This is a genomic window from Chryseolinea serpens, assembly GCF_900129725.1.
In the GTDB taxonomy this organism is placed as follows: domain Bacteria; phylum Bacteroidota; class Bacteroidia; order Cytophagales; family Cyclobacteriaceae; genus Chryseolinea; species Chryseolinea serpens.
Genome location: NZ_FQWQ01000004.1, coordinates 346,027 through 403,697, shown reverse-complemented (window position 1 = coordinate 403,697; position 57,671 = coordinate 346,027). Strand labels below are relative to the sequence as shown.

Here is a 57,671-nt window from a genome sequence, read left to right as displayed (position 1 = left end):
GCACCAGTTTTTCATGGCCCGTCAGGTCGGCAAAACCGGCGGTAGTTGTGTTGGTCTCCCCCAGCATGGCCTGCTGGAAGCTGCGCAACATGTACACCGCGCCGAGAATAATGGTAAGCCCGGCAACGACGCCCAGGATAGCCCTATATTGAAATACAGAATTGATCAGCAGAAACTCTCCCACGAAACCACTGGTGAACGGCAAGGCCACCGTGCCCAGCATGATGATCGTAAACACAGCGGAGAAAGTAGGGGCCACATTTCGAATGCCGCCCAGTCCGGCAAGGTTGCGCGTCTTCACGCGTGTTTCGATGATGTCGATGCCATAGAACAATCCAAACACCAGGATGCCGTGGCTCAACATCTGGATGAGCGCGCCCTGCATCCCGATGCTACTCAGGGTGAAGATACCCGCCGAAATCAACCCCACGTGAGCAATGGAGGAATAGGCGATGAGGCGTTTGAAATCTTTTTGAACGATCGCGATACACGAGCCATAGAGAATGCCGATAACCGACAAGATCACGGCCGTTAATCCCCACTCCTGCACGCCAGCGGGAACCACCGGGATCAACCAGCGGATCACGCCATACAACCCCATCTTGAGCATGATCCCTGAAAGCAGCATCGTGCCTTGGGAAGGTGCAACGCTATATGTATCGGGCTGCCAGGTGTGAAAAGGAAACACCGGCATCTTGATGGCAAACGCGATGAACAATCCCCAGAAGACGAGGCTCTGTTCACCCGGAGGCAATGCGCGGCCGGCTTCGTACAAGGCTTGAATAGCAAAGCTATGTGCGCCAGGGGTTTGGAAATACAAATAGATCAACGCCACCAGCATGAACAAGCTGCCGGCCAGTGTGTAGATAAAGAACTTCAGCGTGATGCGTCCGCGATCTTCGCCACCCCAGATCAAGCAAATGAAATAGATCGGGATCAGGGCGATTTCCCAGAAGAGATAGAACAGGAAGCCGTCCATCGCGGTGAACACACCGATGAGGGCCATCTGCATCATGAGTACCAGGCCATAGAAGGAAGGCGTGTAGGAATGCTTCGCAGCCGAGAGAACAATGAAAGGGACCAGCACCGTGGTGAGCAACACCAGCAACAAGCTGATGCCATCCACGCCCAGGGCGAAGTTCACGCCAAGGGATGTGATCCAGGGCAGGTCTATGGCGGCGGTGGCCGAAGCGTTCTTGTCAAAGCCGATCACCAGCACCAGGGAGGCCACCAATTCCACGGCGGTGGCGATGAAGGCGATCACCCAGGCCTGTTTTGGCTTGAAGGCAAACAGCACCAGCGATGCGAGCAAGGGCCAGAGAAGTATAAACAATAACATCATAATTTTATCTCACGTCAAAAGGTTGAGCAGGTCGCAACGCGCACCCTACCATATCACGAAAAAGGTTAACATCAATATTATGCTGATCGCCATAGCGAAAATGTAGAACCCGATGCTGCCGGTCTGCAACAAGCGGAACACCTGGCTGCCTTTCACCACCCCACCGCCAAGCGCATTCACAATGCCGTCGATGCCGAGACGTTCCACGATATTGTCAAACTGTTTTGAGAGCCAGAACAAGGGTTTCACCACGATGGCATCGTAGATCTCGTCGATATAGTATTTGTTGTACACGGCGTTCTGCACGCCGGTGAGCGTTCCTTCTGCGGCGGGCACCTGATTGCCTTTTACATATCTAAAATAGGCAATGCCAATTATCGCCAGCGTCAACACCACTACCAGACCCATCAGGCCCAGTTCGGTGCTATGCTCCAGGTGATGAAGCTCCAGGATCCCTTGCGACGGTGCAAACACGGGCGACAGGAATTCATTCAACCACGCCGATCCACCCAACGCCTCGGGAACGTTCATAAAACCACCCACCACCGACAACACGGCCAGCACCATCAACGGCACCGACATGCTCTTCGGCGACTCGTGAATATGATGCATCACCTCGTGACTAGCCCGGGGCGTTCCAAAGAATGTGAGGAAGAACAACCGGAACATATAAAACGAAGTGAGCAGCGACGCCAGCAACGCCACACCGTAGGCTACGGGGCTTTGCGCGAAGGCATGTGCAAGAATTTCATCTTTCGAAAAGAAACCGGCAAAGGGCGGGATACCCGAAATGGCCAGCACACCGGCCAGGAAGGTGAGATAGGTCACAGGCAAATGTTTCTTCAAACCGCCCATCTTTCGAATGTCCTGCTCGCCGCCAAGCGCGTGAATGACACTACCCGCTCCCAGGAACAACAGCGCCTTGAAAAACGCGTGGGTTGCCATGTGGAAGATACCGGAGGAGTATGCACCAACACCCAACGACACAAAGATCAACCCGAGTTGACTCACCGTCGAATAGGCCAATACTTTCTTGATATCGTTCTGTGCCACGGCAATGGTCGCGGCAAAAAGCGCCGTGGCCAATCCCACGATCAGTACAAGCTGCAATGCCGCGGGCGACATAGAATACAACACGTTGTTGCGCGCTACCATATAGATACCCGCCGTCACCATCGTCGCGGCGTGGATCAGGGCCGACACGGGCGTAGGACCCGCCATAGCATCAGGCAACCAGGTGTACAATGGAATTTGTGCGCTCTTTCCCATCGCTCCAATAAAGAGCAGGATGGCGATCAGCGAGATCGTGGAAGGATCTACCTCAGCAGCATTCACAAACACCTCGTGGTAGTTAATGCTTTTGAAATTGACAAAGATCAGGATGATGCCGATCAGCAAGCCAAGGTCGCCAATGCGGTTCATGATAAAGGCCTTATTCGCCGCTTTGTTGTAGTCGGTGTTCTTAAACCAGAAGCCGATCAGCAGGTACGAGCAAAGTCCAACACCTTCCCAGCCCACGAACATCAACAAATAGTTCGAACCCATCACCAGCAGGAGCATGAAGAACACAAACAGGTTCAGGTAAGAGAAGAACTTGTTGTAGCCCGCATCGTCGTGCATATAGCCGATGGAATACAGGTGGATCAAAAATCCGACGCCCGTGATAATCAACAGAAAGAGCGACGACAGCGGGTCCACCAGAAAACTGATGTCGGCCGAGAAGCCGGCGGTGTGAATCCAGTCAAACACGGTCACCGAGAACGCACGTTGATCTTCGGGTAAGAAAAGCAATTGCAGAAACACCACCACCGCCAGGATGAACGAAATGAACACCATGCCACAGGCGATAAAAGACGCCACCCCGTGGATCATCTTTTTGTAGTTGAGGGCGATGATGATAAAGCCCAGGAGCGGTAAAACAGGAATAAGGGTTATCAGAAAATTCATCCCTACCATTTTAAGCGATTCAAAATATTAATATCCGTGGTCTTCGTGATGCGGTACATCATGATGAGGATGGCCAATCCCACGGCTACCTCGGCGGCGGCCACGGCCATGATAAAGAACACGAACACCTGCCCTGCCGCGTCGTTCATATAATTGGAAAACGCCACCATCACCAGGTTCACGGCATTCAGCATCAGTTCGATGCACATAAAAACAATGATGGCATTCCGGCGGTACAACACGCCCAGCACACCGATGGTGAACAGGACGGCACTGAGCCAGAGGTAGTAGTCTATTGGGATCATGTATACTTTATTTCGTATTCATTAAATGTTATCGTCGCCTTATCCTTTGTTATACTTTTCGGGTTTACCCAACATCACGGCGCCTACCATGGCGGCCAGCAACAGCACGGATGTAATTTCAAAGGGAAGCAAATACTCGGTGAACAACACGTGGCCCAGTTTCTTCACATAACCCACGTCGTGTTGCATGGTGGCGGCAGGCAGTTGGTCCACGCCCTTCAGCGAAGCCACCAAAATGAGCAGCAACAGCCCACCGGCAATGGCGGCGGCAAATTTCAAGAGGTTGCTTTTGTGCGGCTCGCTCTCCTCGTTCAGGTTCAACAGCATGATCACATAGAGGAACAACACCATGATGGCGCCGGCATACACAATGATGTGCACGATAAAAAGAAACTCCGCGTTCAACAAAAGATAGTGGCCGCCAATGGCAAAAAAAGCAACGATGAGGTACAGCACGCTGTGCACCGGGCTTTTCGAGAACACCACCAGCAAGGAGGCGAAGATGGCGACAAAGGAAAGAAAATAGAAAAGGTTAAGTGTCACTGCGGCTTGATGTTATTTGTTATGACTGTATTGTTTATGCTTTTTGAATTCCAGCACAGCGGCCGTCTGACGCACCGTCACATCCACGCGCTCGTCGACAGGCTCCACCAGCTTATCCTTTCCAAACACAAATTCTCCCCGGCCATAATCTGTCGGAAGAATACGGTCCGTCAAAAAGATCGCCTCCTTCGGACACGCCTCTTCACAAAGTCCACAGAAAATGCAGCGGAGCATGTTGATCTCGTAGGTAGAAGCATACTTCTCTTCGCGATATAATTTCTCCTCTCCCTTCACACGCTCGGCGGCCACCATCGTGATCGCTTCTGCCGGGCAGGCCACAGCACAAAGTCCGCAAGCTGTGCAACGCTCGGCGCCATGTTCATCACGCTTCAACACGTGCTGGCCACGCCAGATCTGGCTGATCTCCCGCTTGGTCTCGGGGTACTTCACCGTGGAGCTCTTGCGGAACAAATGTTTTATCGTGATGACGATGCCCCCCAGGATAGCCGGCAAATAGATCCGCTCCCAGAAATTCATCTGCTTCTTGACAACAACTTTAGACCGGTTGGTTAAGGCTTGCATGTCGTCTTATTTAATTTAGATAATGTGTCTTAATAATGATAACCAGCCCCGTGATAAAGATGTTGATCACCGCCAGCGGTATCAACGCCTTCCAGCCCAGGTTCATCAGCTGGTCGTAGCGGAAACGTGGAATGGTCCAGCGAATCCACATAAAGAAGAAAATGAAGAACGTGATCTTCGCAAAGAAGAACAGGGTCCCCAAGATCGTGATCGTGTTCTGATCCAACCCCAGGTCGTTCATGAACGGGAAGTTGAACCCTCCAAAATACAACGTCGAGATCACCGCCGACGAAATGAACATGTTGATGTACTCTGCGAAGAGATACAACGCCAGTTTCATACTGCTGTATTCCGTGTGATAGCCACCCACCAATTCCGTCTCGCATTCCGGCAAGTCAAACGGTGTGCGGTTTGTTTCCGCGAAAGCACAAATCAAAAAGATGATAAAGCCCACGGGCTGATATACCACATTCCAGAAATTCCAATGACCACCCACGCCGCCGGTCTGCAGCAAGCTGATCTCACGCAGGCTCAGCGTACCCGTCGTGATAATGAGTGCGATGATGGATAACCCCATCGCAATTTCATAGCTGATCATCTGCGCCGAAGCCCGGATGGCACCCAGCAACGAAAACTTGTTGTTCGATGCCCAACCTCCAATCATGATGCCGTATACACCGATCGATACCACGGCAAACACATACAGGATGCCGACGTTCAAATCGGCGATCTGCAGAAAATATTGCTTGCCATCGATCACCAGCGAGTTACCCCAGGGAATCACCACACCGGCCATCAACGCCGTCATCATGGCGATGGAGGGCCCGAGGATGAACAGGAACTTGTTGGCAAAATCCGGGATGATCTCTTCTTTCATCATGAACTTCAATCCGTCGGCCAGCGGCTGGAACATGCCGAAAGGTCCCGCACGGTCCGGCCCCACGCGGTCCTGCAAAAAGGCAGCTACCTTGCGCTCGGCATACGTGGAATACGCGGCCACAAACAGCGTGATGGCAAAGATGCCCACCACCAAAATTGCTTTATAAATAAAGAACGAGATCATGCGGTCAGCGATGGATTAGGTTCGGGCAATGGTTTTCCTTTTTCAAACTCGATCTGCCGTTCGATCTCCTTCTTCAGGGTGATCAGGTCGGCGCGCTCGTAATGGCCTTGGGCGATCACCGAGTGACGGTCGATGTGGCGAGGGCCTTCCACCGTCCAGTCCTTCACGTTCTTGTGATCGTAGCGGCATTCGTTGCAAATGTACTCTTTCACCTCACCATATTGGTCTTTGCGGGCCGAAACACGCAATACTTCTTCCCCTTTCATCCACAACACCACCTTGCCACTGCACTTGGGGCAGTCGCGGTGCGCATCCATGGGATTGGTGAACCACACGCGGCTCTTAAAGCGGAAGGTCTTGTCGGTCAAAGCTCCCACCGGGCACACATCGATCATGTTTCCGGAGTAGTCGTTGTCGACCGCCTTCGCGATATAGGTGCTGATCTCTGAATGGTCGCCACGGCCTAAAACGCCGTGCACGCGCTCGGGCGTCAGTTGGTCGGCCACATATGTGCAGCGATAGCAGAGGATGCAGCGCGTCATGTGCAACTTTATCTTGTCGCCGATGTCGATCTTCTCGAACGTGCGGCGGTCTTCTTCGTAGCGGGTCTTGGCGGCGCCGTGCTCGTAGGCCAGGTTTTGGAGATCACATTCTCCGGCCTGGTCGCACACGGGGCAGTCCAGCGGGTGGTTCAGCAAAAGGAATTCCACCACACCTTTGCGGGCTTCCAGCACTTCGGGCGAGGTGATGTTCTGCACCACCATGCCGTCCATGACGGGCGTACGGCAACTGGCCACCAGCTTAGGCATCGGGCGGGGGTCTTTTGCAGAACCTGCCGTCACTTTCACCAGGCACACCCGGCACTTTCCACCACTATCTTTCAACGTGGAGTAGTAACACATCGCGGGGGGCACTAAATCGCCACCGATCTGCCGCGCTGCATTCAGGATGGTGGTACCATCGGCCACCTCAACCTCTACACCGTCTATCGTTACTTTTGCCATGTTACTATCGTATTATAACAATTGTCTATACTCAATTTTTAACACTACGCTCCCACTGCCTCCAACTTCTTCTCCGAGCGGAAAGGCTCAATCTCAAAGTGCTTCGGATTCGATACTTTCTCGGGATATTTCACGTGATATTCAAACTCTTCGCGGAAGTGACGTATCGCGCTGGCTACGGGCCAGGCAGCAGCATCTCCTAACGGGCAGATCGTGTTGCCTTCAATCTTCTTCGCCACATCCACCAACAGGTCAATGTCGCTCATGTGACCGTGACCGTGCTCGATGCGATGAAGCACTTTCTCCATCCAACCCGTGCCTTCGCGGCAAGGGCTGCACTGTCCGCACGACTCGTGGTGATAGAAGCGCGCAAACGTCCAGAGGTTGCGCACGATGCAGGCCGTTTCGTCATAGACGATAAAGCCACCCGAGCCCAACATGGTGCCACTCACAAAACCACCGTCGGCAAGCGACTCATAGGTCATGAGACGTTGCTCGCCTTTTGCTGTTTTCAAGATCAGGTCGGCTGGCAGAATGGGTACTGAAGAACCCCCGGCCACAACAGCCTTCATCTTTCTTCCCTTCCAAATGCCGCCGCAATATTCGTCGCTGTAAATAAATTCTTCTACTGGCAAGCCCAGGTCGATTTCATAAATGCCGGGCTTGTTAATGTGACCGCTGGCGGAGATCAGTTTCGTACCGGTGCTCTTGCCGATGCCGATCTTCGCATACTCGTCGCCACCACCGTTCACGATCGGCACTACGGCAGCAATCGTCTCCACGTTGTTCACCACCGTAGGGGCAGCATACAAACCTGCTACGGCCGGGAACGGAGGCTTCAACCGCGGGTTGCCGCGCTTGCCTTCGAGTGATTCCAACAAAGCGGTTTCTTCACCGCAGATATAGGCACCTGCACCCGGGTGAACATACAAGTCCAGCGAGTAGGGTGTTCCCAAAATATTCTGTCCTAAAAATCCTGCCGCATACGCTTCTTCAATCGCCTTCTCCAGGATGCGCACGATGTACATGTACTCGCCGCGTATGTAGATGTACGAAGTCCGTGCACCCAACGCATAGCTGCCGGTAATCATCCCCTCGATCAACAAGTGAGGGATCTTCTCCATCAGATAGCGATCCTTGAACGTACCGGGCTCGCTCTCATCCGCGTTGCACACCAGGTAACGAGGCTTCTCCGATTTGCGATCCAAAAAGCTCCACTTCATGCCGGCCGGAAAACCCGCACCGCCACGTCCACGCAAACCCGACTTCTTCACTTCCTCCGTCACCTCATCAGGCGTCATCGTCTTCAACGCCTTCTCCACCGAAGCATACCCACCATTCTTCCGATAGACATCAAAAGTCTCTATCCCGGGGATATTAATGTTTGCCGTTAATAACTTCTTACCCATGATTACCGTTTGATCGTTATATTCTTTGTTATCGTCTCCCCAAAGGAAGCGCGACGTATTATTCAAAATTATTCGGCGGCCCCCCTCGTACCTCGGGTCGGGCTATCCGTTCCAAGTCCGTCCACCCTTTGTTCCCGCATTCCAAGGGCCCCATGCTCCATTTTGTTGGTGTCCCGCCAACAAATCACACTCAGCATCCCCACCGCACTCCGGGCTTTCCACTCCTATCCCTGGCCGGCACACCGCAAAGTCACTCCCACAACAACAGCATCACATCGCCGTCATGCAAAAATGACTATCGCATATAACTACTCCGCGCATTCGCCGAGCGAAGGTCTTCCACCAAAGCATCCACCTTCTCCGTCGTCAAATTCTCATGAAACTTCGCCCCACACTGCAACATCGGCGCCGTACCACAAGACCCCAGACACTCCACGGTCTTCAAAGTGAACATGCCATCGGCCGTGGTCTCTCCCACTTTTATATTCAGCTTGTTCTGCAAATGCTCCACAATGTCATCCGATCCACGCAACCAGCAAGGGCCGGTCTGGCAAACCTCGATCAAACACTTGCCCACAGGCTCCAGGTTGTACATGGAGTAGAACGAGGCCACTTCATATACTTCAATAGGCTTGATCTTCAATATCGACGCCACCAGGTCCATCACGGCGGGACTCAGCCAGCCGTCAAACTCCGCTTGGGCCACGTGCAAAATGGGCAACAAGGCCGACTTCTGCCGTCCTTCAGGATAGCGCTTGATGATCTTGTTCACCAACGCGAGTGACTTCTCCGAAAATTTTATCTCTTCCATCTTTTCCGTTCTTTCAGGCATCCAGTTCGCCGGCAATCACATTCATGCTACTCATGGTCAGGATCGCGTCCGACAGCATGGAGCCTTTGATCATCTCCGGGTAGGCTTGATAATAAATAAAACACGGCCGGCGCATGTGCAACCGGTAAGGCGTTCTTCCGCCGTCGCTGATGAGGTAGAAGCCCAACTCGCCGTTGCCGCCTTCCACACAATGGTATACCTCACCTTTCGGAACGTCCGTTTCACCCATCACGATCTTGAAGTGATAGATGAGCGCTTCCATGTTGTTATAAACTTCTTCTTTGGGGGGTAAATAGAAATCGGGCACCTTTCCGTGGAAAGGTCCGTCGGGCAGGTTCTTGATCGCCTGCTCGATAATGCTCAGGCTCTGCCACATCTCACCCTGGCGCACCATGAAGCGATCGTATACGTCGCCGTTGGTTCCGATAGGGATCGTAAAATCAAAATCTTCGTAGGAGGAATACGGTTTGGCTACACGCACATCGTAGTCCACACCCGCAGCGCGCAGGTTCGGGCCGGAGAAACTAAACTCCAGCGCACGTTCGCCGGTGATGCCGCCCACACCGATGGTGCGGTCCATAAAGATCCGGTTGCGTTCCAGCAGGTTTTCAAACTCCTTCAACACTTTCGGAAACTCTTTCAAAAAGCGGTGGATCTTCTCCCACGCCTTTGGCGAAAAGTCGCGCTCAAACCCTCCTATCCGGCCGATGTTCGACGTGAGCCGCGCACCGCAGATCTCTTCATAAATTTCATACACCAGCTCGCGCTGCTGGAACATATACACAAAGCCTGTCAACGCTCCCGTATCCACACCGATCACGGCATTACAGATCAAGTGATCGGTGATGCGCGCCAGTTCCATGATGATCACACGCATGTATTGCACGCGCTTGGGAATTTCTGCCTGGATAAGTTTCTCCACCGTCATGTGCCAGCCCATGTTGTTGATGGGAGCCGAGCAATAGTTCATGCGGTCGGTGATGGGGGTGATCTGGTTGAACGGCCGGCGCTCCGAAAGCTTCTCAAACGCGCGGTGAATATACCCGATGGTTGGCTCCGCGTCCACGATGATCTCGCCGTCCATTTTCAGTACGTTCTGAAAAATACCGTGCGTCGCCGGGTGCGTGGGCCCGAGGTTCAGATATGAATACTGTTTTTCTTCTTCCTGGTAGTGGTATGCTTGATCGCTTTGCTTAACTTCTTCCATAGGATATTATCGTCCAAACATAGTATCGTTCTTGTCTTCGCGCACCTGGTCTTCCAGCGGGAATTCCTTGCGCAAGGGGAACATGATCATGTCCTCCACGTTGAGAATGCGGCGCAGGTCCGGGTGGCCCGTAAAGATCACACCGAAGAAATCGTAGGTTTCGCGCTCCATCCAGTTGGCACCTGCAAACACCGTGGTGAGCGTAGGCACTTCCGGCTTCTCGGCCGGCAAGTAGATCTTCAGCCGCACACGTTCGCCGCTCATCATGTTGTGAAGTTGATACATGATGGCGATCTGGTTCAGTTCCGGATAATGAATGCCACACAAGGTGGTGAGGTAGTGATAGCGGGTATCGGGGTGTTCCTTCAGGAACTTGATGATCTCGATGATCTTATCCTTCTTCAGGGTGATGGTGGGAAAATCATACAGCATGGCTGCGTGAAGCACCTCCCCTTCAAATTTTTCGTTCAGTACGCCGATGGTTTTCTCTAGGCCTGTTCCTTCCATTATTCTATTCCATATTGGTTCAACATGGCTTTATATTCGGCAGAATCTCTTCTGCGCAAGGATTCCGTTTCAACCAACCGCTGGATCTTCATCACACCGTCGATGATCTGTTCCGGGCGCGGGGGACAGCCGGGTACATACACATCCACGGGAATAATTCTGTCGATGCCCTGCAACACGCTGTAGGTATCAAAAATACCACCGCTGCTCGCGCAAGCACCCACCGAAAGCACCCACCGGGGTTCGGCCATTTGTTCGTACACCTGGCGCAACACCGGGCCCATCTTCTTGGCAATGGTTCCCATCACCATCAACAGGTCGGCCTGGCGGGGCGAGAAGCTCAAACGCTCGGACCCGAAACGGGCCAGGTCGTAGTGCGCGCCCATGGTGGCCATAAACTCGATGCCGCAGCACGAGGTGGCAAACGGCAAGGGCCAGATCGAATTCTTGCGGGCCATGCCCACCACTTTCTCCAGGCTGGTTGCAAAAAAGCCAGCACCCTCCACGCCTTCCGGCGCCTGCACCATCTTTATGTTACTCGTTTCTGTTTGCATCTTGAATAATTTTCAATCCTCCCACTTCAGTGCGCCTTTCTTGATGATGTAGTAGAAGCCGATCAGCAACGTGCTGATGAACAGGACCATCTCTACAAATCCGGCCAAGCCCAACTCATTAAAGTTAACAGCCCAGGGATACATAAAGATCACTTCGACGTCAAAAAGAACAAAAAGGATGGCTACCAGGAAGTACTTGATATTGAAAGGGACCCGCGCATTGCCCTGCGGCTCAATGCCACATTCGAAGGAGTCCTGTTTGATCTTGGTTTTGCGTTTGGGTCCCAGAAGGTGGGTGGCTACCATGGTGGTTCCGACAAATCCGGCGGCGACCACAAACATTAAGGCAATGGGTGCGTATTGAATAAGACCTTTATCGTCCATAGGTTTTATTTTCCGTGGTAAAAGTATTGCTTTCTTCACTGTTAAATGCATTTCAAACCATAAAAAATGCTACTCCGATCTTACGCATACGATTGATGTGGAGGGCGTTTTTTCAGTTAAGAATGATTCTAAAAAGCCGTGATGATAGGCGGTTTGTCGTGCGTGTTACCGGTGGGGGTACGCGACGGTTTTGTGAGGTTGGTGTGGCGTGTGAGTGCGGGTGCGGCGTTTGAACCGCCCTCCTTCGCCAAAGCTTCGGCGGGCAAGCAAAGCTGTGGTTTTCACTAGGTTGATCTTGCATCCCTCGCCCGCCGAAGCTTTAGCGAAGGGCCTCGCCCGCCGAAGGTTTAGCGAAGGCGAGGGGGCAAAATGAGGTCCCACGGCCTGCGGCAATATGGTCCCATACAACGAAAAAAGGCCCTAAACGGGCCCCTTTCTATGAAATTTGGTACCGACCGGTATACATTAACCGATCAGATTTAATATACTTGCAACTCTAAAAATGGCCAGGGCAGGGCAACTATGATTGTGGGTCATGCGCAACCTTTAACTTTAACGCATGGATGCACGTTGTTGCCCTGCTGGCTCCCCGGCCAATTCTAATGTCTTTATCGCTCCAGCCACCTTTTTTTCATCAGTAGCTTTCAGAAAATTCATAATCGGTTAGGGCTATTTCTTCAGTTCCTCAAGGGCCGTCAGCGCCTTCTGATCATTCGGATCCAGGGCAAGCACCTTGTCGAAGAATGTCTTGGCTTGTTTACGATCCGCTTTCAGGAAGTAATAGTAACCCAGGTATGAGTAAGCCTCGATAAGGTCCTTCTTTGATTTCTCTGGGGTAGCAATGGATTTCTCTACAAGAGATTCGTAATACGGTTTGGCCAACCCGGTTTCTGTTTCAGGGTCCAAGCTAGCCTTGGTTCTGCCTTCCCACAGGTAGCCTACCGCCATGTTGGGTTGCATTTCAATCAGCTTCGTGAAGGCCGTATCGGCTTGGGGAAACTGATCGGTGAAATAATATGCACGGCCAATGTTGTAGTAGTCAGCCGAAAGCGGTTTTGCGCGCAGTCCCATCAGGGCCTTCAACGCCGGCACAGCCTCTGCATATTTCTTGTTTTTCAAGAGCATATCCGATTGTATCTGACGGATCTCCATCTGCTTCGGCTCCAGGTCAAGACTCTTCTGGAAATTCAGCAACGCCAACGAGTCCTTCTTCAACTCCACCAACAGCTTACCGAAATAAGCAAAGTCGGAGGCTTCGGCCTTCTCGTTCTGCAGCGCAAAGTACTTCTCGAACATTTGTTGACTCTTTTCGAGTTCCTTTGATTCAAACAGTGAATAAGCGGCATATTTCAGCGTGGTCGGTGTAACATCAGACTTTGTGGTCAGCTTGGCAAATACCGTATTGGCCTTGGCGAAATCTTTGGCCATGAACAGGAAGAAAGCATAGCGCAACTGGGCGGCATCAGCCTTCTCGGTGTGCTCCAAATACTTTTCATAAGCCTTCACAGCCTTCGGACCATCTTTGGCGAGGTAATACAACTCACCCAATTCCTTGTAGGCAAGGGCGTAGTCGGGATCGATGCTGATCGCCTTGTTGAAGGCTTCTTCAGCTACGGGCACGTTCTGCGAGCGCAGGTACACCAAACCGATCTTGTAGTGGGGCTTAGCGCTTTTGGGGTCAAGCTTGGCACCACGTTCATAGGCGCTCACCGCGGAACCGCCGTTGTTCACAGCCAGGAATGCATCGCCGATGAGGACTTCCGTTTCGGAGCTGGTCTCATCCAGCTTTTTGGCCTTTTCCAACAAGGACATAGCTTCCTTCGCGGTTTGGCTGGTGCTCAGATACGCTTCAGCAACGGCCCGGAGCACCACGGCATCCTTCGACTTGGTCATGGTCAATGCCTTGTCAAAGAGGGCTTTAGCATCCGTAGCTTGTTTTTCCTGGAGGGCAATGAGGCCTTTTCCTACGTAATTGAGGGGTTGTTTCTCATCGGCGCCAATGCCTTTGGTGAAGGTTTCTTTGGCTTTTTCGCGCTCGCCGTTCTTGATCTGGGCATAGCCCAGGTAATAGTACAAAACGGCGGGGGTAGCACTGGTGGAAACGGCCTTCTGGAGGGAGGTAACAGCCGCTCCTGGCTTATCCAACTCAATGAGTCTCAGACCCTTAGTGACTTCGGGGTCTTGTTGGGCACGGGCCGCAACAAAAACCAACAGGGCCATGGCCAGCAGGAACGGCTTGAGGCTTGCGCTATTTGCGACTTCAAATCTCTTTTTCATACTTCTAACAATTAATGAATAGGTTCACGTTTTATTTCTACAATGCGAATGGGCATCGTCATGGGTACTAGGCCTAATTTTAATACCACCCGCTGCCCTTTCTCGCTAGCCACAAACGCTACAAATCCGCTGCCAAGTCTTGCCTTGGTTTCGCGGCTAACCATAAATATCTCTCGTGAAAGGGGGTAAACTTTCTGGGCGATGTAAGCTTGGTAAGGCTCGTAATACTCTCCTTCTCCCCGTCTTACTCCCGCCACTTTTATTTGTCCCAGGAATCGATTGGAGGTGGAATCGTCGTTGTCGCTGATCCAACTCACCCCGATCAATCCAATGGCATTCTCTTTTTTCGATACATAATTCACCACCGCCTCGTTGGTGTTCACGCCAAAGCAATTGGCCGGCAGGTTTCCGAAATCCCCCAGGGAATCGCGCAAATGCCGGATAATGCCTGAATTAGGATGGTCGAAAACCACTTCGATCTTGGCCGATTTGCCTTTGGGGTTCAACTGCTTCCAATCGGTGGTCTTGCCTTCCAGTATGGCCTTGAGTTCATCGAGGCTGAAGAGGCTGTCAGGATTGTTTTTATGGACGATGAGGGCCAGGCCGTCTTTCGCGATCGATACCTGGTTGGGCACCAGCCGCTGCGTGTCCAGCACGCTCTGCTCCTCTTTCCGGATTTTCCGCGTCACGATGGCAATGCGGGCCGTGTCTTTCAACACAAGCTGTATGGCCTCGTCCTCGGAAGTGTAGATGGCGTCGATGTGGGCATCCTTGTAGAGGCCCTCAAAGGCGTCGATCTCAGCCTCCATCAGGGGTTTGAGCGATTCGTCTACCGCAATTTTGATGTGTCCCGCCGTAGGTGTGTCCACCCGGTAGTCGACGGCGCGTTTTCCACAGCCGCTTGCCATCAGGGCGATCACAGAAACCAATACAGCGATCCTCATTCGCTACTGTTTAAAGTATTTTCGGTAAACACCGTATCCTCTGAACAATCCATAAACGATCATAATAACACCCAGAGGAAGCGTATAGCTTGGCGGGATCCTGAACATTTTGTCCGCCCGCCAAGCTACCGCAACACCGAGCAGCACATACACAACTGCCATCGTCAATCCGAGAAGCTTCATAGCCGTCTCGAAGGGGGCAGCGGGCTTGTAACCATCCGGTCGGGGTCTCATAATGAATTAAGTCGACAGTTTGAATTTGATAGGCAACACGAAGCGGGATTTAACCGCCTTACCGTTTTGCTTACCGGGTTTCCAGGGCGGCATGATCGAAACCACACGGGCGGCTTCTTTGTCGCACTCTGCGCTCACACCTTTGATCACCTGCACGTCGCTGATGTTACCAGACCTATCTACTACGAAGCTCACGAACACAGAACCTTCGATTCCCATCCGGCGGGCTACCGCAGGATATTTCAGGTTCTTGCCCACGAATTTCGCCATGGCCTGGAGGCCACCTTCGAATTCGGCTGGCTGCTCTACCACGGTGAAGATCACGTCTTCTTCCACGGCGGGTTTGGCCACTTCGGCTACAGGTTCATCGAACACCACTTCGCCCGTTCCTTCCTGCTCGGTCGGTCCGGTATCATTTTCCTTGATCTCCTCGATGGTGGGCATTTCTTCTTCCTGCACTTCCTTCTCCGTCACTTTCGGGGGAAGGAATTTGATGATGGTTTTCACCGGAGGGGGAATGTCCAACTTCGGGGGAGGAGGCGTGTTTTCCTGGATGGGCGGGGGTGCCGCTAGATCCGTGTATTTCGTCGTTTTGAGAACCACGGGTTCTACGTCTTGCTGTCCTTTGATCCATTCTGCAATGGTCGGATAGGCCAGCACGAAGCCCAAAACTAAAAGCATACCGATGAGGGCGAAGATGACGTGTTTGGAATAGTTCCTACGGATAAAATACGCTCCGTACTCCTTGTTCCGGTTTTCGAACACTACGTCTTCCCACAAGGGTTGCACGGTTAACTGTTCTGCTTTCATAAGTTTGATTCTTTTACAAGATCCTTATCGACGTCGGTCACTTTGACGATCGCATAGCGCTTCATGTTGGTGATGTTCATCTCGTCCAGGATATCGACCATGTTCTTATACTTGGATTTCTCCAAAGCCTTGATGAGGACGATCATATCCTTGGTCTGAGCATCTTGTGCGTATAACACTTTCCGAATGCCATCGGCGGAAAAATTGGACACTTCGATCTTGGGATCGGTGATCCCTTTGTACCAATAGACTTTATCATTCTCACCCAACACGAGGGTAAGCACCTTTCGCTCGTTCACTTCTGGCTGCACATCATCCGGCTTCGGTTTGTCCGGCATGGTGATCTCCATGGTTTGGGGCTTATTGAAGGTGGTCGTAAGCATAAAGAAGGTGAGCAACAAGAAAGCAAGATCCACCATGGGTGTCATGTCAATTTTGGTTGACGACTTCTTACTTCTGACTTTACCGTCTTTTTTACCACCACCGCCGCCCTGCTGACTTACTTCTGACATAGTTGTATGCGGTTAGAGTTTAATAGGGCCTTTTTCCATGTTCGTGATCAGGTTGAACCGGGTCACGCGGTTGTCAATCAAGGTATTGATAACCTTCTCCACAATCGGGTAGTTGGATTCGCGATCGCCTTTGATAGCGATGCGCAGTTTGGGGTTGGTTGTTCTCGCAAAAACAACCCAGTCTGCCAGTTGATTGTTCAATGAATCGGCGGGGATACCCGTTTGATTCACCGTTTTACGTTCATCTGGGCTCAGGGCCAGGAATTGCTTCATACCTTGAATAGGTATTCCGAAGCTGGGGAGCAGGGAAAATTTTTCCTTGTCCTGGTCGTCGAACGGAATTCCGTATTTCGCACCGATCTTGCCCAACAGCTCCTGGCGGTTGTACTTACCATCCATATTAAAGAATACGACGCCGTCTGGGGAGATGGTAATTGTCAGGATGTCTACTTCCGGCAATTTGATCTCCGATATCGAAGAGGGCATGTCTACTGCTACAGGTTCTTCGGGTGCAAACTTTGTAGTGAGCATGAAGAATGTAACCAACAGGAAGGCCAAGTCAACCATAGGCGTCATGTCCAAGGACGGAGATGCTCTATGTACTTTTACTTTTCCCATATTAATTAAGCTTTAGTTTTAGCCGTAAAGTTTTGAACGATGCTATAGCTGGTTTCATCGATACCGTATGTCAATGCATCGATAGCAGAAGTAAAGTAGTTATAGAATACGATCGCGATAGCAGAAGTACCGATACCCAAAGCTGTGTTAATAAGAGCTTCAGAGATACCACTGGCCAGTTTCACAGCATCCGGTGCACCGGCTTGCGCCATGGCCGCGAATGCGTTGATCATACCCAATACTGTACCCAACAGACCCATCAGTGTGGCGATCGAAGCGATGGTCGCGATGATCACCAGGTTCTTTTCCAACATCGGCATTTCAAGCTGAGTGGTTTCTTCGATGTCTTTCTGGATCAACAATACTTTTTGTTCGGCATCCAGAGTCGTGTCGTTTTGCAGCGCGCTGTATTTGGAAAGACCAGCTTTCACAACGTTGGCTACAGAACCTTTTTGTTTGTCGCACTCATCGATTGCTTGTTTGATATTACCGGTAGCGAGCAGGGTTCTGATCTTTTGAACAAAACCGCGTACGCTGCCTTTTCCTTTTGCTTTAGAGATCGTGAGCAGACGTTCAATAGCAAACGTAAGCGTCATCATCAAAAGGGAGATCAGGACGGGTACGATGGCCGGACCACCTTCGTGAACAGTACCCAAATAGTTAATGGGGTGATGGCTGGCATCGAAGTTTTCTTCCGCACCCAGCACAAAGAAGTAGAACAGATAGGCCAGAATTAGTTCTACGGGGATTATAAACGCGGCAAATCCGGATCTTACGCTGTCTGCTAATGAATTGGAATTCTGAGTTTTCATAAGTTAAAGGTTTACAAGTTTTATTAAAGTTTAAGTAAAGAAACACGTTCAATGCTTAGACTTGCCGGTAACAAAGCAAATCTATAATCGCCTGCCCCCCTGAAAGTCACAGGGTCAAGCTGTTTTTTTTATTTTTTCTTTCTGCACCACTCCACGTCACCTTTCAATCTTCAAATTCTATCTCCAAATATCTTACTTCATTTTCTCCTTCAGCATTTTTCGTTGTGCCCGGAAAAATGCCGTGATCACCGGGATAGCCGACACGAGGATCATGGCGACAACGATGATCTCCAGGTGGTCGATGAGTCCGGGGAAAGCGTTACCCAACAAGTATCCAGCCAAAACCATAGTCACGATCCAGGCGGATGCACCCAGTAAATTATAGATCCAGAACTTTTTGAAATCGATACGGGACATGCCGGCCAGTATGGTCACAAAGGTTCTGACGATGGGGAGGAATCTACCTAAGACAAAGGCCATCATACCGTACTTTTGGTAAAAGGTCTCCGTCATTTCGATGTATTTCTTCTTGTAGAAAAAATTCTCTTTGCGCCGCTCCAGGTAGTGTTTGGCCCATCGCCCAAATCCATAGCCCACGGTCGAGCCCAGGACGGCCGCCAAAATAAGCAATGGAATTAAAATGACAACAGGTGTGCTTAAGTATTTTGATTCACAAAGCAGCCCGGCGGCAAAAAGAAGGGAGTCTCCGGGCAGAAAAAAACCAAAGAATAATCCGGTCTCCGCGAAGATGATGGCCAGCAAAAGAGCGAGTCCTCCATAGTGGATAACCATCTCCGGGTTCAATAAATCTCTAAAAGATAAGGCGGCTGCAAGCATGGTTTAAGTTCATATTCAAATGATATGAAAGCGTAATATCGTGTAATAAAAAGTTATTTGAAACATTCTGAAAAGAACTCTCAGAAAAAAGAAAACGGCCTTACCTAAGGAGCGTTAGCTGTGATGAACACATAGAAGATGTTGCACTGAAAAGTGTTGGCGAAAAACGCCGGGCTCCCGGCGATCGCAGTGTTGAAAAATTCTACAGGCTGGGCAAAAACATCCCCTGCACTGAGCGTTCCTTTCGCGAAGGATACCACTCTTGCTCCAGTGTCTGCGGCCTTGCGCATCACGATAGCCTTGGATGAAATCGGGCTAAACGATAGCAAATGGTCAGATTTAGGAGGGGTGAGACGAGTGCCCGTGCGCAAATAGCCGATGATACACGTCATCAATACGGCCTCAAAAACCACTCCTGATATTCTCCTCGATTTCGTGAACGTTATGTTCATTTCTATGCCGTCAAAGACCTTTGCGAATGGTCGCAAATGTAAATTAAAATTTTTCAGCAAAACCCAAATTCCAATGAAAATATTCCCTTTCCAGGGCGTTGCGCAATGAAAAGGGTTTGCGAATGTTGCGAAAAGGTATGGCATTCCCGGTTTATCTTGCCTACCGTTAACATAAATCCTTACATGGCGCATTTTCCCTATATCACATTGACCATATCCGAAATAAGGCTGGAAACCCCCAACACCAAATCATTCGTGCTCCGCCCCGACGGGCCGCTCCCCTATCTGCCCGGACAGTTTCTCACGCTCGTCTTCCCCAAGGCCGACAAGGAGGAACGTCGCTCCTACTCCATCTCCTCCAATCCCCATTTGGGTGAACCGCTCACCATCACCGTGAAGCGCATCGACAACGGCGAGTTCTCGCGCTTCCTGTTCGACCGCTGCACCGTGGGCGACACGTTGCTCACCATTGGGGCTACCGGCTTCTTCACGCTTCCCGAATACATCGATGGCTACCACCGCTATTTCTTCCTGGCTGCCGGGAGCGGCATTGCCCCGATCCTTCCCCTCATCAAAACCCTGCTGCACGATCATCCCTCACGAAAAGTATTTCTGCTCTACAGCAATCGCGCCGCAGACCAAACGATCTTCCACCGCGAACTCGTGGCGCTGGAACAAACGTTTCCGCAATTCACCGTCATGTTCCTGTTCAGTTCTGCGCAAAACCTGATGAAGGCCCGCGTGAGCAAACTCATGCTTCAGCAATATCTGAAGGAACATCTCCCCGAAGAACCCGACACCGCGTTGTTCTATCTCTGCGGTCCACACGACTACATGCAAATGATCGCCATCACACTGCTCACGGAGGGCGTGCCCGCAGCGAACATCCGCAAGGAAAATTTCAGCACGGTCAAACCCGTGGTGAAGGAACTTCCTCCCGACCAGGCGCCCCATCGCGTCACGATTCACTACGACAAAAAAGAATACACAATCGATGTTCAGTATCCACTCACCATTTTGGAAACGGCCAAGCGCGCCGGCATCGTGTTGCCCTACAGTTGTGAAGCCGGCAAATGCGGAACGTGTTCGGCCACTTGCCTGCAGGGAAAGGTCTGGCTCTCCTATAACGAAGTGCTACTCGACAAAGAACTGAACGCCGGCAGAGTGCTCACCTGCGTGGGATTCCCCTATGGCCAAGAAGATGTGGTGCTGGACTTTCCTCCGCTGCATTGATGGCTAAGTTCTTTTTACAACGAACAAAAAAAGAGAGCCGGCGAATACCGGCTCTCTTTTTTATTTTAAAAACGTCGCGTCGCTTAGTTCTCGAGACCAAGTTCTTTGTAGCGTTTTTCGATGCGCTTGGTCTGATCTTCCATGCCCAAATCTCTGTAGATGGAGTAGAGCACGTCCAGCACTTCCTGGTCGGAAGGGTTGAGTTTTTCGGTGTTCTCCCAATACGGCAGGGCAAGCTTCAATTTGTCCACCAGCACTTTGTCGATCTCAAACTTTTTCTTGCGGTCCGCGGCGGAGATACCGAGGCTGGACATTTCCTTCTTCAGGTTCCCCGCCTCTGTGTACATCAGCTTGGCCAAATAGAAGGAAGCTTCAAAATATTTGGGATCGATGCGCAGGGCTTCTTCGTAGTTTTTCTTTGCCTCGGCATTGTTGTTCAGGTTGGCGTTGGCGTAGCCCAAATAGAAATGCAGGATCTTGTTGTTGGGTTCTTTCGCCACAGCAGATTCCAGTCCCGACTTGGCTTCGTCGATGCGCTTCAAGTCGATGAGCAATCCGATCTCTACTTTGGGAAAGTCGGTGTTCTTGGGGAACTTGGCCTTGGCTTCGCGCACCAGCCGCAGGGCTTCTTCTTTGTTTTCCCGGGGGCCGCTGTTGATGTTGATGATCACCGAATACGCATCCGACGACTTGCCACCCAACTCCATGTATTTTTTGAAATTGGATTCAGCCTTGTCGTAGTTCTCCATGGCGTTGGACACAAAGCCAGCATAGAAATAGGCCGTAGTATCGCCGGGGGTGATCTTTTGTACTTTCTCAAAATTCTTCAATGCGCCTTCCAGGTCTTCTTCCTGGTAAAGGGTGGCTCCTTTGTTGAGATAACCGTTGGCCCAAACCGCGATCTGCTGGCTCTTCAACACGGGAAGTCCATTGGCTTCCTGCACGAAGAATTCTTTTCCTTTGCCATTCATTTCATCGCCCTTTTTGAACGCGTCGAGAGCGGCTTCAAAAGCATTGGGGTCGAGGGCTTTGAAAGCTTCGTTTGACGTGGTATCCAACGCGGCATACACGAGACCTTTATAATAGTAGGTCTTGGGGTCGTTCATGGTTTTTTCGTAGGTAGTTGCCGCGTCGACCATGGTTTTGGCTTCGTCCAGTTTGCCCTCTTTGAAGGAGGACAGCACCTTGTTAAGGTTGGGTTTCACGGGCTTTTGTGCAAACACCGATGCGGTCGCCAGCATTAACAGTAAGAGTGTTATTCGTTTCATTTTTAACGTAGGGTTTATGGTACTATTTATTCATTAGGGGGTGGTGGTGTGTCTTCCAATGTTGGGGCATCAGGTGTGGTTTCATCCAAACCCGTTTCTCCCGCTGAAGCTACCTCCTCGATCTTCTGGATTTTCTCGACCGAAGAGATGCGATCATCTTCGTTGAGCTTGATCAACCTTACACCTTGCGTAGCGCGGCCCATAATGCGGAGCTCGCCTACTTTGATGCGTATGGTGATGCCCGAACGGTTGATAATCATCAGTTCATCATCATCTCCCACTTCCTTGATGGCAACAAGCTTGCCAGTTTTGTCCGTGATGTTGAGGGTCTTCACGCCCTTTCCTCCGCGTTTCGTGATGCGATAGTCGTCGATGAGGGAGCGCTTGCCGTAGCCGTTCTCGGAAACCACCAGCAAATTAGCATCTTCCCGGCTTATACAAACCATGCCGATCACTTTGTCGGTGGCCGACTCCAACGTGACCGCTCTCACCCCGGCAGCCGTCCGGCCCATGGGGCGCACATCGTTTTCGTTGAAGTGAACAGCCTTGCCCTCACTTTTCGCTATAATGATGTGATTCTTTCCGTTTGTCAATGAGGCATTTAAAAGACGATCACCTTCGTGGATGGAGATGGCCGTGATACCGCCCTGGCGAGGTCTGGAGTAGGCCTCGAGCGAGGTCTTTTTAATGGTCCCGTTTTCGGTGCAAAGAATTACAAAGTTGTTGTTGATGTACTCCTCGTCCGTGAGGTTCTTCACGTTGATGACCGCGCGCACCATGTCACCCGGCTCGATGTTGATGAGGTTTTGTACGGCGCGTCCCTTCGACGTCTTGGTGCCTTCCGGAATTTCGTAGGCTTTTTTCCAATACACTTTGCCCATGTCGGTAAAAATGAGCAGGTAATTATGCGCTTGCGCGATGAACAAGTGTTCGGTAAAATCGTCTTCCTTGGTAGCGGCACCGCGCGATCCAACGCCACCCCTACCCTGCGTGCGATACTCCGACAATGACGTGCGCTTGATGTAGCCCTGGTTGGAAATGGTGATGAGCATTTCTTCATTGGGGATCATGTCCTCAAACGAAATGTCGTCTTCATTGATCACCACTTGCGTGCGACGCGCATCGCCGTAACGCTCTTTCAATTCGGTTAGCTCGTCTTTGATGATCTGCATCCGCAAAGGCTCGCTGTTGAGGATCTCGTTCAAGCGGTCGATGAGCGCTTTCACTTCTTTGTATTCTTCCAGGATCTTGTCGCGCTCCAGGCCGGTGAGGCGTTGCAAGCGCATGTCGAGAATGGCTTTCGCCTGAATTTCGCTGAGGCTGAAACGTGTGATCAATCCTTCGCGCGCCGTTTCCGGATCTTTGGAATTGCGGATCAAAGAGATCACTTCGTCCAGGTTGTCGAGGGCGATGAGGTAGCCTTCGAGGATGTGGGCGCGCTTCTCTGCTTCCGCTAACTCGAATTTCGTGCGGCGCACCACCACTTCGTGACGGTGTTCTACGAAATACTTGATGAGGTCCTTCAGGTTCAGTGTCATCGGACGTCCCTTTACAAGGGCGACGTTGTTCACGCTGAAAGCAGACTGGAGTTGGGTGTATTTGAAAAGGTTATTGAGAACGATGTTGGGAATAGCATCCCGTTTCAGATCGTATACCACGCGGTATCCTTCGCGATCGGATTCGTCGCGGAGGTCGGAGATGCCTTCGATCTTCTTCTCGTTGATGAGGGCGGCCGTTTTCTCGATCATCATGGCCTTGTTCACCATGTAGGGGATCTCGGTCACCACGATCTGGTCTTTGCCGGTAGGCGATGTGACGATCTCGGCTTTGGACCGCACCACGATACGGCCGCGACCGGTCAGGTATGCTTCCTGAATGCCGGAGTGACCGTAGATGATGGCTCCTGTCGGAAAATCGGGAGCGGTGATATACTGCATGAGCTCCGGTATGGAGATCTCGTTGTTATCGATGTAGGCCATCGTGCCGTTGATGACTTCCGTGAGGTTGTGGGGGGCCATGTTGGTGGCCATGCCCACGGCAATACCGGACGAACCGTTCACCAGCAGGTTCGGAAACTTGCCGGGCAACACGGTAGGCTCGGTGAGCGAGTCGTCGAAGTTGGATTGGAAGTCGACCGTATCTTTGTTGATGTCGGCCAACAATTCCTCGGCAATGCGTTTGAGGCGGGCTTCGGTGTAACGCATGGCAGCGGGGAAGTCGCCGTCGATGGAACCGAAGTTTCCTTGACCGTCCACCAGGGTGTAGCGCAGTGACCAATCCTGGGCCATACGCACCATGGTGTCGTATACCGAGGAATCACCGTGCGGGTGATACTTACCCAAAACCTCCCCCACGATACGGGCGGATTTCTTGTAGGGTTTGTTGTAGTTCACACCCAGCTCCTGCATCCCGTAGAGCACCCTGCGGTGCACGGGTTTCAGACCGTCGCGAACGTCGGGCAAGGCGCGTGAAATGATGACGGACATCGAATAGTCGATGTACGCGCCGCGCATTTCATCTTCAATGTTGATGGGAATTATACTTTGCCTTTCCGGGGGTAGGCCACCACTCTCTTCTGCCATGTAAAATCTTTGTTTTTAGCTCAAAAGGGGCTCTTTTTAAAGCTGTGCAAGATAATAAAATTCACAGTTTATTCAGGGCTAATCACAAATAGTTTATCGTGTTTTTTCCAACGGTTTTTCCGTTCCAAACCGGTTGGTTTGGGTTGGTCTGTGAGGCCTCAATACGGGCTCAACTTCTTCTTGTTTCGCCCTTTGTACTTGATGAGATTCGGATAGTTTTCGCCGTAGTGCGGGTCTTGTTTTTTGTAGATGGGATGCCTGCGACTGCGATACTCGCGGTTGCCATGGGCATGGTTCATCTGCGCGTGGCAACTCTTCAAAAAACACCGGCGCAATTCAGGGATGCGATAGGTCGCTCCCACGTTGATGTAGAACGCGTTGAACTTGTGCGTGATGGCATCACCCCCTTCGGGAACGTTCATCTTATAGCTCTTCACCTCGTATGACGGGCGCACGAACACGCGGAAATATTCCGACATCTCGCGTTCCACCGCCACGCCGACGTTCATGTAGACCCCTTTCTGAATCAGGCTCTTGTCGAAGTTCTTGCCCATGCTGTAGCCTCCGATGTTGGCATCGACCACCAGCAGGTATTCGTTGTAGCGGTACACGGAACCGCCGATCATCCCGAAATACTTCTTCAGGAAAAAGCTCGAGAAATCGGTATTGAAAGAATTGATCTTGTCGCCATAGCTCGTGGGCTTGAAGGTGCCCATGTGCATGTACTCGATGGAATAGCCGCCGCCGATCCGGTAGCGGTCGAACTCCACGTGGAGCGTAGCTTTTATCGGGATGCTAAACGATTTGCCTTTAAACCCAAGCTTGGTGGTGTCAGAGTTCACCTGGAAAGATCCGGGCTGCACGGTGTTGCCCGTAGCCGTCACCTTGTTTACCCAATCGGTATAGCCGGCCCCAACACTGGCGGGCTTAAAGAGCTTGGGCATGGAATCCGGGTTCTGTAAAATGCCATAGCCCTTCAGGTCGTGCTTGAACGTGGTGTTGCCATACCCGGTGCTAAGGCCAAAGGTGACCTTGCTCAGGATCTTGCGGAATGCGCCGATGCCCTGCCGTTTGATGTAGAAATTTTCCAGGGGAATCGAGGCATCGCTTTCACTTTCGTATTGCGCCAACGCCTTTTCCGGCAGGGTAGCCAGGCAAACGACAACAAGCGCGACTATTGCGGTAAAACGTCTCAGAAAAAAACCGGTTTATGCTTCCAAAGTTAAAAAATGTAAGCCGTTCATAATCTGGCCATTGGGTTTTAAAGGTACGTCAAATTCTGGAATCATCCTATTGCCGGGCCGCACGGCGCGAAATTTGAAACCGGAATGTCGGTGAAGTGCGGTGTGTTGCGATTCATCCTGCAATAAGTCCCCATGAATTTCATCCTGTCTACCCTAAAAACTATAGCTCGGCGCCAACGATTCTAACGACGAGAATGTGTGAAATAGTGTCCTTCCTTTTTGTGGCTGGTAGGTGAACGAATAGTCGGTGCCACTCCCCTCGCCCGGCAGCAGCTTTAGCTTCACTTCGTTTTTCTCTCCGGATACCAGCGGGATGCGCGAGTAAAAAATGCTGTGCGGCAAAGTTTGCCAGTTGCGCGTATCGGCTTTTTCGGTGGCGGCGTTCACCACGCCCAGCAACGCCCCCAGGCCTTCGTCTTTTTTCCGCAAGCTTTGTTCGGTCACTTTCTTCAGCGCGGCCCGCAGCAATCCCTTGGCAAACTCCTGCAACATGCGCTGTCGCAGGCTTTGGAAAGCTACTTTACTCACGTTCTCGGCCAGTTGCAACGGATATTCGGCGCCATTGGCTTCCAGGTTGGCGGTTTGAAAATACAAGGGGCGTTCCACGTATCGCGGGAACATCACGCGATAGAACTGCAGAGCCGCCAAACCGCGGCGATCGTTTTCTTCTTCCACCGGAAACGAAAAGACCATGCCCATAGACTCGTTGGTGAATAGCATCGTGTTGCCCGGGCCCGGCGCAATCACAAAGTTGATGCCCCATTCCGTCTTTACAGGAGCCAGTCCGTTGTGCCAGAAAAATACCAGTTCGGCATCGGGTTGAACGGGGGTATAGTCCTGCATGCCGAATTTGGTCTTATAATTTTCAAACTCCTCCATGAAGCCGGTCCAGTAGGCGGTGTTCACCAGGTCTATTTTCAATTGTTCCGGCACGCTCATGTGAAACATTTTTGCGTACTCGTTCTCATAGACATCCAGCGCGTTCCGGTAGGCGATGAAGGCATTGTTGTAATCCTTGGTCGACTGATAGATAATCCCCATCAGCGTGTGAATGAACGCGTCGCGTTGCAGTTTCTCTGGCGAAGAATATTTATCCGTGAGTTGGTTCAACCGGATGTTAAGACGGCGGCACTCCACCAGCGCATCCTGTGGCTGATTCATTTTCAAATAGTTGATCGCTTTGAAATACAAGACCATCAGGTGTTCATGGTCCTCGCCGCGATAGACGGTGAAGTTGGGGTTGGTGAAATAGGAAACGCCCTCGTTGAAATAGTTGATGCGATAGTCTTCTCCAAAAAGAAAAGCTTTTTCCAGAAAGGCATTGCTCTCTTCGTAGTCTCCCAGGACCGAGAGGAGCAGCCCTTTGTTCGCAAAAAAAAGAAATCTCGATTTGCTTTCGGCTTCGCTGTTCTTCAGGGCGTTGAGTGCCTGTTGCAGATCGCCGTGTTCAAATTCGTAGTTGAAGTCGAGGTGTTGCTGATAGTAGGTGGCACACGCCTGCAGTGTGATCAGCGCGAAAGTAAAAAGGGCAAGCCGTAACGACTTCGCGGTGCTCATCCGTTCTTCACAAATTTCTTGATCTCCTGCTGTCCGTACCACACCCGCTTGCCCGTCTCGATGTCGGTGAGGTAGAGCGTTGTGATGTAGTTGACGACGCGCTTTTTGTTGCTGGTGTCTGTTTCGGAGGTCATTTCCCCGAAGAGCATGAGGTTGGCGCCGATCTCCTTGCCCCATTGGGCCACGGTGGCCGGGTCGGCAAAGTCTTGCTGCTGGGCGCGCTCCTGGCGCAGCTTGTCACGAAATTCTTCCGACTCCACCACTTCGGCCACGTTGGAGTTATAGATGGCTACTTCCAGTTTTTTGATGTAGGTGTCGGCGTCGATGTGCTCGCTGGTTTTGTTGCGGATCAGGCCCACAACGATGGCGGGCTTACGTCCTTTTTCTTTGGCGTACTCCTTGAATCGTTCCGACGTCATGAGTTCGGAGATCATCTTGTCGGCTACCAGCCGGGAATCGGAATCGTTCCAGCGGCCGCTGAGATCGATTTGGGTGTCGGGGGCCACGCGGGTTACACTTTGCTGACAGGAAAACAAGGTGGCCAGCAGAATGATCGCAAAAGGCTTCTTCATACGGAAATTTGATAGAGGAAAACAAGAATCTTGCCGAAGATACGCAGAATGTTCCGTGAAAGTTTTTTCATCCTTCCCGGGCGGTAAAATTAATGTGTGGCCTTCAACCGGGCGATCACATCCATGGGGTTGGCGGCGCTGAACACAAAGTTTCCGGCCACCAGCACGTCGGCCCCCGCATCCAGCAGCGGCTTCGCATTTTGCTGATTCACACCACCGTCTATTTCAATGAGGGCGGTGGCGTTGGCATCGAGGATCATCTTTTTGAGTTTCTCCACCTTGCGATAGGTGTGCTCGATGAATTTCTGCCCCCCGAAACCAGGGTTCACCGACATGACACAAACCAGGTCGATGTCGGCAATGATGTTTTCCAACTGTATCACCGGGGTGTGCGGGTTGATGGCCACGCCGGCTTTGCAACCCAACGCTTTGATCTGCTGGATGGTGCTGTGCAAGTGCTGGCAAGCCTCCACGTGCACGGAAATGCTATGCGCGCCGGCCTTGCAAAACGCGGCCAGGTAGTGGTCGGGATTGACGATCATCAAATGAACATCCAGTGGTTTTTTGGCGTGGCGTTTCACCGCCTCCACCACGGGCAGCCCCATGGAAAAGTTGGGCACAAAAACCCCGTCCATAATGTCCACGTGAATCCAGTCGGCCTGGCTGTCGTTGATCATTTTTACCTCGCGTTCGAGGTTGCCGAAGTCGGCGGCGAGTATGGAGGGAGCGATTACCGGAGTTTGCATGGTGCGTTGTTCTGCCCCAAAAATAAGCGTAAAGTTCTATCTTCTACACGCTCCCGGCGTCCGGGGCCTTATATTTTTATGAGCTTATAGGTGAACCGTTTGTCGCCCCACGTCACCCGCAGAAAATAATACCCCGACGACACGGGGGCAAGGTTGACGGTGTAGGCACGGTTCAGCCACGAGAATGTGGTTTCGCCCTGAAACACGACCGACCCTTGTGCCGACAAAAGCTCGAGCTGACAGGTGGCCACCTGGTTGGGATCGAACGGGCGAATGGTCAGGGTATCGTGATTGACTGGATTGGGAAATACATCAAACGTATCCTCTTGGGGCGTCTGCTCGATGTAGTTGACCACCGCTTTGAAATTGGGGATGCCGTAACCCAAAAGATTGTCGGGATTCTTGGCTTGGGATGCTGTCTTGCGGATGACGTCGATCACCTCCTTGTTGCTCAGTTTCGGGTACCGCTCCCACACCCCGGCGACCAGGCTGGTGATGAGGGGGGCCGACACTGACGTGCCGGTGGCAATGCTGGTGGTGCCATCGGGCCGGATGATGCTGGTGCTCACTCCCATGGCGGCCACATCGGGTTTTATCCGCCCATCGGCCGAAGGGCCCATGGAACTGGAGGCCGCGCGCGTACCCCCGCTGGTGACATTGGCTACGGCCAACACATCTTTTGCGTCGGCCGGAGCGGTAATGAGCTGCCATGCCGTGGCACCTTCGTTGCCCGCGCTGCACACGATGACCATGCCGCGGTCTGCCGCCCATTGGGCTGCTTGCGAGATCACGGTGGTCTTTCCGTCCAAGGCCTTTTTGGCATAGTTCATCGTGGCGTCGTCGAAGTCGTAATAGCCTAAAGAAGAGTTGACGATATCAACGCCAGCGCTATCCGCACGCTCGGCGGCGAAAAGCCAGTTGTATTCTTCGATGCGGTATTCGCTGTCGGTATCTTCGGTGACGTAGAGCTGGTAGTTTGCCTCATAGGATCCCCCGGTGAACACACCGTCCTGATTGGCGGCGATGACGGAGAACACTTCGGTGCCGTGTTCGTCGTACTGAAACACATTGTCGGTGTTGCCGACAAAATCACGCGAAGCCACCAGGTCGATGCGGTTCTCCTGGATAATGTGGTGAAAGGGTGCGGCCGTGTTCACCCCTGGAAAGCCACCATCGAAAATGGCCACCAGCATGTTCTCACCTTTATAGCCGGCCGCTTGCATTTCGTCGAGTCCTATCAACTGCAGTTGCGCCTGTGTTTTGGCCGGCGCTTCCTGGGCTTTCACAGCCTTGTTGTTTTTTTTGCGGCCATTGGTCAACCTGGCGTTTGGGGCAACCTGTTCAACGTGGTCAATGAAAGACAAGGCTTGCACGGTGGCCAGCAGGGAAACATCGCATTGCACCAACACGCCATTCATCCAGCGCGTGGAGAAAAATACGGACGCGCCGGTGGCAGCGACGCTTTGAACATAGGTGGAGTTCACTGGGAGATCTTGCTCCACCACGGCGATGCCTTGTTGGATCCGGCGATCGATGGCGCGTTGTGAGAGAAAGGCTTTGGGGGCGTTGGTGCTGTAGGAAGTACCGGCTTTGTCTTTGAAGAACACCATGTAGCGATTCACCTGTGCGGTGGCCGCAGCGGAAATGAACGTGAATGCCAGCAAGATGATCAACCTATTCCAACCCATGTTCTTTTATCGTTTGGGTGTAGATGATCCCTTCGTTCACGACTTGTTGTCCGAGGCAGCCCTCGTTGGTATCGGTGCAGTAATGGAGCTGCGTGGTTTCTTTGTAGACAAGGCCAACGTTTTTGGCATAAACCTCTTTTCGCTTGTCCAGGAAGACAATAAAATCCTCGTTGTCACTCTGCTTCACAGTGACGCAGTTATCGAACGTTTTTTGATTGAAGGTTTGGGATTGGCCAACGTCCTGGAGCAGATAATCTTCTGCCGTTCCGTTGTTATACAGGTTGCCATTCCAGGTGCTCCCCTCTTTCAATGGAAATTTAAGTTTGAGATACGACGTGTTCGCTTCGCTTTGCACGGCCTGCCGGTCATCCAATGTCGATGACCAGGTGTCCATATAGGTCCAGGCGGTTTGTCCCGCAGCGCGTTTGTAGCGATAGGTGACATACGTGTAACCTTCCTGGACGGCAAATGAATCCACCACCTGGATCTTCAATTCGTAGGCAAGGGTTTCGGGTACGCCCAATGTGTATTTTATCTCGTTGACGTCATAGACCTGGTAGCGGCCTTTTTGAAGGGGGAAAAAGTCCATGCCAGGGTCGGTCTTGCGCACCTCATCAGAAGAACAGGAAACGGCCGCCAACACCACCAGGGCACATAAGAATCTTAAAAAATGCTTCACCGATAATTGGTTTTTCTTTAATCCCGGCACACCTTTGAACGTAATTGGGTACAAAGTTATTTTTTATCCAGCATTAAAACTATGCCGCTTAAAACGTTAGTAAAAGCCGGAAACATCACCAACCTGAGCGATGCCCGCTATTTTGCAGGAATGGGGGTGGACCTGTTGGGGTTTTCGGTTGTCGAAGGGACACCGCATTATATGGAGCCAAAACTTTACCAGGAAATCCGGGGATGGGTGACAGGACCTTCGGTGGTGGCCGAGATCTATGGCCTTCGCCGGAAGGAGGACCTGGAGCGGATCCTGGAGGACTATAAACCCGATTACGTAGAGTTGTCCCCTGCTGAGCTCAAATTGTTCGATGCCCTCCCCTTGGCTTTTATTCTCCGGGTCGACCCGGGAAATGTGCCCACGCAGGCTTCCCTGCAGCCGTCCTACCTGCTTCAGCGATACGACACGGCGGTGGCCTCTCCTTATCCTTCATTGCTTGCCATAGAAACCAAAGAAGACCTGGAGCGTGCCCTCCACGATCCCATCATGAAAGGCATCGCCTTGAATGGCAGCGCCGAGATCAGACCCGGGTTGAAAGATTTCGATGCCCTGGCTGCGATCCTCGAGGAACTGGACGCAGATTAGGCCGTCTGCGTTTTGTTCACCACCACGTAAGTATGCAGCGGCGCCGCAATGGCGTTCTTTTCAAATGCCGTCTTCAGCGTTTCCTGTAGCTCAAAATACACGTCCCAATAATGACCGGTCTCCGCATAGGGCCTCACGGCGAGTGTCACCATGCCGTCGGCTACTTTCAGGATATTGACCGTCGGTTTGGGATCCTTCAATACATGAGCATTTGCGATCATGGTGCTTTCGACGACCTGACGCACTTTTTGCATGTCGTTATCCGGTGAAATGCCCACGGTGATGTCCACGCGAAGGGTTCCATGTTTGGAATGGTTGACGATAGTGCCATTAGAGACCGCTCCATTGGCGAGGATCACCGTCTTGTTTTCGCCGGTTAACAAGATGGTGTTGAAGATCTGGATCTCCATGACTACGCCCGTTTGTCCCTGGGTTTCGATGATGTCGCCCACCTTGAAGGGCTTGAACACGAGAATAAGAACGCCGCCTGCGAAGTTAGCGAGCGAACCTTGCAACGCCAGGCCTACAGCAAGGCCCAAGGCACCGATCAACGCCACAAACGATGTGGTCTGAATACCCAGCATACCGGCAACGGTCACCAACAACAGAATCTTTAATCCCACGCTTACCATGCTGCTAAGAAACGACTGCAGCGACACGTCGAAATGGCGTCGGTTCATGGACTTCCCGATGACGCGCGAGAGCCAGTTGGTGACGTAGAGACCAATGATAAAAACGAGCAATGCACCCAATACTTTGGGGCCAAAGACGATGATCCAATCCGTGAGGGCTTTGGTGTAGGTGTTTACTTGTTCCATAACGAGAGGGTTTTGTGTTCACTAAAAATACCACATCGTGGTCTATTTAGCCTCCTCAGACGGGCCGAGCTTTCATCGAAAGGCTATGAATGGCTCCGGGAATAACCATTAAACCCCAGTCAATTTCATTTGTCGTTGCTTGTTCTCAAGCATGTTGACGAGAAAGTGAACCCGTTTGGGATGGGATGAGAAAATTTCTTTATGAGGAGTAACTTTCCAGTGATCAGCCTTTCATTTCCTGCCGGAGGCTGTCCAATGCTTTGGATATGATGTTGTACACCGAATCCACCTGCAGTTCCATGATGGACGCGATGTCGGCATAGTTCAGGTCGTTGTAGAATTTCAGGAAGAGCGCTTCGCGTTGGCGGCGGGTGAGCTTTTGCAAGTTACGCTTTAGCATTTCGCTGCGCTCGGTCTCCAGTTCCTGCTGCTCGAGGGTATGTTCAAAGGGTAGTGTGATCTCGAAGCTGTGCCGTGAATTCGCATCCAATGAGATCAGGAATCGCCTGCGCCAATTCAACTTCTTCAACAACAGTCGACGGAAGGATTTGAAGAGGTAGGAGCTGATCGAGTATACATCGGGCAGGGTTTTACGCTTTGCCCAGAAAGAGGAGAATAGTTCTTGCAGGCAGTCCAGCACCAGGTCGCGGTCGGCGCAATAGTGCATGCCATAGTTGAAAAGCTTGGGGGTGTATTTATTGTAGAGCATGGAAAAGGCCAGCTCATTGTCCTTGCGGAAATTTTGCCATAGGTAATGATCGTCCAGGATCAGTCCTTTTCCGGCGGAACCGGAGGATGGGTCTTTGGGTAAATCGGTGTGTGCGTTAACAAACATACACAGCGTGCATAGGTGGTTTTGGTTATCCTGAATGTAGCATTTATTTGATAACAACCGATTGAAATGCGCAAAAAATGATTTTTCTCAGCGCAAATCCAATGGCAACCTGTAATGGATGCAGTCCTTCACTTTGTAGCGTTGGTTGACAAAACGGAACCAATTTGGCAACCGTGCCTCTTCCACCAGGCCGCTTTTCTCCAGCACCCGGGCAGAGGCGACATTCTCGGCGTCGACGAAGCTTTGAATGCGGTATACACCATATTGATCCCGCAGCAGCAACATCATGGCACGGCACACTTCGGTGGCATAGCCCCTGCCCCACTGCGACGGGCTGAAGATGTAGCCGAACTGCAATTTCCCGTCTTCATTGATCACCCCAAAGCTGCCGATAAGGCGGTTGCTGTCTTTCAAACGGATGGAAAAGGAATAATCCGTTCCGGCGTCCCATGCGGCCACGGCGTAGCGGAGAAAGGATTTCGTGTCGGTGAGCGATTCGTGGGTGGGCCAGGAAATGTAGCGGGTGGCTTCCGGCTTGCTGGCGTAGGCGTAAAAAATTTCCTCTGCATCTTCGTATCTTAGCCGCCGGACCGATAGGCGATCCGTATGAAAATGTTCGGGCAAGTCCAGTCGAACCATGGTTTAAAGAAACGCTAAATGGGCAAAGACAGCAATATCGTCCACCAGTATTTCCGGAAAGAATTCGACGGGATGATCATTCTCGTGAAGGTCAATCCCATTCAGTGGACGGGAACGGAACTCACGCTGCTTCCGTCAGGAAAGGTGGAGCGGCGCGAACTTGAATTCGGTGAAGACATCCTGGAGGATCTGAAAGTGGATGGTTTCGAGGGGGCCAGTGCCATGGAATTTAATTTATATCTCTCAGGGCTAGTGGGATAGCCGCTTCCGCGGGATTTTTGCAGCGTCTGTTTGTCAATTAGGTACTGCCCGTCGTATCTTTGCACCGGCAAATCGGCACGACCAGCTCCTGCTGAACTCCCCCAGGACCGGAAGGGAGCAAGGGTAGGCGGTTGTAGCGGTGCGATGTTCGGTTTGCCATTTTTTTCTCCCCATCCCAATCCAGCCTTTCGCCCGTTTTTTTCGGCAGATTTCTTAAATCATGCTTACCTTTAGGCGTAAAGACGGTATGCCTCCTCCGACCTGTGGCCACCGTAACGAACTGTAAAAACCAATAAATACACATGAAATTTTTCATCGACACCGCAAATCTGAACGAAATCAAAGAAGCCTATGACCTCGGCGTCCTGGACGGCGTAACGACCAACCCCAGCCTGATGGCCAAAGAAGGCATCACCGGCACAGAAAATATCCGCGCCCACTACAAGGCCATTTGCAAGATCGTAGACGACAACGTTAGCGCCGAAGTGATCTCCACAGATTTTGACAACATCATCAAAGAAGGTCGCGAACTGGCGAAGATCGACGATAAGATCGTCGTAAAGGTCCCCATGATCAAAGACGGCGTGAAAGCCATCAAGAAATTCAGCAGCGACGGCATCAAGACCAATTGCACCCTCGTGTTCTCCGCAGGCCAGGCCATCCTCGCCGCCAAAGCCGGTGCTACCTATATGTCGCCTTTCATTGGCCGTCTCGACGACGTGGGACAGGATGGCATGGAGCTGATCGCCCAGATCGTGAACATCTATAACAACTACGGCTTTGAAACCCAGATCCTCGCCGCATCCATCCGTCACACCATCCACTTGCTGCAATGCGCCGAGTTGGGTGCCGACGTGGTGACCTGCCCGCTGAATGTGATCACCGGCCTGTTGAAACATCCGCTCACTGATGCCGGCCTGGCAAAATTCCTGGCCGACTATAAGAAAGGCAACGGCTAAGCTTTTGCCCCGGCGGAGTATATTGAAATAATCACCGCCACCATACGTTACAATTAAGTGGATACCGAAATGTTCTCTACCGACCCGGTCGTGCGCGTGCTCGACGCCAGCATTTTCCAGGACCATCATACGGTGCTGGGCAATATCTCTTTTAATATAGAAAAGGGTGAGTTTGTTTACCTGGTGGGCCGCACGGGCTCCGGCAAATCGTCGCTGCTCAAAACGCTGTATGCCGATCTGCCGCTGCGTTTGGGGGACATTGATGTTTGCAATTTCAACATCCGGGGCATAAAACCCGGTGAGGTCCCCTTGCTGCGACGCAGGCTCGGCATCATCTTCCAGGATTTCCAGCTCTTCAACGACCGGAGTGTCGGCGAGAACCTCATGTTCGTGATGAAGGCCACCGGCTGGCGCGACAACGTGAAGATGCGCGCGCGAACCTCGGAAGTGTTGATGCAGGTTGGACTGGGATCGGTGGAAAAGAAAATGCCGCACCAGCTTTCCGGTGGTGAGCAGCAACGCGTCGTGATTGCGCGCGCGCTGCTGAACGAACCCCAGATCCTGTTGGCCGATGAGCCGACGGGGAACCTGGACCCGGAAGTTTCGGGAGGCATTATGAAGATCTTTCAACAGATCAACAAAACCGGAACGGCGGTGCTGATGGCCACCCACAGCTACGGGCTGATCAAAAAATTCCCGGCGCGGGTTCTCAAGTGTGAAGAAGGAAAAGTGATGGATTCGGCTGAGGCGCCTTTTGAACTGATGACCGAATTCTGATCCCACGGAATACGAACTTTCAAAAAAGAAAAACCCCGCAGGATGCTGCGGGGTTTTCTTTTATCGGAATATCCTGATGTTCTATTTCAATTCGTACGTGATCTCCATCACCTTCACCACTTCACCCGAACGGTTTTTGATGGACGAGAAGCTGGAGCGCACGTTGACAATCTCTCCTTTCCGGTTGATCCGTTTGAAGGTTCCCTTCTTCGGGTAGCCGGCAGCAAGGTCTTTCCAGAATTGACGATACTCGTCGCTGTTCTTGTCGTCCTTGGTGGCGAAGACGCGGTGGTGTTCGCCCATCACGTCGTCTTGCGTATAGCCAAACAAGTCGAGGAAGTTGCTGTTCACTTTGGTAAGGGTGCCGTCGATGCTGTAGTCGGCCACAGACAGTGATCCATGGATGGCCGACAACGTGCTGTCGGTCTCCGCCTGGCTGCGTTGCATTTCCTCCTGCGTAGCCTGGAGTTCTTCCATGTTCTGGCGCATCTCCTCTTCCTGGGCGCGCATCTGCTCGGTCATTTCCTGTGACTCTTCCAGGAGGCGTTGCGTGCGGGCGTTGATCTTCACAGTCGAGATCGTGGACGCGATGGTCTCGGCGATCTTTTGTACAAATTCCATTTCAAAATCGTGGAAGATGTTGAAGGACGCAATCTCCACGACGCCGAAGATCTGGTCGTTCACTTTCAGCGGCACGATGAGCACACTGGTGGGATTGGCGTCGCCCAACCCGGAAACGATCTTGATATAGTTTTGAGGGACTTCGGTCAGGTAGACCATGTCGCCTTCCTGCCACGCCTGACCGGCCAGGCCTTCGCCACGGTAGATCTTGTGGTTGAGGAATTTCTTTTTATCCCAGGCATAGCACGCCTTCATCGACATGGTGGGCTCTTCGTTGTCATCGACATCGTCGATGATGTAGAGGGCGCCTTGGTTGGCTTTGAGGTATTTCACCAGGTTGCCCACAATTTCGTCGGAGAGCTTGCCGAGGTCGTTGGTGTTGGTGCGGAGGATCTCGCCAAACTTGGCCATCCCTTCCGTTGCCCAATTTCGTTTCTTATCGTCTTCGGCCACCTTCGACAGGTTGTTGCGCATGTTGATCAGCGCGTTGCCGAGTACGTCGTGTTCGCTAAGGGGTTTGAATTCGGTCTGATAATTTCCGTTACCGATATTTTCCGCAAAGAGACTGGTGGCTTTCAAACCGGTCACCAGGTTATCCATGGCGATGGCCATGTCGCCGATCTCATCGTTGCTGAAGTTGGTTTGCTTCTCTTCCACCAACTCGCCTTTGCCGAGTTTGACGACCACATTTTTCAGGAAGTTGACGGGCTTGGTAATGGCCCTGCGCAAGAAGAACGCGCTGAACAACCCAAGGATGATAATACTGGTTCCCAGAAAGAGCGTGTAGTTTCTCAGGCTCTTGATCGAATCTTTGATGTCGCTGTCGGACAGGGCCGTCACCTGGTCTTGCTTGGCGGCCACGCGGTTGATGCGGGCGAGCAGGTCGGTGGTGCGGGGGATCACCTGGCTTTCGATGGCGTCTTCCGCCAGCAGCTTGGTGAGCGGATCTTCGTAGTTTTCAAACGACTGGAGGTTTGCCATGATCGACTCTTTCTGCACGTTGAGCAGGGTGTCGAACTTGAGGAAGATGGTGTCCATCCACTGCTTCTGGCTATCGCTTTCCCAGGTGCTTTTCAGCTCGGTGATCTTTTGTTTGAGCGCCGGGTAGTCGTAGTCTTGCAATTGGCGCAAAGCATTCTTGTCGTCGGCATTGGTTTGGAGATACACCCAGTTGGTCACGAGCATTTTGGAGCGGATGACCATGGTGCCGAAATCCTTGATGGCCGATTGTGAGGGGCGGTAGTTTTTACTGGAGCTATTCACAACGTTATCGATGACATCGCCTTTCCAGATAACGATCACCACGATAACAATAAACAGGGCTATAAGTGCTAGAAAACCAGCGAGTATTTTATTCCCGATGGTGAGTCGAAGTCGTGACTTCTTCTTTTGTGTTTCTTCCATAAGTTGAGTTAGATCAATATCGCGAGGCGGGTTAATTCGTTGCTGACCTTGAGTCCTTGCTTGTTGACGGTGGCCTGGTTCAGTTCGAACGCCAGTTTACCGTCTTTCACAATAAAATTAATATTGCTTCCCTTGGCACCAAGACCTTGCTCTTCGGTGACGATGAGGATGGGTTGTGAGTTAACCTTGTCCATCACTTCGGTGATCTGGGCGGCGTGGTCGGCGGGAACAAACAACATGTTGCACTTTTTGATTTCGGCCGGACTCTTGATCTTGGTGACCTTGATGTTGCGGTCGCCTACTTTTTTGGCGGAGGCCAGTGCTTTCAATTCGGCGATGATGGGAGAATCGCCCAACACCAAGATTTCGAAGTCGCCCTGATTGTAGGCATCCGGCCATTGCACATAGCGGGTGAAGCTATAGATGAAGACGGAGTGCATTTTGTAATTCTGTGAAAAAGCCGGAAGAGAACTTACAGCCAGAAAAAGCACAATAAAGGGGACTTTTCTCATGATCGGTAATTATACTGTTTCTTTGAAGAGCATGCAAAAATATACCCGCTTCGAACGCAAAATGTGTTCAATTTAGGGCTTTTCTGACATCGGGTAAGGATTGTCATCGTTTCGACAGTTTTTATGCTTTTCAAGGGCTTTTATGCTCCGGGCACACAGCGTATTCCCGCGTATCTGCTCCGACCCAAGCCGGCCACGGATAAGCTAAGTTAGCAAACCGCGGCAACGCTACACGGAAACGGCCCTGATTTTTTATTGACGGTAAACCCGTATCTTTTCCTTACCATAACACCCTTGAAAAAATATGTGTCGACTCATGGCCTACCTGGGCACGCCCATTGTCATTGACAAGCTGCTGTATCAACCCAAAAACTCTCTCGTCAACCAAAGCATCAACGCCCGCGAACTGGAGGAGCCACTTAATGGCGACGGTTTTGGTATTGGCTGGTATGTTCCCGAAGTGTACGCCGAACCCGTCACGTTCGTGTCGGTGAGCCCTGCCTGGAGCAACCGAAACCTGCGCAACCTTGCCCCAAAAATCCGCGCGCACTGTTTTGTGGCGCACGTGCGGGCCGCCAGCGTGGGCGAAGTGTCGGAGTCCAACTGCCACCCGTTCCAGTACAAGAACCTGCTCATGATGCACAACGGCGGCGTGGAGAACTTTGCGCGCATCAAGCGAAAGCTTCGCGAACCCCTGAGCGACGAGTTGTACAACTGGATCAAAGGCCAAACCGACTCGGAACACCTCTTCGCCTATTTCCTGAACTACCTGTTCGATCACCACAAAACCATCAGCCCCGAGGCGGTCATCGACGCCTTCGAACACACGTTCATGACCCTGAAGAAGCTCATGGCCGAGAATGGCATCGAAGAGGCCGCCTATCTGAACATGGTCGTCACCAACGGGCTGTTCACGGTGGGCACACGCTACAACACCAGTCCCGGGGAACCCCCGCTCACCTTGTACCATTCCGAAGGCAGCCGCTACGTGGTGGAAGACGGCATCAGCCAGATGGTGGCACCGGAAGACGACGACCACGCTGTGCTGGTGGTGTCCGAAAAACTAACCGACGATGCCTCGTGGACCCTCATTCCCGAAAATCATTTTGTCGTGGTGGACCCAACCCTCACGGTACGCATCATCCCCATTAAAGCCTGAGCGGAGCGCATTTTACCGCCACTAAATTTATCCTTAGCTTCGCGAAAAAAAAGTACGTGCAATACGACGTTATCATTGTAGGTGGCGGTGCTGTTGGCCTGGCCACGGCCTTGCAATTGAAGAGCGGATCACCGGCTTTGAAGGTGGTGGTCATCGAAAAAGAAACCGTGGTGGCCAACCACCAGACGGGCAACAACAGCAATGTGATCCATTCGGGTATTTATTATAAGCCCGGCAGCCTGAAGGCCACGAACTGTATTCGCGGCTATCACCTGCTGATCGACTTTTGCCGCCAACACGAGATCCCGTTCGAACTGTGCGGCAAGGTGATCGTGGCCACCAGCGAAACCGAACTCCCCTACCTGAAAAATATCTTCGACCGTGGGCAACAGAACGGGCTGGCCAACCTGAAGATGCTGAATGCCGACGAACTGAGACACTACGAACCCCACGTGGCCGGCATCGCGGGCATCCACGTGCCGCAAACCGGCATTGTCGACTATCGCGTGGTGGCCGAAAAATACGCCCAGGTTTTCCAGGAACGGGGCGGCGAGCTGCGGCTTGGAGAGAAAGTGCTCGACGTTCAGATGGGGAATGACAAAGTGGTGGTGGTTACGCAAAAAGCCAGCTACACGGGCAAGCTGATGGTGAACTGCGCCGGACTTTATTCCGACAAGATCGCAAAACTCACCTCCTCGAAAGTAGATGTGAAGATCATTCCTTTCCGGGGCGAATATTACAAACTAAAAAAAGAAAAAGAATACCTGGTAAAGACGCTCATCTATCCGGTGCCCGACCCGAATTTTCCTTTTTTGGGCGTGCACTTCACCACCATGGTGGGTGGCGGCGTAGAGTGCGGACCAAATGCGGTGCTGGCTTTTGCCCGGGAAGGGTATAAAAAATCGACCGTCAATTTTTCGGAACTGGCCGAAACGCTGGCATGGCCAGGATTCCGGAAGGTGGTTGGCAAATATTGGCGCACAGGCCTTGGCGAAATGCAGCGTTCCTATTCCAAAGCGGCCTTCACCAAGGCCCTGCAAAAATTGATGCCCGAAATTCGCGAAGAAGATCTCATCGAAGGCGGCGCCGGTGTTCGGGCCCAGGCCTGCGACCGAACGGGTGGGCTATTGGACGACTTCCTGATCCTGGAGGACAAGCAGGTGATCAACGTCTGCAACGCACCCTCCCCCGCTGCCACATCGTCGCTGGCCATTGGGGAGACGGTGGCAAAGTGGGCACAGAGCCGGTTTTAAATTTTTAGTACAAACAAAAAAAGCCGTGAATTTCTTCACGGCTTTTTTGATATGTTCCTGTTTTATTAAGGCGTTGTCACCTTATCAAAAACCAATTGCAAGGTTACGTCGACGTTTTGACGATACTGATCCAGGTCGTCCGGGTGCGCATTGGCCCAGGCGGTTGTCAGCGTATCGGTCACGGCATCCGGCAGTAAGGTAAAGGTCTCCGATTTGGAGAGCACCATTGCTACACTGGTGATATCACCTACGACGGTAAAATCCTCTTCCGGAAATTTCGTCGTATCGGTCGGTTTTATCGTCACAGCCGTTCCTTCTTTTGTCCATGCACCTGTTTCGGAGACATCGGGATTGGCAATGAGGTCGTATTTCCGCGTATAGGTTTTGTCGTTTGCGAAGGTAATGGTCAGTCCTTCTTCAGCAGCAGAATAATATTGATCAAAAGCAAAATTATCAAAGTTTGAAAAATTAGCGGGCACGTCGGTCAACCTGTAAACATCACGTTTCCAGGTACCCACAATAGGGTCTGGTGCCGGTTCATCATCTTTATTACAGGAGGCAAAAACCAATGGAAACCCTACCAACAGCAGCAATCCCCGGTAAAAATTTCTTTTCATAGTCTCTCTTTTAAATGTTAGGTATTCTAAATGTAGCAATTGTCCCTACAATTTAAAAGTTGGACGTCTTCAAATTTCCATCCCTGGTCTCTATTTCTGTTGGAATGGCGGTTTCCCGCATTGCAATCCGTTGAGGGCGACCATCCTAAACCATGCGGTTCGCCGAGGCATGCTTTTTTTCGCGTTGTGCTACTCGTATTTCAAGGTTTCGGCCGGATTGGTCATGGCGGCCTTCACGGCGTGGTAGCTCACGGTGACCAAGGCTACGGCCAGGCCGATGAGCATGCTGACGGCAAATAACTCCCATCCCAGTGTGATTCGGAATTTAAAATCCGCCAGCCACCAATGCGTCATCACGTACCATGACGCCGGAATGGCGCCTACAAATGCGACCAGGGCCAGCATCAGGTACTGGCGATTCAACAGCACAAAAATATGGGCGAGGGTTGCTCCCATCACCTTGCGAATGCCGATCTCTTTGGTGCGGTTCACGGCGTTTATGCCCGACAATCCAAACAGTCCCAAACAGGCGATGAGGATGGCGAACGCCGTAGACAATCCCATAATGCCCATCCAACGCTGATAACTTTCATACTGGCGCGCCACATCTTCGTCCAGGAACGTATAGTCGAAAGGTTTTTCGGGTGAAAGCTCCTTCCAGGCGCTGCGCAGTTTTTCGACAGTAGCCGGGAGGTTGGCAGCGCTCACCTTGACGAGCATGGTGCCCAGGTATCCGACGCTCTGCTTATCCATCGAAAGAAAAAGCGGCTCGATGTCCTTTTCGAGGGAAAGGAAATGATAGTTTTTCACCACGCCGATCACTTTAGCCCCCACCCCGACGGAGTCTTCTTTCCAATTCAGATATTCGTTCAACGGGTCGGACCATTGCATGTCGCGCACGAGCGCTTCGTTGACGACCACCGCGCTGGTGTCGGAGGGAATGCGGGCATCAAAATTTCTTCCCATCACCATTTCCACTCCGAGTGTGCGGAGGTAGTAGGGATCAACGGCATAGACATACGCCGATTTGTGTTCGCCGTTCACCTTGTAGCCATAGTGCGACCATCCCTGGTTAAAGGAAATGCTCGTGCCGGCCACCGATACCACCGAGGGCTCTTGTTGCAAGCGGGTGCGGAAGCGTTCCACCATTTTGTTGGCGTCTTCGCTCCAACTGGTTTGGGTGGGAATGACCAGGAGTTGGTCTTTGCTGTAGCCGAGATCTTTGGTAGTAACATATTGCATTTGCCGGTACATGATCACCGAACTGATGATGAGAAAAGCCGACAACGCAAACTGGAGCACCACCAGCGGCCGGGTGAAGCCCGCCTGCAGCCTGGCCGTGAAGCTTCCCTTCAACACCTGCGCCGGCCGGAAGCCGGAAAGGAAAAGCGCGGGGTAACTTCCCGCCAACACCCCCACCACTAGGGTGATGGAAGCACTCGCGCCCAGCAACAGACCCGCATCGCCCAGCCCAATCCGGATGCTCTTGCCTGTAAATTCATTGAACGCTGGGAGAAACAGGAACACGAGGCCCAATCCCAGGAACATCGAAACAAAAGCCAGCATCAAAGACTCCAACCCAAACTGGTAGACCAACTGTTTCTTCTGGGCGCCCACAACTTTGCGCACCCCTACTTCGGTGCGCCGCGCGGTAGAGGTGGTGAGCGCCAGGGAAACGTAGTTGATGCAGGCGATGATGAGAATGAGCAAGGCAATGCCGCCGAGGATGAGCGAGTATTGCGGATCGCTCACCTTGTCCCACGAGACGGCGGTGTTCATATGCATGTCGGTGAGCTTAGAGAATTGCAGTTCGAATATTTTTATATCCGGAGAAACGTTTCCCTCCTTGCGCCATTTTTCAAGACGGTCGCCCATGTGCTTCTGGACCACGCGTTCCAATTTGGCGGAAAGGTTGGTCAGGTTGGCCTGGTCGTTGAGACGGATAAACGTTGGAAATGAAAAGTTTCCCCACTTTTCTCTGTCCCGTTCAAAAAAGGGCCGCTGCGTGATGGGCATCAGCACCGTGAAGGTAATGCTGGAATTTGCCGGAGGCGCCTCGATGACGCCCGTGACGGTCAAGGTCTTCTCGCCGTTGTTATCCATCGAAATGGTCTTTCCCAGCGGGCTTTCGTCTCCGAAATATTTCCTGGCCACGGCGGGGGTCAGCACAATCTCGTCCGGGGTTTGAAAAAGTTTGTCGGGGTTGCCTTCGCGCAGGGTGAAGGAGAAGACTTTGAAGAAACCGGGGTCGATATAGCTGAGTTGTTCGGTGAAGATCTTATCCTGGTAGCGCATGATGCCGGACCCTGAGGTCAGACGCGTTCCGCATTCCACTTCGGGAATCTCGTCAAGCACGGCGGGTAAGAGACCGGCCGGCAGGTATGCCGAGCGTTGGTAGGGTTCTGCCGGATCTTTTTCCCAACGATTGTAGCTCTTCTCTTCCAGTCGTAGAATATGATCTTTGTGGGCGTGAAATTGGTCGAAACTTCTTTCGTCTCGGATGTAGAGACAGATGAGCACACAAAAAGCAATGCCAATGCTGAGGCCGAAGGCATTGATGAAAGAATACAATTTGCGCTTAACGATGTTGCGCCCGGCTACTTTCAGATAATTGTGAAGCATTGGAATGGTGGGGTTGAGGGTTCATGCTTTGTGAAAGTTACGATAGGGATTGATTTTTTCGGTGATGCTAAAGTCAGGATGTAGTGAGTTGTTAAAAAGTTGTAGTGAAAGGATGATGATTATACCCCCAGGCGCGGGAGATACGTCGTTGCTTATTCGTGGCGCAGGCTGTCGACCGGGTTTCTAAGGGACACTTTGATTACCTGGAAACTCATCACCAGTAGGGCAAACAGCAGCATAGCGGCCAAGGGGGTTATAAAGAACCATGCCTTCAACTCCATCCGGAACGCATAGTTTTCCAACCACCGTTGCACCCCCCAATACAACACGGGGACGGCCGCGGCATAGGCGATCGCGATCAGCAGGATAAAATTGCGGGTGAAGAGATGGATCAGGTTTAGCGCTGAAGCCCCCAGCACCTTCCGGATGCCAATTTCTTTTGTGCGCTGCACGACGGCAAAGGCCGTTAGACCAAACAAGCCCATGCCGGCTATGAAAACGGCCAATCCCGAAAAGAAAAGCATCACATCGCTGAATCGTGTGTCGTATTGATATTGTTTGTCGTAGAAACTATCGAGGAAAAAATATTGGAACGGATACTCCGGAAAATGCTGGTGCCAGACCTGCTCCACATCCGCGATGGCGCCGGTCATATCGCCCGGTTGGAGTTGCAAAGCGTAGTACGATAATGCCCTGGGTTGGAGTATGAAATACAGGGGTTCGAGATTTTCTTTCAGCGAAAGCTGGTGATACGAGTTCACCACGCCGATGACCTCGTAGTCGGCTCCCCAGTACGTTTGAATGTGACCGTGTACCGCCGACGCGGCGTCTTTGAAGCCCAGCCGGTGCACGGCGGCTTCGTTCAGGAGTACGGCGCGGCGGCCTTCATTGCCGCGGTCGGCCGGGATGTCAACGGAAAAGTTGCGCCCTGCCAGCAGGTGGAGACCGAGTGTTTTTACAAAATCATAGTCCACGCCCACGGCCTTGAGACGATAGGCTTTCTCCGGATCGATGGCCATGGCCTTGAACTCCGTGCCCCAGTTCACCGTCTGCCCCGGCAGATGCGAGAGCGTGGCTGCGTTCCCGACCAGGGCCGATTGACGAAGGGCCTGCTTAAAGGCCTCTGCTTTTTGCAAATACGTCTCGTCCACGACATATCCACCGGCAGAATCGGACCATGTCTCTTTATCAAAATTCAAGGCTTTGATGATCAACACCTGGTCCATATTGATGCCCAGTTCGCGCGATCGCATGAACGACAACTGGCGATTGGCCACCACCGTGACCACCGTCAGCACCAGGGCCATGGAGAATTGAAACACGACCAGAAATTTTCTAAGGGCCACACTCCCCTGCTCGCTCTTGCCTTTCAAGGCCTGGACGGGATAATAGGAGGCGATGACATACGCCGGGTATCCACCCGAAACCAGCGTGCTCACCGCGGCGAGGGCAGCGAGCAATATCACGACGTTTCCGTCCACCCATCCGCTGATGGCCTGGGGCATGCCTACAAAGGCGGCGAAGTACGGAAAGGCGATCATCACCATCGTTATGGCCGCAAAAATAGAGATCAGATTGTAGAGCGCTGCTTCGGTGAATACTTGCATCCACAAACTTCTCCGTGTTGCGCCCATCGCTTTGCGGATGCCCACGGCGCGGATCTTCTCCGCCGCGACGGCGGTGGACAGGTTTATATAATTCACCCACGCCAGGGCCAGGATGACGAGGGCCAGCAACGCCAATGCGTAAACCCAAACGCCGCTGCCATTCGCGTCGAGCTCGTATTGCAGGTGCGAGAACAGGTGGATGTCGCGCAACGGTTGCAGTTGGAAGGTGCTCACCTGGCCGTAGTCGTCACGGTTCACTTTCAGTCCGTTCTTTTCACGCGCCAGGCGGTTCAGTTGCGTCGCCACATTTTCGGGCTTAGCGTGGTCGCTCAACACGGCGTACAATTGTCCACCCCAGGTCCAGAAGGTGTTGTCTTTTTGGGTTAGATTGGTCGGGTCGGCCGCGCGCAACAACAGATCGAAAGCGAAATGCGCGTTGGGCGGCGTATCTTTTGTGATGCCGGTGATGACGTAGCGGTATTGTGCTTCGCCGTCGTTGGTGGTCAACACTTTTCCGAGCGCGTCGTTGTCGAAGTAGCGGCGGGCCAGCGTTTCGGAGATCACGGCTGAGTATTCGCGGGAAAGCACCTGCGCCGGATCGCCATGGAGCAAGGGAAAAGAAAATACGTCAAAAAAATGAGCATCTGTGTTAAAGCCTTTGAACGACTCCAAGGGTATTATTTTTTTATCGTTCCCTTCATAGCGGATGAACAATTGGTCGGAGTCGAATCCGTAGATGGACGTGGCCGCCTGCACATCGGGTAAGTCTGTCTGCACGGCGTTTCGGATGCCATCATAGGTGTTGGTTTCTTCGGCGATCACCTCCTCCTGCAGGGTCACCCGGGTCGCGACGCGATAGGTGTTGTCGGCGTGAACATGAAAGTTATCATAGCTAAACTCAAACCGGACGTAGGCGAGGATCAGGAGCCCGACAGTCATTCCGATCGACAAACCCAGGACGTGAATCAACGTGTGGGACTTGTTCCTGAAGAGGTTGCGACAGGCCAGTATGAAGTTGTTTCTTATCATAAAACAGATTTTTGAAGATACGCGAAGAAAATTTGCCACACCATCCTAATCCTCCTGGTGAACGCCTCTCTACACGGCTCAACCTCTCCCCTGCTTCACTACAAGAAATCATCCCTATAACGGAAAAGAAATCGCCATCGTATTTTTTTATCGCGTTTATCTAAGTGATTTGCCGTGGTTATGAAATCACGGCAATTTTTTGAATACTTCATCTTCGATCCAATAGCAGATCAGTGAATTTATTTTCCCTGACCTATCACGCTCGAAACTCACCGGTGTGGCGAGACCGATGCCATTGAAACGGTTGTTGCCAATCGGAACCAGCAGCAGGTCCGGCCCGCCTTCGCTGATGAGCAGTTGGTGGTCCTTGTATTTTATCTCCAGCACAAATCCGTCGGGGTTGGAATATTTGCCGGCGTATTGATTATATAGCGTGGTGTCGGTTTTCACTTTCGGGAACGGTTTGACCTTGTTGTATTCGCCATAGCCATGCTTTTGTCCGCAGATAACACAATCCGTTGCGGGCAAGCTGTTCATTACGCGGTGGTTCACGGGCGGCAGTCGCTTCAGTGCCGTGAGGATGGCCGCCAAGTCTTGATCCGACATGTTACGGTAGGCGGTCCAAGGCATGGAGCCGTCCAGCGTGCCGCCTTTGCCGGTGCGGATGGCATTGATGAACGTCGCAGCATCCCATCCAGCCAACCCGGTAGGATCGGGTGTGAGATTGGTGCTCAGCACTACCTTGTGATTGTTTTTAGACATGGGATTGCCACCGCCAAACATACCGGGGTTGGTGCCATACCACCCCGTGTGACAGCCTACACAATCGGCCACCTTCACAAGGTAAATTCCTTTTTTCAATGCATCAGCAGTGTCGGGATACGCTACGGGACCTGTTAACATTTTTGGGGAACCCTGCAGTTCTTTTTCCCGCTCCGGCGGAAGCGATCGTTGGGGTAAACGATTCTTCACGGGTGGAATGGACCGGATATAGACGATCACCGATGCGAGGTCTTCGTCGGCCAGGTTGCTAAAGGATGCCCAGTACATGGGTAGGGACAACGCCCGGCCATCGTGACCTACGCCTTCGCGGATGGCGCGCGCAAACATGTCGTCGGTCCAGTTGCCGGCGCCGGTTTCTTTGTCGGGCGAGATGTTGGGGGCTACCATGCGAAAGTTTCCGCGTTGGCCTAGGATGGCGCCACCGCCTTTCTTAGAAGCGATCGGGGGAAAGCCGGCGATGGTGCTGTCCCGTTCCGAGTGGCAGACAAAACATTGGAGGATGCCGTTCACGAGGTATTCGCCGCGCTTAAGACGGGCTTCGGTGATCTCAAATTTTTTGTCGGTGAGGGGACGGGTGATTGTGGCCTGCAGGATGGTTGTATCAGCTGCTGGTACGCGGGGCGATTCAATTGGTTTGGTTTTGGTGCAAGCAAATAACGCAAGGCCTGCCGTAAGCAACCAGAGAGGGGTCTTCATAACGGTATGGGTTAGGTCAAGGTTATTCAATTTAAGAAAAGCCTGCATTGGGAATGCCGCGCGGGAGAATAATATTCATGGCAATCGCAGAAAAAATCATTGCGCATACCCGAATTCATGGACAGGTTCCTGCTTATACAAAATGGAAACGACCTGATCGTTGTTCAGTGCGACGGGCTCAGATTAAAGCTCTCGAATACTTTGTCGACCGTGGATTTATTGTCGGCCATCACCAGGAGGTGGTCGCGGGGGCGAATTTCGGTGTCGCCGTTGGCCGTGATGTATTTGCCATCGCGGTGGATGAGAACGATGAGCGCGGTTTTCGGGAGGTCGAGTTTCATGACGAGTTTGCCCACCGCGGGGGAATTTTCGGGGATGTCGAGCTCCACCAGTTCGGATTTGGAATTGTCTTTTAACTCGATGTCGAGGGGGAACTTGCGTTTTAGTTTTTCCGGAACGCTCACGCGAAGCCAGCGGGCCACCATCGGAAGGGTTGTGCCCTGCAACAGAACGGACGATACCGAGATAAAGAACACCAGGTTAAAAATGGTGCGGGCTGATTCGATGCCGGCCAGTAACGGATACGTTGCAAAAATAATGGGCACGGCGCCGCGCAATCCCACCCAGGAAAGGAATAATTTTTTTCTAGCATTCAGACCGTTGGAGAACGATAGTGAGATGAATATAGCTGCCGGGCGGGCAATGAAAATAAGAAATAACGCAATGAGCACGCCCGGGCCAATGACCGGCACGATCTCGGAAGGATAGACCAGTAGCCCCAGTGTGATGAACATGACGATTTGCATCAGCCACGCCTGGCCGTCATAAAATTTGATGAGGCTTTTCTTATGCAGGAAACTGCTATTGCCCAGGATGACGGCAGAAATATAGACGGCCAAAAATCCGTTCCCTCCCACCACATCGGTGAAGGAGAAAGTGAAAAACACCATCGAAAGGATGAGCACGGGATAGAGCCCGTCGATATCGAGCTTGATGCGGTTCACGATCCAGATCATGATCTTGCCAAAGGCATAGCCTGCCACGGCGCCCAGGATCATTCCTTTAAAAAACTTCGGCACCAACGAGATCAGCGTGGCGTCGGGTTCTGCAATCAGGTAAACAAAACTAACGGTGAGAAAATACGCCATGGGGTCGTTGCTGCCGCTCTCCAATTCCAGCATGGGGCGAAGGTTGCCTTTGAGACCCACACTGCGCGAACGCAAAATGGAGAACACCGCTGCCGCATCGGTGGACGAAACGATGGCGCCTAACAACATGCCTTCCTGCCACGTGTACCCCAATAAGTAAGAAGAAAATACACCGACAGATGTGGCGGTGATCAGTACGCCCAGCGTAGAGACCGAAACGCCTTGCCAAATGATGGGCTGAATGCTCTCCCACTTTGTTTCCAGTCCACCGGAAAAGAGAATGAACGTCAAGGCCATCACGCCCAGCAACTGCGCGATCTTGGGGTCGTTGAAATAGATCCCTCCTAAACCATCCGATCCGGCCAGCATGCCCACCACCAGGAAGAGGATCAGTGTGGGGATGCCCAGCTTAAAGGAGGTTTTACTCGCAATGATGCTGAGAAATAGCAACAGCGATCCGAGGAGCAAAATGTTTTCAGCCGATACCGTCATGCCTGAAGATCCTGATTCTTTAAGGACCTTCAAGATATTAAATTTAGGCGAGGCTGTCGCTATACAGCCTCGCCTAGTTTGACCGGTTCATCAAAAAAATCTGCAGCTTCGTTACTTCGCCAGAAAAGCCGACAGCATCCAATGATGCTTCTCGATGCGGTTGATGAAAACCTTCACCATTTCCTCCGTGCCGGAGTCGTGTTGTGCCGCGGCGATCTCCACCACGGTAAACATATAGCCGAGCAAGATCGTGTAGTCGGCGATAAGCTCCCGCACCATGATCTCGGACGAGAGCTGGGAGGTGGTTTCTTTGATCTCCGACAATTCAAGGTATTCGCCCATCGTGCTGATGGGGGTCTTAGAAAAGATGCGGACGCGTTCAGCGATGTCGTCGATGTGCTGTTGGGCTTCCATGTATTGTTGTTCGAACTCTATGTGCAGGTCGAAAAAGTCCGAGCCTTTCACGTTCCAGTGATAGTTCCTCAGCTTTTGATAGTGCACGCTATAGTTGACCAGCAGGTCGTTCAGGGCATGCGTGACATGTTCCACTTCTTCACTCGACCATCCCAACTTAACGGGTTTGGCCTTGGCCATGCGCGTGTCGAGCTGTGTTTGGGGCATGTCCTTCAGGGTGTCTTTGAGGGCCACATTTTCTTTTGTCGCTTTCATACGGTTTAAATTTTTCGTTCCTGACGCAAAGCCGGTATGGCTTTCTACGCTGGAGTTTGCCATTACCGTTCCATACCGTCGATATGCTCTAAAGGGTTACCGGCGCCATCCGCAGCCCGTTTTCCTGATGAGAAACATGCCCAGCTGTGTAAGAAGTCCACAGGTCATTCTTCGCCTTTCCACCGGTTTCCGGCGATTTCACACGTTCGCAGCATGGTCTTTCTCATGGAATCCGATGGGGCTAGGATGGTTATTAAAAAATGGCACACTCTTTATACTTGATTGGCTAAACTAAAAGCACGTCGCCGTGTAACGTCATGAAGAATTTCCTCCTTTTTCTAAACTTGCTGATCCTCGCCGGTTTGGCTTACGTCTTTTCAGGGGCAGAAAATATGAAGGACGAGCAGCCCTCTACACCGGAAGCCTCCCGCTCTGCCGACATTGTGATCGTAAAGGAAGCCTCCTTTGAAAAAGCCACACCCACGCCTGAGCACACTCTTCCCCAAGCCCAGGAAGTGAACATGGGCGATCTTCTGGCGGACCTCGACGACGCTCCGATCGACCAGGTGGTGGAGACCTTTTTGACGAAGACGGCCGAATCGCGTATCATGGATTTTGAAGAAGGAAAAACAGCTCAACAAAAAAGCGCGGTCGACGCTATCCGGGACTATGGCAGTCTCATGGTCCACGACCAAAGTGAAATGCTGGCCGACCTTCGCGCCCTGGCCGCATCCAAACACATTGTATTACCCGACGCACCGGACGAACACCAGCAAAAAGCATTGGCCGACCTGCAACAGGAAGAAGGCAAATCGTTCGATAGGAAGTTCATCAAAATGATGATCATCGATCACAAACGCGACGTAAAAAAATTCAGAAAGGCCGCCCAATCCCACGACGTTGACGTGCGCGCGTTTGCCCTCAAGTATCTGCCCGTTATAGAAGCGCATCTTGACGATGTACAAAAACTGAAGAAATAGTCGGGAGTATTTAGTCGTGTGTATTGAGTATGGAATCGAAACACACTGCTCAGGACCAAGGACTCACTACTCAGGACTAAGGACTCATAACTCAGGACTAAAGACTATTTATTTTTAGGAAGAGAGGTGATTTTTAAAACACCTCAAACGATAGCGGTCACCTTACGCGTGACAACATAGGGGCGCCTTGAGACGATCCTGCTTTCTTTTTATGAAAACTTGTGCTAAGTTGGATTGCACAAGGATCCTAAACATTCTCGCAGGTGAAAACGCTTTCACGAAGAACATTTCTCAGCCAAAGTGGGGCTCTCACCGGAGGCATGTATGCAGCCATGATGGCCCTAGAAATGTTGCCCGCGGCGCCTGCGCATTCCTTCTCGCTTCCCGGGAGTGGCCAGGGGAAAAGTGTTGTCATCCTGGGTGCAGGACTGGCCGGCATGACCACGGCCTACGAACTCACCAAACTGGGTTATCGCTGCACGGTCCTGGAGGCACGCGACCGCACCGGTGGCCGATGTTGGAGCATTCGCAAAGGCTCCACACACACCGAAACCGTCAACCCCACCCAAACGGCACAACTCGACGATGGTCTTTATTTCAATGCCGGCCCGTCGCGCATTCCTCACCATCATCAACTCACGCTGCAATACTGTCGCGAGTTGGGGGTACCCATCGAGATCTATAACAACGTGAACGAAGGCGCCTATCATTTCAGTGAAGGCAACGGCGCCCTTTCCAATAAAAAGATCCGCATCCGCGAAGTCCACAACGACATGCGGGGCTACGTGACCGAGATGCTGGCCAAAGCCATTGACCAGCACAAGCTCGACGCCGCATTGACCACCGAAGATGTGACGAAGATCGTAGAGTATCTGCGGGCCGAAGGCGGCCTGGATGCCGACAAGCTCTACAAAGCCTCTGCGCGCAGGGGATACGTTGAGCCCCCCGGCGCCGGCGACAAACCCGGCAAGATCGCCGACCCGCACACACTGGCCGACCTGCTTCAATCGGGCTTGCTGTCGCCCGACTTTTACAATGTGGCCGAGTATACCTATGAGTTGCAGATGACCATGTTCCAGGCCAAAGGCGGGATGGATAACATTGCCCGCGCACTCGAAAAGAAATTGCCGGGCATGATCCGCACCGGGGCCGTGGTATCGTCCATCCAAAACCTGGAGAACACCGTGCGGGTGAAGTATACCCTCAAGGGTGCGCCCCAGGAAATCGAAGCGGACGCCTGCATCTGCACGCTGCCCTTGCCCATACTGAGCAACCTGGACCATAATTTTTCATCCGACGTAAGCCGCGCCATCGACTTTGTGCCTTACATCCAGACGGGCAAGATCGGCCTGCAATTCAAACGGCGGTTTTGGGAAGAAGACGAACAGATCTTTGGCGGCATTACGCACACCAACAATGACCTTACGCAGATCTTTTATCCCTCCAACGACTACCTGGGAAAGAAGGGCGTGCTGATCGGCTATTACAATTTCAATGAGAAAGCAAAAAAGGTCGGCGCCCTGTCGCTAAAAGAAAGGGAGCAACTGGCCCTGGAGAAGGGGGGCCTGATTCACCCCCAGTATAAAAACGAGTTTGAAAATTCGTTCTCCGTGAGCTGGCACCTCACGCCCTATAGTCTCGGCGGATGGGCTTTGTATTCCGGCGACACCCGCCAAACCTTGTACAAAGCGTTTATCAAACCCGACAAGCGGGTGTACTTTGCCGGCGAGCACACCACCTATTTGAACGCGTGGATGGCCGGGGCATTCGAATCGGCCCGGAAGGCGGTGGCCGATGTGCATGCCCGCTTCACGGAACAGCGTCTTCAGTATCCCGCATCCGGCAAAGAAGGTGGATGAGCGGGAACCCTAGTAAACCCAATACCGTAAAATACATTACCTAAACCCACCCACCATGGCAACATCAATGAACAGGCGAAATTGGTTAAAGACCAGTGCTCTCGTCACTACCGGCGCCCTCACCCTTCCCGACGGTATTTTCAACACCGCGTCGGCCGCTCCCCGAGTGGCTTCCAGTTCAACTTCCCAGCGCAACATCGAACAACGCATCGCGCAGGACTTCCCGAACCTGAAAGCGCGCCTGTTTGCCAACGAAAATCCATTCGGCCCATCCGAGAAAGCAAAGAAAGCGATGGCCGAGGCCATGGCCACCAGCTATCAATATCCGATCCAGGTGGTCGACCAGTTGGTCGCCAAGATCGCTGCCGCAGAAAACATTAAACCTGAACAGATCATGGTGGGCACCGGGTCCACTCCCCTGTTGCAGGCGTCGGCAGTCTTCTTTGCGAAAAATGGAGGGTCCATTATCTGTGGCGATCCGGCCTATGAATATTTGCCGGACGAAGCCGAAAAGAATTTTGGTGCCAAGTGGGTGAAGGTGCCGCTCACGGCCGACTACAAATACGATCTCGATGCCATGGAGAAGGCCATCGACAAGGATACGAAGCTGGTATACATTTGCAATCCCAACAATCCCACGGGCACCTACGTGGATGCAGACAAGATGCGGGCGTTTTGTGAACGCGTGTCGCCAAAAGTGCCGGTCATTATCGACGAAGCCTATATCAACTATCTTTCGGATCCCAAGGGTATGACGCTGATCGACTGTGTGCGAAAGGGTCAGAATGTGATCGTGGCCCGCACGTTCTCCAAGCTGCACGCCCTGGCCGGCATGCGCATCGGCTACTTTGTGGCACAGCCCGAAATGCTGAAGAACCTATTGCCTTACACGGTTCCCTTTGGCGCCCTCTCTGCCCTATCGGCTAGCGCTGCACTGGCTGCCTACGATGATACGGAATACCTGCAGGGTGCGTTGAAGAAGACCCTGGAGTCGAAAGAATATCTGTACAGCGTCCTGAAAAAAGAAGGCTATACCTACATCCCGTCGGTAACAAATTTTGTGATGTTTCCCATCAATATGGAGGGACAACGCTTTGTGGACGAGATGATGAAACGGGGCGTAGGCTTGCGCTTCTGGAAATTCAACAACAAAGAATGGTGCCGCATCAGCATCGGCCGCATGGACGAGATGAAGATCTTTGAAGAAGCTTTCAAACAATTGTCGTAGTCCTTCAAAACTGTATTTTTTTCATTGTCATTAAATCGACAAGATCAGTCTATCCACTGTTAAATAATTCTCTATGACCAGGAAGTTTGCTGTAGTGTTGGCATGCATGTTTGTTTTGTCCACTGGCCTGAAGGCGCAAGACGTGGTGAAGCCCCGGCCCCTCACCATGGCCGAGTATGAAAAGGCCAAGACCTTTGTGATCAAGGACCTTGACAACGAAACCTATGTGAAGTTTGAGAACACCTACATCCTGGACCGTTACGAACTGCGCAAGCCCTATTTCATCACGGGTGACGATGGATTAAAAAAACGCATGGACCTCTACAAGCTGCTGGCCAAGGAAGGCATGCAGGAGTTGGGACTCGTCATCTTCTACACCAACGAAAAAGGCACCCAGTACAAAGCCTGTCTGCCCAACTTCACAGCCGACGCCAAGGTGTGGGAAAAATATTTCGAAGACATCCATGCCATCGATAAACTGGAACAGAATTTTGTGCTCAAGCTTTCCTATGTGCTGTCGAAAGAAGTAGGCTATCAATTGTATAAAGCCCAGAACCAGGGCAAAGACCTGTCGAAAGAATCGGCCACCTATGGAAACGACATCTGCTTTCCCGGCGATCAGCAAGTGACCCTGGCCAACGGCACCCGCAAGACGCTGGCTTCGCTAAAGCGCGGCGACGAAGTACTTACGGTGAATCCGCTTACCAAAACCACCGCCATCATTAAAGTGAACACGCTTGTGGAACACGAGGCAAAGAACTACGCGATCACCCAACTCGTTTTGCAACGCGCAGACAAGCACATCACACCCAACGGCTCCGAGATCATCCTCTCTACCCGCACGCTGGAAGCCACCCCAAATCATCCGGTTCAAACCCATACGGGCACTACCAAAATGGGCGATGTGAAAGAGAACGACACGGTGCTGTGTCTCAACAAAGCTTCCGGTGACTATGAACCCTTCACTGTAATCAGTAAAAAAGAATATGCAGGCGGTGTCCAAAAAGTATACAACATCGTTGCCGGAGATGGAACTCCGTTCCTGATGAACGATGTCATGGTGCTGCAAAAATAGTGTTGGGTAGAAAATCGTCAGGGACTTACCACGCTATGGAACGGTACGTTGGATGGTGCATCGTCAGCGCGTCCTATCCAAAAAGATCGGAGCTCAGGTAACGGTCGCCGCGGTCACAAACAATAAAAACGATCACGCCGGATTCGATCTCTGATGCTATCTTCATGGCTGCACTCAATGCCCCGCCACTGCTCATGCCAGCGAGGATCCCCTCCTCCTTTGCCATCCGCCGGGTAAAGTGCCGCGCATCGGCTTCGCTCACGTCGAGCACGCGATCCACTCGTTTCGGTTCAAAGATCTTGGGAAGAAATTCTGGCGACCACCGCCGGATGCCGGGAATGCACGACCCGTCTGTAGGTTGCGTTCCCACAATTTGTATCGAGGAGTTTTGTTCTTTCAGATAGCGCGACACGCCCATGATGGTGCCGGTAGTCCCCATGGCCGACACGAAGTGGGTGATCTTTCCACCGGTGTCGCGCCATATTTCGGGGCCGGTAGTTTTGTAGTGCATGCCATAATTGTCGGCATTGGCAAACTGGTCCAGCATGCGATAGCCTTCGTTCGCCGCCATTTGTTCGGCCAGTTCGCGGGAGTATTCAATGGTGCGTGCCGACGGGGTGAGGATAACTTTTGCTCCATACGCTTCCATGGATAACACGCGTTCGCGCGTGGAATTGTCGGGCATGATGAGGGTCATTTCCACGCCCATGATGCTGGCGATCATGGCCAGGGCAATGCCGGTGTTGCCGCTGGTGGCTTCCACCAGTTTGTCGCCGGGCTTGATATCGCCGCGTTGCAAAGCGGCGGTGATCATGCCATAGGCGGCGCGGTCTTTCACGCTGCCACCGGGGTTGTTGCCTTCCAATTTGCCGTAGAGGGTCACGCCCTTCTTCACGGGAATGCGTTGAAGCTCCACCAACGGGGTGTTGCCGATCAATTCTGAAAGTTTCATGGTTGCTGAGGGTACGGTGTTATTGATCGCCCTTGAAAATGACAAGGTCCATCTCGTGCGTATCGCCGTTATACATTTTTGCCTGGTAATATACTTTTGAATGTGGCGCCACACTGCGCGTGAGCCACACGTTGCCTCCTACCACACTGTCGTGGCCAATGACCGTCTCGCCACCCAGGATCGTCGCTCCGGCATAGATCACCACCCGGTCTTCCAGCGTTGGGTGTCGTTTTTTCTCTGCATCTTCTTTGTTGACACTGAGCGCACCCAGCGTGACACCTTGATAGAGCTTCACGTGGTTGCCAATGACCGACGTTTCGCCGATCACCACACCGGTGCCATGGTCGATGCAGAAATGTTCTCCGATCTTGGCGGCGGGGTGAATGTCTATTCCTGTTTTGCTGTGCGCATGCTCGGTGATGATGCGGGGTATGCCCGGCACACCCAGCGTGTGGAGATGGTGGGCCATGCGGTAGGCGGCGATGGCGTAAAATCCCGGGTAGCTGCGCACCACTTCATTGCGGCTTTTGGCGGCCGGGTCGCCTTCAAACATGGCAGTGACGTCTTCCTGTAACTTATCAAATATCACCGGAAGGGCTTGAAAGAAATCTTCCGCCAGCTGTGGCGCATCCACCAGGCCCCGCCCAGGGTTGTGACGAAGAATGCGCACCAATTCGATCTGCAGCGTCTCCAGCAAAGCCTCAAACTGATCTTCCGACAAATGGGCCAGCTGTGTGAAGTCGGCAAACAGCGCGCCCAGCAGGTCTTCAAAAAATTTCGAGACCTCCACCGGCGCTGGGCAAGTGGGGCACGCCTGGTGCGTGATATACAGTTTGCTGATAAAAGCTTTATCCATACGTGTTAAATACAGTATTTAACGGGAAGGTTCAAATTAAAGTGACAAAAAAGTGAAATTCGCCGCCAAAAGGGCAACACTTCTTCATTAGCGCAATAGCATGACCACGGCCGCGACCAGTGTCATGGAGATGATAAACCAGCGATAGGCTTTTTCGGATAGCTTCTTCACGATCCAAACCCCGGCAACGGCGCCCAGCAAAATGAAGGGCAACGTCAGCAAGTCGAGCAGGAATGTGTTCCAGGTAATGGTGTGCCAGGCGAACACGTGGAAGGGTACTTTGAACCAGTTGGTGACCATAAAGAACCAAGCGGTGGTGCCAATGAAAGTATTCTTGGGCAGACGCATCGACAAGAAGTATACGGCCATCACGGTGCCGGCCAGGTTGCCGACCATGGACGTGAAGCCGCCCAGCACCCCCGTTGTTATACCAAAGGCTT

Annotated in this window: 54 protein-coding genes and 1 other RNA gene (2 of these 55 only partly in view); 12 read left to right on the top strand and 43 right to left on the bottom strand. The window is 52.2% G+C overall.

All coding sequences use genetic code 11. The features are described 5' to 3' along the window. The 21 genes from BUB30_RS26205 to BUB30_RS34920 all read right to left on the bottom strand — a co-directional run. A protein-coding gene (locus tag BUB30_RS26205; protein ID WP_073140485.1) for a complex I subunit 4 family protein crosses the window boundary here: on the bottom strand, nt 1-1,342 show its 5' portion. 125 nt of this gene lie to the left of the window's left edge; the window shows 1,342 of its 1,467 coding nt (coding positions 1-1,342); its start codon is at nt 1,340-1,342; its stop codon lies off the left edge, out of view. 45 nt (nt 1,343-1,387) lie between these two features. Continuing rightward, nucleotides 1,388-3,289 (bottom strand): NADH-quinone oxidoreductase subunit L, encoded by a 1,902-nt coding sequence (gene nuoL / locus BUB30_RS26200; RefSeq protein WP_073140482.1) that lies wholly within the window; start codon nt 3,287-3,289, stop codon nt 1,388-1,390. Nucleotides 3,290-3,291: 2 nt separating this feature from the next. Continuing rightward, a complete protein-coding gene (nuoK, locus tag BUB30_RS26195) occupies nt 3,292-3,594 on the bottom strand; it encodes an NADH-quinone oxidoreductase subunit NuoK (RefSeq protein ID WP_073140479.1) in 303 nt (100 codons plus the stop codon). A 39-nt stretch (nt 3,595-3,633) separates the two neighbouring features. Continuing rightward, the gene (locus BUB30_RS26190; protein WP_073140476.1) at nt 3,634-4,137 is read right to left on the bottom strand and encodes an NADH-quinone oxidoreductase subunit J family protein; all 504 of its coding nucleotides are present in this window, start codon (nt 4,135-4,137) and stop codon (nt 3,634-3,636) included. Between the two features lie 12 nt (nt 4,138-4,149). Further along, complete coding sequence (locus BUB30_RS26185; protein ID WP_073140473.1) at nt 4,150-4,719, bottom strand: NuoI/complex I 23 kDa subunit family protein; 570 nt, start codon at nt 4,717-4,719, stop codon at nt 4,150-4,152. Between the two features lie 10 nt (nt 4,720-4,729). Beyond that, nucleotides 4,730-5,782 carry an NADH-quinone oxidoreductase subunit NuoH gene (nuoH, locus tag BUB30_RS26180; RefSeq protein WP_073140470.1) on the bottom strand — a complete coding sequence of 351 codons (1,053 nt, stop codon included), beginning with the start codon at nt 5,780-5,782 and terminating at the stop codon, nt 4,730-4,732. Next, nucleotides 5,779-6,786 (bottom strand): NADH-quinone oxidoreductase subunit G, encoded by a 1,008-nt coding sequence (locus BUB30_RS26175; protein ID WP_073140467.1) that lies wholly within the window; start codon nt 6,784-6,786, stop codon nt 5,779-5,781. The genes nuoH and BUB30_RS26175 overlap by 4 nt, the downstream gene beginning before the upstream one ends. Nucleotides 6,787-6,830: 44 nt before the next feature. Further along, nucleotides 6,831-8,195: an NADH-quinone oxidoreductase subunit NuoF gene (nuoF, locus tag BUB30_RS26170; protein WP_073141190.1), complete on the bottom strand. Its 1,365-nt coding sequence runs from the start codon at nt 8,193-8,195 to the stop codon at nt 6,831-6,833. A 295-nt stretch (nt 8,196-8,490) separates the two neighbouring features. Continuing rightward, on the bottom strand, nt 8,491-9,006 hold the full coding sequence (locus tag BUB30_RS26165; protein ID WP_073141188.1) for an NADH-quinone oxidoreductase subunit NuoE family protein: 516 nt from the start codon (nt 9,004-9,006) through the stop codon (nt 8,491-8,493). A 13-nt stretch (nt 9,007-9,019) separates the two neighbouring features. Continuing rightward, entirely contained in the window at nt 9,020-10,234 is a 1,215-nt protein-coding gene (gene nuoD, locus BUB30_RS26160; RefSeq protein WP_073140464.1) for an NADH dehydrogenase (quinone) subunit D, read from the bottom strand. A gap of 6 nt (nt 10,235-10,240) precedes the next feature. Continuing rightward, nucleotides 10,241-10,741, bottom strand: a complete 501-nt coding sequence (locus tag BUB30_RS26155; protein WP_073140461.1) for an NADH-quinone oxidoreductase subunit C — start codon at nt 10,739-10,741, stop codon at nt 10,241-10,243. Then, entirely contained in the window at nt 10,741-11,295 is a 555-nt protein-coding gene (locus BUB30_RS26150) for an NADH-quinone oxidoreductase subunit B (protein WP_073140458.1), read from the bottom strand. The genes BUB30_RS26155 and BUB30_RS26150 overlap by 1 nt, the downstream gene beginning before the upstream one ends. Nucleotides 11,296-11,307: 12 nt before the next feature. After that, the gene (locus BUB30_RS26145) at nt 11,308-11,679 is read right to left on the bottom strand and encodes an NADH-quinone oxidoreductase subunit A (protein WP_073140455.1); all 372 of its coding nucleotides are present in this window, start codon (nt 11,677-11,679) and stop codon (nt 11,308-11,310) included. A gap of 669 nt (nt 11,680-12,348) precedes the next feature. Beyond that, nucleotides 12,349-13,956 (bottom strand): tetratricopeptide repeat protein, encoded by a 1,608-nt coding sequence (locus BUB30_RS26140; RefSeq protein ID WP_073140452.1) that lies wholly within the window; start codon nt 13,954-13,956, stop codon nt 12,349-12,351. Nucleotides 13,957-13,967: 11 nt separating this feature from the next. Next, entirely contained in the window at nt 13,968-14,900 is a 933-nt protein-coding gene (locus tag BUB30_RS26135) for a PstS family phosphate ABC transporter substrate-binding protein (protein WP_073140449.1), read from the bottom strand. Between the two features lie 240 nt (nt 14,901-15,140). Continuing rightward, entirely contained in the window at nt 15,141-15,944 is an 804-nt protein-coding gene (locus tag BUB30_RS26125) for an energy transducer TonB (protein WP_073140443.1), read from the bottom strand. Continuing rightward, complete coding sequence (locus BUB30_RS26120) at nt 15,941-16,456, bottom strand: ExbD/TolR family protein (protein ID WP_073140440.1); 516 nt, start codon at nt 16,454-16,456, stop codon at nt 15,941-15,943. The genes BUB30_RS26125 and BUB30_RS26120 overlap by 4 nt, the downstream gene beginning before the upstream one ends. A gap of 12 nt (nt 16,457-16,468) precedes the next feature. Further along, the gene (locus BUB30_RS26115; RefSeq protein WP_073140437.1) at nt 16,469-17,074 is read right to left on the bottom strand and encodes an ExbD/TolR family protein; all 606 of its coding nucleotides are present in this window, start codon (nt 17,072-17,074) and stop codon (nt 16,469-16,471) included. Nucleotides 17,075-17,079: 5 nt separating this feature from the next. Beyond that, entirely contained in the window at nt 17,080-17,886 is an 807-nt protein-coding gene (locus BUB30_RS26110; RefSeq protein ID WP_073140434.1) for a MotA/TolQ/ExbB proton channel family protein, read from the bottom strand. A 192-nt stretch (nt 17,887-18,078) separates the two neighbouring features. Beyond that, the gene (locus tag BUB30_RS26105; RefSeq protein WP_073140431.1) at nt 18,079-18,723 is read right to left on the bottom strand and encodes a DedA family protein; all 645 of its coding nucleotides are present in this window, start codon (nt 18,721-18,723) and stop codon (nt 18,079-18,081) included. 104 nt (nt 18,724-18,827) lie between these two features. Continuing rightward, nucleotides 18,828-19,175 (bottom strand): hypothetical protein, encoded by a 348-nt coding sequence (locus BUB30_RS34920; protein ID WP_143165091.1) that lies wholly within the window; start codon nt 19,173-19,175, stop codon nt 18,828-18,830. 183 nt (nt 19,176-19,358) lie between these two features. On the opposite strand from BUB30_RS34920, the gene BUB30_RS26095 reads away from it, so the two are divergent. After that, nucleotides 19,359-20,408, top strand: a complete 1,050-nt coding sequence (locus tag BUB30_RS26095) for a ferredoxin--NADP reductase (RefSeq protein WP_073140425.1) — start codon at nt 19,359-19,361, stop codon at nt 20,406-20,408. Nucleotides 20,409-20,491: 83 nt separating this feature from the next. Here BUB30_RS26095 and BUB30_RS26090 read toward each other — a convergent pair whose 3' ends face one another. From BUB30_RS26090 to BUB30_RS26055, 8 genes are all read right to left on the bottom strand, one after another. Then, nucleotides 20,492-21,676: a tetratricopeptide repeat protein gene (locus tag BUB30_RS26090; RefSeq protein WP_084138408.1), complete on the bottom strand. Its 1,185-nt coding sequence runs from the start codon at nt 21,674-21,676 to the stop codon at nt 20,492-20,494. Between the two features lie 26 nt (nt 21,677-21,702). Further along, the gene (gene gyrA / locus BUB30_RS26085; RefSeq protein ID WP_073140419.1) at nt 21,703-24,258 is read right to left on the bottom strand and encodes a DNA gyrase subunit A; all 2,556 of its coding nucleotides are present in this window, start codon (nt 24,256-24,258) and stop codon (nt 21,703-21,705) included. Nucleotides 24,259-24,416: 158 nt separating this feature from the next. Next, a complete protein-coding gene (locus BUB30_RS26080) occupies nt 24,417-25,388 on the bottom strand; it encodes a hypothetical protein (protein ID WP_073140416.1) in 972 nt (323 codons plus the stop codon). A gap of 267 nt (nt 25,389-25,655) precedes the next feature. Beyond that, complete coding sequence (locus BUB30_RS26075; RefSeq protein WP_073140413.1) at nt 25,656-27,059, bottom strand: COG3014 family protein; 1,404 nt, start codon at nt 27,057-27,059, stop codon at nt 25,656-25,658. Further along, complete coding sequence (locus BUB30_RS26070) at nt 27,056-27,631, bottom strand: penicillin-binding protein activator LpoB (protein ID WP_073140410.1); 576 nt, start codon at nt 27,629-27,631, stop codon at nt 27,056-27,058. Before BUB30_RS26070 ends, BUB30_RS26075 begins: the two co-directional genes overlap by 4 nt. An 89-nt stretch (nt 27,632-27,720) precedes the next feature. After that, a complete protein-coding gene (gene rpe / locus BUB30_RS26065; protein WP_073140407.1) occupies nt 27,721-28,377 on the bottom strand; it encodes a ribulose-phosphate 3-epimerase in 657 nt (218 codons plus the stop codon). Between the two features lie 68 nt (nt 28,378-28,445). Next, nucleotides 28,446-30,065, bottom strand: a complete 1,620-nt coding sequence (locus BUB30_RS26060) for a S8 family serine peptidase (protein WP_084138407.1) — start codon at nt 30,063-30,065, stop codon at nt 28,446-28,448. Next, nucleotides 30,052-30,744, bottom strand: a complete 693-nt coding sequence (locus tag BUB30_RS26055) for a hypothetical protein (protein ID WP_143165090.1) — start codon at nt 30,742-30,744, stop codon at nt 30,052-30,054. The genes BUB30_RS26060 and BUB30_RS26055 overlap by 14 nt, the downstream gene beginning before the upstream one ends. 81 nt (nt 30,745-30,825) lie before the next feature. Here BUB30_RS26055 and BUB30_RS26050 point away from each other — a divergent pair, with 81 nt between their 5' ends. Beyond that, nucleotides 30,826-31,380: a beta/alpha barrel domain-containing protein gene (locus BUB30_RS26050; protein ID WP_073140399.1), complete on the top strand. Its 555-nt coding sequence runs from the start codon at nt 30,826-30,828 to the stop codon at nt 31,378-31,380. On the opposite strand, the gene BUB30_RS26045 is transcribed toward BUB30_RS26050, so the two are convergent. The 3 genes from BUB30_RS26045 to BUB30_RS26035 all read right to left on the bottom strand — a co-directional run bounded on the left by BUB30_RS26045 (nt 31,377) and on the right by BUB30_RS26035 (nt 33,672). Further along, on the bottom strand, nt 31,377-32,198 hold the full coding sequence (locus BUB30_RS26045) for a mechanosensitive ion channel family protein (RefSeq protein WP_073140396.1): 822 nt from the start codon (nt 32,196-32,198) through the stop codon (nt 31,377-31,379). The genes BUB30_RS26050 and BUB30_RS26045 overlap by 4 nt on opposite strands. A 223-nt stretch (nt 32,199-32,421) precedes the next feature. After that, the gene (locus BUB30_RS26040) at nt 32,422-33,033 is read right to left on the bottom strand and encodes an RNA polymerase sigma factor (protein WP_073140393.1); all 612 of its coding nucleotides are present in this window, start codon (nt 33,031-33,033) and stop codon (nt 32,422-32,424) included. Nucleotides 33,034-33,120: 87 nt separating this feature from the next. After that, on the bottom strand, nt 33,121-33,672 hold the full coding sequence (locus BUB30_RS26035; RefSeq protein WP_073140391.1) for a GNAT family N-acetyltransferase: 552 nt from the start codon (nt 33,670-33,672) through the stop codon (nt 33,121-33,123). 18 nt (nt 33,673-33,690) lie between these two features. Between BUB30_RS26035 and BUB30_RS26030 the strand changes: the two genes are divergently transcribed. From BUB30_RS26030 to BUB30_RS26015, 4 genes are all read left to right on the top strand, one after another. After that, nucleotides 33,691-33,933, top strand: coding sequence for a hypothetical protein (locus tag BUB30_RS26030; protein ID WP_073140388.1), 243 nt, complete (start codon nt 33,691-33,693; stop codon nt 33,931-33,933). A gap of 66 nt (nt 33,934-33,999) precedes the next feature. Next, nucleotides 34,000-34,094: signal recognition particle sRNA small type (gene ffs / locus BUB30_RS26025), an RNA gene on the top strand. Between the two features lie 141 nt (nt 34,095-34,235). Next, nucleotides 34,236-34,892: a fructose-6-phosphate aldolase gene (gene fsa / locus BUB30_RS26020; protein WP_073140385.1), complete on the top strand. Its 657-nt coding sequence runs from the start codon at nt 34,236-34,238 to the stop codon at nt 34,890-34,892. A 69-nt stretch (nt 34,893-34,961) separates the two neighbouring features. Then, nucleotides 34,962-35,669 (top strand): cell division ATP-binding protein FtsE, encoded by a 708-nt coding sequence (locus BUB30_RS26015; protein WP_073140382.1) that lies wholly within the window; start codon nt 34,962-34,964, stop codon nt 35,667-35,669. Between the two features lie 81 nt (nt 35,670-35,750). Here BUB30_RS26015 and BUB30_RS26010 read toward each other — a convergent pair whose 3' ends face one another. Both BUB30_RS26010 and BUB30_RS26005 read right to left on the bottom strand, forming a co-directional pair. Further along, entirely contained in the window at nt 35,751-37,694 is a 1,944-nt protein-coding gene (locus BUB30_RS26010; protein WP_073140379.1) for a GAF domain-containing protein, read from the bottom strand. 8 nt (nt 37,695-37,702) lie between these two features. Beyond that, nucleotides 37,703-38,206 carry a YfiR family protein gene (locus BUB30_RS26005; protein ID WP_073140376.1) on the bottom strand — a complete coding sequence of 168 codons (504 nt, stop codon included), beginning with the start codon at nt 38,204-38,206 and terminating at the stop codon, nt 37,703-37,705. 304 nt (nt 38,207-38,510) lie between these two features. Between BUB30_RS26005 and BUB30_RS26000 the strand changes: the two genes are divergently transcribed. Together BUB30_RS26000 and lhgO are read left to right on the top strand one after the other, a co-directional pair. Further along, nucleotides 38,511-39,365, top strand: coding sequence for a class II glutamine amidotransferase (locus tag BUB30_RS26000; protein WP_073140374.1), 855 nt, complete (start codon nt 38,511-38,513; stop codon nt 39,363-39,365). 56 nt (nt 39,366-39,421) lie between these two features. Next, nucleotides 39,422-40,618: an L-2-hydroxyglutarate oxidase gene (lhgO, locus tag BUB30_RS25995; protein ID WP_073140371.1), complete on the top strand. Its 1,197-nt coding sequence runs from the start codon at nt 39,422-39,424 to the stop codon at nt 40,616-40,618. A gap of 65 nt (nt 40,619-40,683) precedes the next feature. On the opposite strand, the gene BUB30_RS25990 is transcribed toward lhgO, so the two are convergent. The 6 genes from BUB30_RS25990 to BUB30_RS25965 form a co-directional block, all read right to left on the bottom strand. Then, on the bottom strand, nt 40,684-41,235 hold the full coding sequence (locus BUB30_RS25990) for a lipocalin-like domain-containing protein (protein ID WP_073140368.1): 552 nt from the start codon (nt 41,233-41,235) through the stop codon (nt 40,684-40,686). Nucleotides 41,236-41,424: 189 nt separating this feature from the next. Beyond that, nucleotides 41,425-43,857 (bottom strand): ABC transporter permease, encoded by a 2,433-nt coding sequence (locus tag BUB30_RS25985; RefSeq protein ID WP_073140365.1) that lies wholly within the window; start codon nt 43,855-43,857, stop codon nt 41,425-41,427. Nucleotides 43,858-44,009: 152 nt separating this feature from the next. Further along, nucleotides 44,010-46,493 (bottom strand): ABC transporter permease, encoded by a 2,484-nt coding sequence (locus BUB30_RS25980; protein WP_073140362.1) that lies wholly within the window; start codon nt 46,491-46,493, stop codon nt 44,010-44,012. Between the two features lie 186 nt (nt 46,494-46,679). Further along, entirely contained in the window at nt 46,680-47,972 is a 1,293-nt protein-coding gene (locus BUB30_RS25975) for a c-type cytochrome (protein WP_073140357.1), read from the bottom strand. A 164-nt stretch (nt 47,973-48,136) separates the two neighbouring features. Further along, a complete protein-coding gene (locus tag BUB30_RS25970; protein ID WP_317044227.1) occupies nt 48,137-49,645 on the bottom strand; it encodes a potassium/proton antiporter in 1,509 nt (502 codons plus the stop codon). Between the two features lie 78 nt (nt 49,646-49,723). Next, nucleotides 49,724-50,281, bottom strand: a complete 558-nt coding sequence (locus BUB30_RS25965) for a Dps family protein (protein ID WP_245804176.1) — start codon at nt 50,279-50,281, stop codon at nt 49,724-49,726. A 317-nt stretch (nt 50,282-50,598) separates the two neighbouring features. Here BUB30_RS25965 and BUB30_RS25960 point away from each other — a divergent pair, with 317 nt between their 5' ends. The 4 genes from BUB30_RS25960 (at nt 50,599) to BUB30_RS25945 (ending at nt 55,423) form a co-directional block, all read left to right on the top strand. Beyond that, nucleotides 50,599-51,261: a DUF4142 domain-containing protein gene (locus BUB30_RS25960; RefSeq protein WP_073140351.1), complete on the top strand. Its 663-nt coding sequence runs from the start codon at nt 50,599-50,601 to the stop codon at nt 51,259-51,261. Between the two features lie 263 nt (nt 51,262-51,524). After that, nucleotides 51,525-53,120 (top strand): flavin monoamine oxidase family protein, encoded by a 1,596-nt coding sequence (locus BUB30_RS25955; protein ID WP_317044226.1) that lies wholly within the window; start codon nt 51,525-51,527, stop codon nt 53,118-53,120. 55 nt (nt 53,121-53,175) lie between these two features. Further along, on the top strand, nt 53,176-54,348 hold the full coding sequence (locus BUB30_RS25950) for a pyridoxal phosphate-dependent aminotransferase (RefSeq protein ID WP_073140345.1): 1,173 nt from the start codon (nt 53,176-53,178) through the stop codon (nt 54,346-54,348). Between the two features lie 73 nt (nt 54,349-54,421). After that, nucleotides 54,422-55,423: a Hint domain-containing protein gene (locus BUB30_RS25945; RefSeq protein ID WP_084138406.1), complete on the top strand. Its 1,002-nt coding sequence runs from the start codon at nt 54,422-54,424 to the stop codon at nt 55,421-55,423. 73 nt (nt 55,424-55,496) lie between these two features. Here BUB30_RS25945 and cysM read toward each other — a convergent pair whose 3' ends face one another. The 3 genes from cysM to BUB30_RS25930 form a co-directional block, all read right to left on the bottom strand. Further along, nucleotides 55,497-56,375, bottom strand: coding sequence for a cysteine synthase CysM (cysM, locus tag BUB30_RS25940; RefSeq protein WP_073140338.1), 879 nt, complete (start codon nt 56,373-56,375; stop codon nt 55,497-55,499). A gap of 19 nt (nt 56,376-56,394) precedes the next feature. Then, nucleotides 56,395-57,231 carry a serine O-acetyltransferase gene (locus BUB30_RS25935; protein WP_073140335.1) on the bottom strand — a complete coding sequence of 279 codons (837 nt, stop codon included), beginning with the start codon at nt 57,229-57,231 and terminating at the stop codon, nt 56,395-56,397. Between the two features lie 87 nt (nt 57,232-57,318). Next, a protein-coding gene (locus tag BUB30_RS25930) for a sulfite exporter TauE/SafE family protein (RefSeq protein ID WP_073140332.1) crosses the window boundary here: on the bottom strand, nt 57,319-57,671 show its 3' end. It continues 403 nt past the right edge of the window; the window shows 353 of its 756 coding nt (coding positions 404-756); its start codon lies beyond the right edge, outside the window; its stop codon occupies nt 57,319-57,321.

Bases quoted from the DNA above. Each gene is read 5' to 3' on its own strand.
- nuoK (WP_073140479.1), bottom strand. From the start codon at position 3,594: ATGATCCCAATAGACTACTACCTCTGGCTCAGTGCCGTCCTGTTCACC.
- rpe (WP_073140407.1), bottom strand. From the start codon at position 28,377: ATGCAAACTCCGGTAATCGCTCCCTCCATACTCGCCGCCGACTTCGGC.
- BUB30_RS26155 (WP_073140461.1), bottom strand. From the start codon at position 10,741: ATGGAAGGAACAGGCCTAGAGAAAACCATCGGCGTACTGAACGAAAAA.
- nuoF (WP_073141190.1), bottom strand. From the start codon at position 8,195: ATGGGTAAGAAGTTATTAACGGCAAACATTAATATCCCCGGGATAGAG.
- BUB30_RS25950 (WP_073140345.1), top strand. From the start codon at position 53,176: ATGGCAACATCAATGAACAGGCGAAATTGGTTAAAGACCAGTGCTCTC.
- BUB30_RS26120 (WP_073140440.1), bottom strand. From the start codon at position 16,456: ATGTCAGAAGTAAGTCAGCAGGGCGGCGGTGGTGGTAAAAAAGACGGT.
- BUB30_RS26050 (WP_073140399.1), top strand. From the start codon at position 30,826: ATGCCGCTTAAAACGTTAGTAAAAGCCGGAAACATCACCAACCTGAGC.
- BUB30_RS26175 (WP_073140467.1), bottom strand. From the start codon at position 6,786: ATGGCAAAAGTAACGATAGACGGTGTAGAGGTTGAGGTGGCCGATGGT.
- BUB30_RS26135 (WP_073140449.1), bottom strand. From the start codon at position 14,900: ATGAGGATCGCTGTATTGGTTTCTGTGATCGCCCTGATGGCAAGCGGC.
- BUB30_RS25980 (WP_073140362.1), bottom strand. From the start codon at position 46,493: ATGATAAGAAACAACTTCATACTGGCCTGTCGCAACCTCTTCAGGAAC.
- BUB30_RS25945 (WP_084138406.1), top strand. From the start codon at position 54,422: ATGACCAGGAAGTTTGCTGTAGTGTTGGCATGCATGTTTGTTTTGTCC.
- BUB30_RS26150 (WP_073140458.1), bottom strand. From the start codon at position 11,295: ATGCAAACAGAAACGAGTAACATAAAGATGGTGCAGGCGCCGGAAGGC.
- BUB30_RS26045 (WP_073140396.1), bottom strand. From the start codon at position 32,198: ATGGAACAAGTAAACACCTACACCAAAGCCCTCACGGATTGGATCATC.
- BUB30_RS34920 (WP_143165091.1), bottom strand. From the start codon at position 19,175: ATGAACATAACGTTCACGAAATCGAGGAGAATATCAGGAGTGGTTTTT.
- fsa (WP_073140385.1), top strand. From the start codon at position 34,236: ATGAAATTTTTCATCGACACCGCAAATCTGAACGAAATCAAAGAAGCC.
- BUB30_RS26165 (WP_073141188.1), bottom strand. From the start codon at position 9,006: ATGGAAGAGATAAAATTTTCGGAGAAGTCACTCGCGTTGGTGAACAAG.
- BUB30_RS26040 (WP_073140393.1), bottom strand. From the start codon at position 33,033: ATGTTTGTTAACGCACACACCGATTTACCCAAAGACCCATCCTCCGGT.
- BUB30_RS25965 (WP_245804176.1), bottom strand. From the start codon at position 50,281: ATGAAAGCGACAAAAGAAAATGTGGCCCTCAAAGACACCCTGAAGGAC.
- cysM (WP_073140338.1), bottom strand. From the start codon at position 56,375: ATGAAACTTTCAGAATTGATCGGCAACACCCCGTTGGTGGAGCTTCAA.
- BUB30_RS26035 (WP_073140391.1), bottom strand. From the start codon at position 33,672: ATGGTTCGACTGGACTTGCCCGAACATTTTCATACGGATCGCCTATCG.
- gyrA (WP_073140419.1), bottom strand. From the start codon at position 24,258: ATGGCAGAAGAGAGTGGTGGCCTACCCCCGGAAAGGCAAAGTATAATT.
- BUB30_RS26030 (WP_073140388.1), top strand. From the start codon at position 33,691: ATGGGCAAAGACAGCAATATCGTCCACCAGTATTTCCGGAAAGAATTC.
- BUB30_RS26145 (WP_073140455.1), bottom strand. From the start codon at position 11,679: ATGGACGATAAAGGTCTTATTCAATACGCACCCATTGCCTTAATGTTT.
- BUB30_RS26005 (WP_073140376.1), bottom strand. From the start codon at position 38,206: ATGAGAAAAGTCCCCTTTATTGTGCTTTTTCTGGCTGTAAGTTCTCTT.
- BUB30_RS26090 (WP_084138408.1), bottom strand. From the start codon at position 21,676: ATGAAACGAATAACACTCTTACTGTTAATGCTGGCGACCGCATCGGTG.
- BUB30_RS25935 (WP_073140335.1), bottom strand. From the start codon at position 57,231: ATGGATAAAGCTTTTATCAGCAAACTGTATATCACGCACCAGGCGTGC.
- BUB30_RS26140 (WP_073140452.1), bottom strand. From the start codon at position 13,956: ATGAAAAAGAGATTTGAAGTCGCAAATAGCGCAAGCCTCAAGCCGTTC.
- BUB30_RS26125 (WP_073140443.1), bottom strand. From the start codon at position 15,944: ATGAAAGCAGAACAGTTAACCGTGCAACCCTTGTGGGAAGACGTAGTG.
- nuoD (WP_073140464.1), bottom strand. From the start codon at position 10,234: ATGGAAGAAGTTAAGCAAAGCGATCAAGCATACCACTACCAGGAAGAA.
- nuoL (WP_073140482.1), bottom strand. From the start codon at position 3,289: ATGAATTTTCTGATAACCCTTATTCCTGTTTTACCGCTCCTGGGCTTT.
- BUB30_RS25975 (WP_073140357.1), bottom strand. From the start codon at position 47,972: ATGAAGACCCCTCTCTGGTTGCTTACGGCAGGCCTTGCGTTATTTGCT.
- BUB30_RS26095 (WP_073140425.1), top strand. From the start codon at position 19,359: ATGGCGCATTTTCCCTATATCACATTGACCATATCCGAAATAAGGCTG.
- BUB30_RS25960 (WP_073140351.1), top strand. From the start codon at position 50,599: ATGAAGAATTTCCTCCTTTTTCTAAACTTGCTGATCCTCGCCGGTTTG.
- BUB30_RS25990 (WP_073140368.1), bottom strand. From the start codon at position 41,235: ATGAAAAGAAATTTTTACCGGGGATTGCTGCTGTTGGTAGGGTTTCCA.
- BUB30_RS26110 (WP_073140434.1), bottom strand. From the start codon at position 17,886: ATGAAAACTCAGAATTCCAATTCATTAGCAGACAGCGTAAGATCCGGA.
- BUB30_RS26185 (WP_073140473.1), bottom strand. From the start codon at position 4,719: ATGCAAGCCTTAACCAACCGGTCTAAAGTTGTTGTCAAGAAGCAGATG.
- BUB30_RS25985 (WP_073140365.1), bottom strand. From the start codon at position 43,857: ATGCTTCACAATTATCTGAAAGTAGCCGGGCGCAACATCGTTAAGCGC.
- BUB30_RS26115 (WP_073140437.1), bottom strand. From the start codon at position 17,074: ATGGGAAAAGTAAAAGTACATAGAGCATCTCCGTCCTTGGACATGACG.
- nuoH (WP_073140470.1), bottom strand. From the start codon at position 5,782: ATGATCTCGTTCTTTATTTATAAAGCAATTTTGGTGGTGGGCATCTTT.
- BUB30_RS26000 (WP_073140374.1), top strand. From the start codon at position 38,511: ATGTGTCGACTCATGGCCTACCTGGGCACGCCCATTGTCATTGACAAG.
- BUB30_RS26070 (WP_073140410.1), bottom strand. From the start codon at position 27,631: ATGAAGAAGCCTTTTGCGATCATTCTGCTGGCCACCTTGTTTTCCTGT.
- BUB30_RS26015 (WP_073140382.1), top strand. From the start codon at position 34,962: ATGTTCTCTACCGACCCGGTCGTGCGCGTGCTCGACGCCAGCATTTTC.
- BUB30_RS26060 (WP_084138407.1), bottom strand. From the start codon at position 30,065: ATGGGTTGGAATAGGTTGATCATCTTGCTGGCATTCACGTTCATTTCC.
- BUB30_RS26010 (WP_073140379.1), bottom strand. From the start codon at position 37,694: ATGGAAGAAACACAAAAGAAGAAGTCACGACTTCGACTCACCATCGGG.
- BUB30_RS26105 (WP_073140431.1), bottom strand. From the start codon at position 18,723: ATGCTTGCAGCCGCCTTATCTTTTAGAGATTTATTGAACCCGGAGATG.
- BUB30_RS26075 (WP_073140413.1), bottom strand. From the start codon at position 27,059: ATGAGCACCGCGAAGTCGTTACGGCTTGCCCTTTTTACTTTCGCGCTG.